Below are 57671 nucleotides of genomic sequence, written 5' to 3' on the forward strand. Positions count from 1 at the left end.
CACCGGTCGCGTCGCCGTAGTGCAGATTGGCCGTCAGGACGCGGAAGCGTGCCTTGCCGGTGCGCTCCGCGGCGCCCGCCGGGGCGTCCGGGCCCTGGGGGAGGGTGTATCCGACGGTCGCGGCGAGCACGGCGATCGCCCACAGCGCGACCAGGCCGCGCCGCGTCAGCACCGCGTACAGCAGGGCCAGCCACCCCGGTACGAGGAACCAGGGCAGGAATGCGAGGAGTTGGGCGATGGGCGTGGGCCCGTCGTCGTTCATGCCGCGGAAGCTGAGCGGGACGCTCAGCACGGTCAGTACGAACGCGACGAACCAGACCAGGGCACCGCGGCGCGTCCGCCGCGGTGCCCGTTCGCGCCGTTCACGCTCATAGCGGGGCCGGACGGGCCGTGGAGCGGGCTGGAGCGGATGCCCCGTCACCGTGCCACGGCCGCCGTCCCGCCTGATGCGATGGTTCCGGTCCCCCGTCAACACAAGGCCGATGTTGCCTTATCGCACTCGTCTTCGGGCGCGCGTCCTCCTGATCTTTTCTTCGTCCGCGCACTTCCCGACGAGACCTGCCGTTCCTGGTCGCGTCACCGTCAAGAAAGCCCCCGCACACCCGGCGACGGGCGGGTGGGCTTGCCCGCTTTCGCACGGTGCGGCCCTTTCCTGGCGATGAGTGCCCGGGCCGGCGCGGGTCGTCCGTACCGGCCTCCGCACACGGCACACGCGCTCCGTGCGCGGCGGCGCCTGTACGGGCGGTGCCGCGGTGCTTCCCGGGGAGGGCCTCAGGTGGGGGTCGCCGGGCAGTCCGTGGCGGTGGACTCGGGCAGGCACGAGGCGACGCGTTCCGCGGTGGCCCGTGCGCGCGTACCCGTGGTCAGCAGCGCCAGCAGCAGTACGGCCACGCCGCACCCCGTGAAGATCCACCACCCCGTCGCATGCGAACCGGCCGCCACCGCCGCCCCGATGACGGCGACGCCGAGCGCGGACCCGATCTGACGGCTCGTCGACGCGATGCTCGCGGCCAGCCCGGAGCGCGCGCTCGGCATGCCGGAGACCGCGGCGTTGGTGATGGGCGCGTTGACCAGGCCGAAGCCGATGCCGAACAGGACGTACGAGGTGATGAGCAGCACCCGGTGGCCCTCGGCGTCGAGGAGCGCGAAGAGCACGCCGCTCGCCGTCATGAACACCCCCGCGAGCAGCAGCGGCAGCCGTGCGCCGCGGATCGCCACCAGGTGCCCGGACAGCGGTGCGAAGACGGCCGTCATCGCCGCCATCGGCAGCAGGTACAGCCCGGCCTGGAAGGCGGAGAGCCCGAGGTCGTTCTGAAGATGCAGGGTGCTGAGGAAGAGGAATCCGGCGAGTGCGGCGAAGGACGTGACCGCGGTGACCGTAGCCCCGGAGAAGGGGATGCTGCGGAAGAAGCGGAATTCGACGAGCGGTTCGATGCGGCGCCGCTCGTACGCGGGCAGCACGGCCGCCGCGCACACGCTCGCGGCGAAGCAGCTGAGGATCAGCGGCGACGTCCATCCCGCGTTGCGGCCCTCGATGATCGCGAAGGTGAGCGATCCGAGCACGGCCATCACCAGCAGCTGACCGCCCGGGTCGAGCCGGCGCGGGTGCGGTGCCCGCGACTCCGGTACGAACAGCGCCGTCAGCAGCAGCGCGGCCAGACCGACGGGAATGTTCAGCCAGAAGATCGCCCGCCAGTTCACCGCCGCGACGAGCACACCGCCCATCAGCGGCCCGGCCGCCATGGAGATTCCGACGACGCCGCCCCACACCCCGATGGCGCGCGCCCGCTCCCGCGGCTCGGTGAAGGTGTTGGTGATGATCGACATCGCGACCGGGTTGAGCATCGAACCGCCCACCGCCTGAAGCGCGCGGAACGCCACGAGCCAGCCGAGCGAGGGCGCGAGCGCACACAGCAGCGAGCCGCCCGTGAACAGCACCAGCCCCGTCTGGAACACCCGCCGCCTGCCGATCCGGTCCGCGGTCGAGCCGGAGAGCATCAGCAGCGAGGCGATGACGACCGTGTAGGCGTCGAGGGTCCACTGGAGCCCGGGCACGGAGGCGTGCAGATCCCGCTGGAGCGAGGGCAGAGCCACGTTCAGCGCCGTCAGGTCGAGACTGACGATCAGCAGGCTCATGCAGCAGATGCCCAGCACCAGCAGGCGTCTGGGAGAGCTCGCACTCGTCACGTCACGGGAAGCGGGGGCCATCCCTACAGCATCCACGGCCGTCGTACGAACTGCTGCTCGGGGGTGGTGTGCGGGGGCTCGGTGACCCAGGATGATCCGCAGCGTGACCGGCGGCTGAGACCGGCGGCTGAGACCGGCGGCTGTGACCGGCGGCCGGGACCGGCGGCTGTGGTCGAGGGCGGGGCCGCCGCACGGCGGCAGCGCACGCGCCCCGGCGGCCCGCGGCAGCGGCAGGCCACGCGCAGATCGGACAGCGGCACCCGAGGAGTGACGATGACGGCGACCGAGCCCACCAGCCCCACCGACGCCTTCCGCGCCGCCCGGGACACCCTGCTGAGGCACCGCACGGACTACGAAGGGGCACGCGCCGCCTTCTCCTGGCCCAGGCCCGAGCACTTCAACTGGGCGCTCGACTGGTTCGACGCCGTCGCCGAGGACAACGACCGCACCGCGCTGCACATCGTCGAGGAGGACGGCCGCTCCGCCCGCCACAGCTTCGCGGAGATGCGCGACCGCTCCGCACAGGTCGCCAACTGGCTGCGCGCGCAAGGCGTTTCGCCCGGTCACCGGATCGTCCTGATGCTCGGCAACCAGGTCGAGCTGTGGGAGACGCTGCTGGCCTGCATGAAGCTGCGCGCCGTCGTCATCCCGGCGACGCCGCTGCTGGGCCCGGCCGATCTCGCCGACCGCATCGACCGCGGCGAGGCGCGCCACGTGATCGTACGGGCGGAGGACACGGGCAAGTTCGCGACCGTGGAGGGGGACTACACGCGGATCGCCGTGGGCACGGAGGGTGCGGCGGACACCGCGGGCGCGCCGGGGGAGGCGGGCGGCGCGCCCGGCGGCTGGCTCGCCTACGAGGACGCCTACGGCGCGTCCGCCGCCTTCGAGCCCGACGGCCCGACCCGCGCCGACGACACGCTGCTGCTCTACTTCACCTCCGGTACGACGGCCCAGCCCAAGCTCGTCGAGCACACCCATGTCTCCTACCCCGTGGGCCACTTGGCGACGATGTACTGGATCGGGCTGCGACCCGGCGACGTGCACCTCAACATCTCCTCGCCGGGGTGGGCCAAGCACGCCTGGTCCAACGTCTTCGCGCCCTGGAACGCCGAAGCGACGATCTTCATCTACAACTACGCCCGCTTCGACGCCGACCGGCTGCTCGCCGAGATCGAGCAGGCGGGCGTCACCAGCTTCTGCGCGCCGCCGACGGTGTGGCGCATGCTGATCCAGGCCGACTTGACCAAGCTGGCGGCCGTACCGCGCGAGGTGGTCGCGGCGGGCGAGCCGCTCAACCCGGAAGTCATCGAGCACGTACGGCGTGCCTGGGACAGGACCATCCGCGACGGCTTCGGCCAGACCGAGACGGCCGTGCAGGTCGCCAACTCGCCCGGCCAGCAGCTCAAGCCGGGCTCCATGGGACGTGCGATGCCCGGGTTCGACGTGACGCTGCTCGACCCGGTGACGGGGGAGGCAGGCGCCGACGAGGGCGAGATCTGTCTGGACCTCTCAACCCGGCCCGTCGGCCTGATGACGGGCTACCACGGCGACGGCGAACGCACGGACGAGGCGATGGCCGGGGGCTACTACCGCACCGGAGACATCGGTTCACGCGACGAGGATGGTTACATCACCTACGTCGGCCGGTCCGACGACGTCTTCAAGGCGAGCGACTACAAGATCTCGCCGTTCGAGCTGGAGAGCGCGCTGCTGGAGCACGAGGCGGTCGCCGAGGCCGCGGTCGTGCCCTCCCCCGACGAACTGCGCCTCGCGGTGCCCAAGGCGTACGTGGTGCTCGCGGAAGGGTGGCGGCCGGGCCGGGGGACGGCCGAGGCGATCTTCGCGCACTCGCGGGAGACGCTGGCGCCGTACAAGAGGGTCCGCGTCATCGAGTTCGCGGAGCTGCCGAAGACCATCTCCGGCAAGATCCGCCGTGTCGAACTGCGGGCGCACGCGGCGCAGGGCGCGGGGGAGGAGTTCCGCGAGGAGAAGTGAGGCACGAACCTCGCGGGGCCGCGGGATCCGGGCCGGGTCACGAGTCCCAGGTGACCGGGAGGCTCTTGACCCCGTAGACGTCCGCGGTCTCCGGGCGCAGGCCGACCTCCTCGGCCGGTACGGCCAGGCGCAGCGTGGGGAAGCGGTCGAACAGCGCGGGGAACGCCACCCGCATCTCGACACGGGCCAGTTGCTGGCCCAGGCACTGGTGGACGCCGTGCCCGAAGGCCAGGTGCCCGCCGTCCTGCCTGTGCACGTCGAGCGCGTGGGGTTCGGCGAAGCGCTCCGGGTCGCGGTTGGCGGTGCTGTACGAAAGGATCACCGGGGAGCCGGCCTCGATGGTCCGGCCGCCCAACTCGACGTCCTCCAGCGCCGTTCTCATGAACGTCTTGGCGACACTGAGATACCGCAGCAGTTCCTCCACGGCCTGGTCGGTGAGGGCGGGATCGGCGCGCAGCGCGGCCAGTTGGGCGGGGTTGCTCAGCAGCGCGAAGGTGCCGAGGGCCAGCATGTTCGAGGTGGTGTCCAGCCCGGCGGCCAGCAGGAGCAGGGCGATTCCCTTCAGCTCCTCGTCGGTCAGATCGCTGTCGGCGAGTTCGCTGAGCACGTCGTCGGTCGGGTCCGCGCGCTTGGCGGCCACGAGCTTCGCGCAGTACTCCTGGGTCGCGATGTAGGCCGCCGTCACCTCCTCGTCGCTCTTCTCCCCGTTCACGAGCGAGTCGACCTGCTCCTGGAAGGAGTCCCGGTCCGCGTACGGCACGCCGAGAAGCTCACAGATGGCGACGGCGGGTACGGGCTTGGCGAACGCGGTCACCAGGTCCGCCGGCGGCCCGGACTCCTCCATGGCGTCCAGGCGTTCGGCGGTGATCTGCTCGATCCGTTCGGTGAGCAGCCGCATCCGCCGCACGGTGAACTTGCCCATCAGCGGCTTGCGGTAACGGCGGTGGCGTGGATCGTCCATGAGCAGGAACTCGCCCGGCGACGCCGGCGGGGCTTCGATGTCCCCGTAGTCGACGGTCGGGTGGAGCATGAGCTCCTTGCGCGAGCTGAAGCGCGGGTCGGCCAGAACCGATCTGACGAGCTCGTATCCGGTGATCAGCCAGCCGGGCTTTCCGCCGGGAAAGGTGTAGCGGCTGATCGGGCCGTGCCGGCGGGCGTCGATCAGCTCTGCCGGCGGATCGAAGGGGCAGCCGGGCCGGCGCGCCGCGGGCAGCGTCGGGACGGTGTGCAGGGATTCACTCATGGCCGTTCCTCATCTCGCCGCAGCACGTATTCAGCACAAGTCGAAAGCTACGTTGCGTTGAAGAATGACGTCAATCGACTTAAGGGCATAAGTGCAGGTGAAAGGCGGTAAGTTGGTGCAATGACGCTGCGGCCGAATGCAATTTCTGCGTTGCAATGAATGATGGCGAAGGCAATACTGGCGGCATGCCAGGAGGACGACTGACCCAGCAGGAGCGCCACCGCATCGCGGCCGGCCTCACCGACGGCCTCTCATACGCCGAGATCGCCAGGCGGCTGGACCGTCCGACGTCGACGATCACCCGGGAGGTCGGACGCAACGGCGGCCCCGGCGGCTACCGGCCTCAGCAGGCGCACGAGGCGACGGCTCGCAGGGCGCGGCGCGGCACACCGGCACCCTCGCGCGCGGGCAAGCGCAAGCCGCAGATCGGCACGATGGAAGAGGAGATCATCGAGATGGCGGTCAGGACGGGGCTGCCGAGGATGACGGCGCGCGTCCACCTCGACCTGCTGCTGTCCGAGGACGGCAGGCGCACCGCCGCCGAGTTGACCCGCCGGCTGAAGGTCAGTCCGGCCTCCGTCTCCGTGTCCGTGAACTACCTCGTCCAGCACGGGTACGTCCGGCGCGAGCGCGATCCGCAGCGGCGGCGCGACATCTACGTAGTCGACGACGACGCCTGGTACCACTCGATCGTGATCGGCTCGCGGCAGACCCTCGAGTCGGCGCGCCTCGCTATCGCGGCGGCGGAGACGATGGGGCCCGGCAGCCCGGTGGGGCAACGGCTGGCCAGGGCTGGGGCGTTCCTGGAGCGGGTCAGCCTGGACGTGCTGGAGTCGGCGGACCGCCGGCGCGCCCTGCTGGCGGGCGGGTAGGTCAGCACACGGAGCGGATCAGCTCGTCGGCAGGGTCGTTGACGGCCTGCGGCATGCCCGTCAGGTCGAGCACGAACAGCGGCACGGAGAGCGAGTCGGCGCGGGTGCGCGCCTCCCGCGAGTAGCCCGCGAGCGAGAAACAGGCCGTGCCCACCTCCTCGTTGAGCCCGTTCAGCCAGAGCGTCTCGACCTCGCGCAGCGTCGTCGGCGCGGTCGTGGGGTCGACGTGCGCGATGATGCCCGCCCCGCGCACGTCCACGCCCGAGGAAGGCCGCTTCTCCGTCACCCGCACCTCGGGGAAGCCGAGCCAGCGCAGATACTCCGCGGCGGCGGTGCGGGCGTCCTGTGCCGTACGGATCGTGACGGGCCGGAAGGCGGGGCGTGTCCTCGGCTCCCGCTGTCGCCGGTCCTGCTGCTCGTGCTGCTGCTCTTGCTGCTGTTCCCGTTGTGTGCCGTGCGGCTTGACGGACGCGGCGGGGGCGGACGAGGGGCCGCCGGTCCCGGGGGAGGCGCCGGACGGTGCGTCGTCCGTGCCGGTGCCGGTGCCGGTGCCTGTTCCTGTTCCTGTGCCGGGCCCTGCGACGGTGTCCGCTGTGTCCCTCCCGGAATCCCTCCCGGAATCCCTCCCGGAATCCCGCCCGGGATCCCGGCCCTGGCCCGCGCCCGGCCGGGAGGCGGCCCCGGTCACGGACGCCTCACCGGCGGCCGAGGAGGGTCCCGGCTGCGGCGGCACGACCGGCAGCCTCAGCAACGTGCCGCATCCGCAGCCGAGTTCGGGCTGCGGCCACTCCTTCGACGTACCGCAGGCCGGGCAGCGGACCTCCACCCACGAGCCCGCCCACGTACGGTGCCTCACTTGCGCGGGCGTACCGTCGCGCAGCAGCGGCAGCGTGACGGGGGCGCCGCAGTCGCAGGGATAGACGGGCGGCGCGTAGGTGTGCTCGCGGCGGCACTCGGGGCAGCGCACGGGCACGCTTTCTGCCATCTCTTCGGCTCCAGCGGCATCAGCGGGGACGACGGGCGGAGGGCGTGGGGTCCTGCCCATATCGTCGCCGAAAGGACGGGGTTTCCGAAGAGGAACGGAACAGAAACGGGTGCGAACAATGGGGAGCGGGCCCCGTCCGCTTGCCGTTCGGGGCTTCCCGGATTCCGCGGCGGGCACGGTCCCGTTCGTCTTCCCGTCCGCCGCACACGGTCAATCCACGGGCACGGGGCCCCGGTTGCTGCCGCCACCGTCCAACGAGGCCCCGGCCGGGGCCAGTCCGGTGGACCATGCCGGACGGGCCCGTGGCCGGGAGAGGGCTCAGCGCTTGAGCGTGAAGGTGAAGTCGCCGGAGAGCCTGCCGCTCAGGGAGACCGCCGAGACGAGTCGCCCTTCCGTGATCAGTCTCCCGACCCCGGCCCGCGAAAGGCCGCAGCCTTCAGCAACCAGGCGCACCGGTCGCAGAGGGATCCGGGCCGCGAAGCGGACCGAGACGTCGATCACCTCCTGGTCGAGATGGTCCGATCCGCCCGTGTCGAGTCGCCAGGCGCCGTCCCAGTCGAGGGTTATGCGATTACGCCGCCGTTCCACGGGTTTTCGGGACCGCGTCGATGTCCGGCCCGTGTGGCGCGTTCGTGTGCGCCTCGCTGCGGGTGGTGAGGGAGGCTGCGTATGTTGGCCTCGGATTCGTGATGTCAGGGGGGAAGTTGGAAGCAGGAGTCGCGCGAGATCTTGAACCCGCTGTCGAGGGACAGGCGTCTGAGCGGCGTACCGACAGAGTGGTGTTCGGGATCGCGGTCCTACTGGCACTCGCGTTCGTGGTGTGGGGTGCGGTCGCAACGGACTCGCTGGTGAGCGTCTCCACGGCGATGCTCATCAGCACCATGCACAACGGCGGTTGGGCCTTCGTGCTCGCTGCGCCGGGGTGTGTGGTCTTCTCGCTGGGGCTGGCCTTCAGCCGCTACGGGGAGATCACTCTCGGTAAGGAAGGAGAGCAGCCGGAGTTCCGGACCGTCTCGTGGGTCGCGATGATGTTCAGCGCGGGTATGGGTCTCACTCTGCTCTTCTACGGGGTGAGCGAGCCGCTCGCGCACTTCACCGACCCGCCGCCCGGTACGCCCGCCGGTGGCTCCGCGGCGGAGCGGATGCAGACGGCGATGTCGACGACGCTGTTCCACTGGACGCTGTACCCGTGGGCGATCTTCGCGGTCGTCGGTCTCGCCATCGCCTACAGCTGCTTCAGGCGCGGTCGCCGGCAGACGATCAGCGCCGTCTTCACGCCACTCGTGGGTGAGAAGAACGCAAACGGCGCCTTCGGGCGAGTGATCGACATCCTCGCGCTTCTCGCGACGCTCTTCGGTACCGCCTCCTCGCTGGGCCGCGGGGCCCTCCAGATCAGCAGCGGCGTCAAGGAAGTCGGCTGGGCCGGCAGCGTCGGCACTCTGACCCTTGCGGCTGTCACCGCCGGTCTCGCCATTCCCTGCGTCGCCTATGCCGCTTCGGGCGTGCAGAGAGGCTTCCAACGGCTCAGCAACATGAACATGGTGCTTGCCACGTCGCTGGCCGTCTTCGTCTTCGTGGAGGGGCCCACCGTACTGACCCTCAATCTGCTGCCCACATCGGTAAGTTCGTTCGTCGGTGATCTGCCGCAGTTGGCGGCCCGTACAGAGTCCACGGCGGGGAAGGGCGTCGCCGAATGGCTGTCGTCGTGGACGGTCTTCTACTGGGCGTGGTGGATCTCCTGGACACCCTTCGTGGGCATGTTCATCGCGCGCATCAGCCGTGGCCGTACGATCCGTCAGTTCGTCGGCGGCGTGATTCTCGTGCCGAGCGTCGTCAGCCTGATCTGGTTCGCGGCTTTCGGTGGTACGGCGATCAGCCTGGAGCGGAGTGGAGCGGGGATCAGCGAGGTGTCGACAGTCGAGAATCAGCTCTTCGCGGTGCTGCGCGAGTACCCCCTCGTAGGGGCGACCATGTTGATGGCGCTGATTCTGATGGCCACGTTCTTCGTCTCCGGCGCCGACGCCGCATCTCGCGTCATGGGCACCCTCTCGCAGAGGGGCGCCCTGGAGCCGAGCCGCAACGTCGTGGTCGTCTGGGGGTTGTTGCTCGGCGCCTTGGCCATGGTGATGCTGCTGATCGGTGGCGGCGGTGCCGAGGCGATCGATGGACTGAAGACGCTGGCGGTCCTCGTGGCCGTGCCGTTCACACTCGTCATGATCGGTATGTGCGCCGCCGTCCTCCGTGATCTGCGCGGCGACCCGCTGACCCTGCTCGGTGATCGCCGCACGAAAGCGGTGGAGGCCGCGGTCACCGCGGGCGATGACCAGTACGGCGGCGAGTTCGCGATCCGGATCCGGCCCTCTGACGCCTCAACTCCCCACGGGGGCAATGATCTTGAGGCACCGGCTCGACTGCCTGGAAGCCGCGGCCCGTGCCCCGCCCCCGTCGCCGACCGCAAGCGAACTGCCGGGCGGGACGGAAAGGATCGTGGCGCATGAGTCGTCAGGGGCGTGCCGCTCGTATCGCGGCGGTGCTGTTGAGCGGCGCCGTGTGTGCCGGTGGCCTGTGGTGGACGGTGCTCGCGCTGAGGCGGGGGGAACTCGACGAGGCCGACATGGCCGGGGTGTTGTCGTTCTGGCTGGGCCTGGTCGGCACGGTCTGCGGTGCCTGGGGTCTGTGGGCGGCCCTACGCGGCATGAGTGCGCAGCGTACGGCGGACGTGGTCGCCGGGGAACTGGCGCAGAGGGTCGTGTGGGCGGAGGGCGAGCAGTACCGGCGACTGCTGGGCAACGGGCCGTCGGCTCCCCGTGAACCGATCGACCTGACTTTCACCGCGAACGTCCCCGGCGACGACGAGGACGCCTTGTCGGGGAGGCTGGAAGACGCGGCGGAGATCTACCGGAGCCTGCGGCCGGGACGGATGGTCATCACCGGGACTCACTCTTCCTCCTCTTCCGCCACCGGCACCAGGAGCGCCGAGGTGCGGGGAGGTGGCGACGCCGGCACCGGCAAGACCGTGCTCGCCCTGGCCCTGCTGCTGGGCCTGGCCAGGGAACGCACCGAGGGTGAGCCTGTGCCGGTACGGCTGACCGCGGCCTCATGGCCCGGGGGCACGATGCGCCAGTGGCTGCACGCCCACCTCACCGGCGCCTACCAGCTCAACTCCCGTGATGCCGAAGTGCTCCTCGACGCCGGGCTCGTGCTGCCGGTCGTCGACGGCCTGGACGAGATGGACGCGGGCAGCGCCCCCGGCTACACCTCTCGCGCCGCCGAACTGCTGCGCGCCGTCGAGCGCTTCGAGCGCGGAGGCGCGCACTGCCCGGTGGTCATCACCTGCCGGCGTGGCCACTATGAGGCGCTGGCGGACGCGGACGTCCGGCCGTACCCGGTCGTCGACCTCGCCCTGGTTCGCATCGAAGCGGCCCGTGCCCGTGACTATCTGGCGCGGAGTGTGGCCGCGACCGGCGTCGGCCGGGAGCGGTGGCATGCGGTGCTCAGCGCCCTGGAGGAAGCCGCGTCGGCGGGACAGTCCGGCACCGCGTCCAGGACCGCCGCGACCCTGGCCGCCGCGCTGGACACGCCCTGGCGACTCACCCTGGCCGCCACTGTCTTCCAAGAGCGCAGTCCCGACGGGGACTACACACGTGACCCCGCCGACTTGCTCACTCTCGCCGAGCAGGGCCGGCTGCACGACCATCTCCTGGACTGCTACATCGGAGCCGTCGTCGCCGCGTCCCGTCACGGGGAGGATGCCTCGACTCCCGGGCCCCAGGGCCGGAAGGGCCGAAGGCCGCAGCCCGGCGCCGACCTCGTGCGGTCGCGGCTCACGACTCTCGCCCGCTACCTCGACGCCAACTCGGGAACCGCGTCCCGTCCGCCGCGCACCGTTGCCGGCCGCACCCTCAGCAGCACCGACCTGATCCTGCACGAGCTGTGGCCCCTCGGCGGCCCGGGCCGGGTGCGGTGGGTTGAGGGCGTTGTCTCCGTACTGCTCCTCTTCGTCTTCCTGGTCCCCTTGGCGCTGCTGGACGCCAACTACCTTGTCCTCTCCCTGGGGTTGCTGCCGTCCGCGGTCCTCGCGGTACGGGACAGGGTGTGGCCGCAGCCACGGCGCATGGACCTGCGCCGTCTGCACGCCCATCCCGGACTGCGAATCCTCGTCGGCGGGCTCGGCGTCGTGCTCGTGGGCGCGCTGCTGGCAGGGCTGCGAGCCGGACTCGGGTATGTGCTCGTCCTGGGAAGTGTGTTCACGGTCCTGCTCTCCGAGGGGGCCACCGCGCCCAGGAAGCACGAGCCGGTGACCGACCCGCGTGATCTGCTGCGTGGTGATCTCATCGCCAGGCTCGTGGGCGGCCTGGGGACTGGGACCGTGGTGGGCTTGGGGGCCGGTCTGCTGGGCGGACCCGCGATCGGACTCGGGGCCGTACCGGCGGTCGCGGCCGGATTCTGGATACTGCTGGGGCTCACGGACGGAGCCGTGAACGGTGACGTCAGCACCGGCGGTCACGCGGTGGTCCGCTACCTCGCGCTTCTGCTGTGCACCCGGGGGCGGTTGCCGTTGCGGCTGGGCCGATTTCTGGACGACTGCTATCAGTTGGGCATCCTGCGCGTGGCCGGTACGGCGTGGCAGTTCCGGCACCGCGAACTCCAGGACCGCCTCGCGTCCCGGCCGGAGCTGCCAAGTCAGCGCTGAAGACGGGCCTGTCGGCGTCGGCCCGGTCGGGAAGGCTGCGCGCGAGCGGCGAGGACGGGCGCGCGTACATCGCACGCCGTGCCCGGCCCGACGGGCCGCGCCGCTCCCTCAGGGCACTCGCCCATCAGGTGCCACGCGGCCCTCCGGCAGGAACTCCGGCCGCCCGCCAGGGCGTCACCCCTCTTCGAACTCCCGTACCGCGTCGATGTCCGCGCCGTGCGGCGTGTTCGCCTCCCGCTCGATCATGATCTCCACGAGTACGGGACGCGATGTCGCCACCGCCTCCTTGCGCGCCCACTGGATCGCTCCCGCGATCTCGTCCGGCTCCCACACGCGCCGTCCCGAACAGCCGTAGGCCTCCATGACCTTGACGTTGTCCGTGCCGAACTCGTCATAGTGGATGTCGACTTGGTAGTTCATGCCGTAGCCGGCCTCGGCCTGCCGGATCAGGCCCAGATACTCGTTGTTGAGCATGATCAGCACATACGGCACGTCGTACTGGGCGGCGACGGCCAGCTCCTCCACCAGGTACTGGAAGCCGTAGTCGCCGACGATGCCCACGACTTCGGCCTCCGGCCTGCCCATGCCCTCCAGCGCCTTCTTCACGCCGATCGCGGCCGGGACCTCCCAGCCCAGCGGCCCCGCCTGCCCGCAGACCTGGTAGTGCCGCGGCAGGTACGCCTTCTGATGCTGCCCGCCCCAGATCTGGTACAGCCCGATGGCGGTGACGAAGTACGTGTCCTCGTCGAAGGCCTCGTTGATCTCCTTGTAGGCGCGGGGCGCCTTGACCGGCACGGCGTCGAAGTCCTCGCGGCGCACCAGCGTCCGCTTCAGCTCCTTGCAGCGCTCCACCCAACTCTCCACGTCCGCCCGTGCCTTGCGCTTGCGCGCGGCGGCCAGCAGCGCCGTGAGGAAGAGCCCGGCGTCGGAGACGATGCCGAGGTCGGGTTCGAAGACCTTGCCGATCTGCCCGGGTTCGATGTCGACGTGCACGAAGGTGCGTTCGCCGCGGTAGACGCCGATGTCCGCGCCGGTGTGCCGGTCGCCGAAGCGCGCGCCCACCGCGAGCACGAAGTCGGCTTCCAGGAAGGAGGCGTTGGCGTACCGCTGCGACGTCTGGATGCCGGTCGTGCCGAGGTTGAGTTCGTGGTCGTCCTCGATGACGCCCTTGCCCATCAGCGTCACCTGGAAGGGCACCCGCAACTCCTCGACCAGCTCGCGCAGTTCGCGGCCCGCGTCGGCGAGGATCACACCTCCGCCCGCGAGCACCAGCGGCCGCTCGGCGGCCAGCAGCATGTCCAACGACCGCTCCACGCGCGGCAGATGGGGCTCCACCGCCGGTACGGGCAGCCGCGTGTCGATCTCCGAGTCGTAGGCGATCTCCCGCTTTGCCAGGTCGAGCGGCAGATCGACGAGCACGGGCCCCGGCCGGCCCGTACGGGCGACGCGGAACGCCTCGCGGAAGACCCAGGGGATCTGCGCGGGCTCCTTGATCTGCACGGCCCACTTGGTGACCGGCTTGGCGATCTCCACGATGTCGACGGCCTGGAACGCCTCCTGATGGAGCTTCGGCGAGACCGCCTGCCCCGTCAGGCAGACCATCGGGATCGAGTCGGCCTGCGCGGTGTAGAGACCGGTGACGAGGTTGGTCGCGCCGGGCCCGGAGGTGGCGATGGCGACGCCCACCTTGCCGTTCGTACGGGCCCAGCCGTCGGCCATGTGGGCCGCGCCCTCCTCGTGCCGCACCGTCAAGTGCTCGATGCGGCCGTCGATTTCCATCGCCTTGTACAGCGGGAGGATCGCGGCGCCGGGGCAGCCGAAGGCGATGTCCACGCCCTCGTCGACCATGATGGAGACGGCCGCGTTCATCGCGGGCATCCGCTTCGGGGCCATGGGTCAGTCCTCCGTCTTCTCGCCGGACAGCCGCCGCACGCCCCGTACCAGCGCGGAGTGGTCGAGCCCGCCGTCGCCCTGCTGCCGCAGCGCCGCCACGAGCTGCGCGAGCAGCGCGCCCGCGGGCACGGCCGCGCCGACGTCGCGGGCCGCGTCCGTGACGATGCCCATGTCCTTGTGGTGCAGATCGACCTTGAAGCCGGGGCGGAAGTCGCCGGAGAGAACGGCCCCCTTCTTGCGGGCCAGCACGGCGGAGCCCGCGAGCCCGCCCCCCAGCACGTCCAGCGCCGCCGCGAGGTCCACGCCGGACTTCTCCAGGAAGACCACGGCCTCGGCGAGCGCCTCGATGTTGACGGCGACGACGAGCTGGTTGGCGGCCTTCACCGTCTGCCCCGAGCCGTGCGGGCCGCACAGCACGATGGTCTTGCCGAGCGCCTCCAGCACGGGCTTCGCCGCGTCGAAGGTCTCCTGCTCGCCGCCGACCATGATGGACAGCGCGCCCTCCACGGCTCCCGCCTCGCCGCCGGAGACGGGCGCGTCGAGCACCTGAACTCCCTTGCCGGCGGCGGCCGTCGCGACATCCACGGAGGTCTGCGGGGTGATGGACGACATGTCGATCAGCAGCGCGCCGGGGCGCACGTGGTCGAGCACTCCGCCCTCGTGCAGGACGACCTGCTCGACCTCCGGCGACGCGGGGACCATGGTGATGACGACGTCGGCCTCGCGTACGGCCTCCGCGACGGACGCGGCTCCCTTGCCGCCGTCCGCGACGAACGCCTCGACCTTCGAGGTCGTGGGATTGAAGGCGGTCACGTCGTAACCGGCCCGCAGCAGGTTGCGCGCCATGGGCGCGCCCATGATGCCGAGGCCGATGAAGGCGACCTTGGTCTGTTCCGGGGTGTAGCTCATGGGGGCGTCATGCCTTTCGAAGTGGCGGTCGTATGGGCGGAGTTGTACGGCACGGTCGTATGGGAGGGGGCGTACGGACCTGGTCGGATGGACGCGACACGCACGTCCGGGGCGCCCGGACCGGGCGGCGGGGCGCCGTGCGCGCTCAGGCGGCGCCGCGCAGCGGGCGGGGCAGCCAGCCGAAGCTCTCGGCGCTCGGCAGGTCCCCGGGCTTGTACTCCAGGCCGATACGGCCCTCGTACCCGGCCTTGGAGAGTCGTTCCAGCAGGTCGGGGAAGTCGAGTTCGCCCGTGCCGGGTGCGCCGCGGCCGGGGCTGTCCGCGATCTGCACATGGGCGGTGCGGTCCGTGTAGGTGTCGATGACGCGGTGCAGGTCCTCGCCGTTCATGGCCAGGTGGTAGAGGTCCATGAGGAACCTCGTATTGCCCAGTCCCGTCACGGAGTTGACCCTGTCGACGACGTCGACGGCCTTCGGCGCGCTGACGATCGGGCAGTGCGGCGACTCGACGGCGTTGAGGGCCTCGACGAGCAGCACGGCTCCGATGCCGTCGGCCGCGCGGGCCGCCGACACCAGGTTCTCCAGGGCGAGTTGGTCCTGCTCGGCGGGTGTGGCGCCCGTGACGCGGTTGCCGTAGAGGGCGTTGAGCGCGGTGCAGCCGGCCGACTCCGCGAAGTCCACGGCGACGTCGATGTTCCGGCGGAACTTCTCGGACTCCTCGCCCGGCACGGACAGCGCCCCGCGGTCCGGGCCCGGCAGCTGCCCGGCGTAGAAGTTGAGGCCGGTCAGCCGGGTGCCCGCGTCGTTCAACGCCCGGCGCAACGCGTCCAGTTCGGACTTCTCGGGTACGGGCGCGTCCACCCACGGCCACCACAGCTCGACCGCGGTGAAGCCCGCGGCGGCTGCCGCGGCGGGACGCTCCAGCAGCGGCAGCTCGGTGAAGAGGATCGACAGATTGACGGTATAGCGGTGTTCGGTGCCGCCGATGCCGGCGAGCTCAGTCAGGGGCGCCACGGCGATCGCTTCCCTCCGGGTCCGTGTCCTTCGCGGTGCGGGCCGTCCGCACGGGATCGGCTCTCGCGTTCCATGGTGCCGCTTCGTATGCGGCAGTTTCGTATCGTGGAAGCAGATTTCTACTTTACGGAAGAGTGCTCTCGCTTCCCGGAACCTGTCAAGAGGTCTGCCCCCGGGTGCCCTGCCGATGGCCGCTGCCGGGGCCGTTCGCGTAGGTTGACGGCGTGCGATTGCGAGTGGAGTTCACGACCGAGCCCTTCGATCTGGACGAGGCGCCGCAGCATGCGCTGGTGGCCCGCGAGATCGTGCAGAGCGCGCCGCTGGACTCCGTCGACGTGGGGCCGTTCGGCAACACGGCGGAGGGACCGGCGGACGAGGTGCTCGCCGCGGTCCAGGTCCTGCTCCGCGACTCGCTGGGCGCGGGCGCGACCCGGATCTCGCTCCAGCTCAACGTCCTGCCGGGCACGGACGCGGACACGGGCACGGGCACTGACGCGGGCACGGACACTGACGCGGGCACCGACACGGGCAGGGACGCGGACACGGGCACCGACACGGGCACGGGCACGCTGCCCGGAGCGGGCGCCGCAGGGAGCGGCACATGACCCGCACCGGCGGCAGCGGCCGGACCGGCGCCGGCGCCCCGCACGAAGGCAACGCCTTCGCCGACGCCGTGAAGCCCCTGGTCGACGCGATGGGCGGCGAGATGATCGCCCCGGAGGAGGCGCAGGGCGACGACGTGGTGCTCGCCTGGGAGGGCCGGGACGTCGTGGCCGTACGGCTGCCCCACCTCTCCGAGTCCCTCGACCACATCCTCGCCGAGCTGGAGCGCCGCCACGGCATGCCGCTCGCCGAACTGGACCGCAAGACGAAGCAGTCGGTCGTGCGCGTGCTGGAGACCCGCGGGGCCTTCTCCGTGCGGCACGGCGTCGAGACCGTCGCGAGCGCGCTCGGCGTCAGCCGCTTCACGGTCTACAACTACATCAACTCCCAAGAGGAGAAGCGCGCGAAGAGGCGCCGCGACGAAGAGTGAGCTGTTCCAACCTCACGTTGCCCACCGGACCACCGACGTCGTCAAAGCCGTCCTCGCCCTTCGCCTCGAGTCAACGGGAGGTGAGAGAACAGCCCACTGTGGCTTCTTCCTTATCGACCGAGTGCTGCTCGGATCTGGCTGAGCCACTCCGTGCCCAGCTGGTGCCCATTCGGGAGTTGGTCGCCTCGGTCCCAGCGCCACGTTGTGATCATCGCAAGCACGAGGATCCGGCACTGGCGCAGTAGGCCTTGGTCGATACCCGGATAGTGCTCGCTGACTTCTTCGGGCGCATGGGCGAGGTCGAATTCGACAGGTCCACGGCAGCAGGTCTCGAGGTCTACGAACAGCGGGCCGTTCTTCGTGGTGAGCACGTTGCCTGGGTGCGGCTCGCCGTGCAGTAGCTGGTCGGCACCGCCGCACTCGCCGATCACTCGTCTCAGGCTTCGCAAAGTGTTGCCGAGCAGCTCCCGGTCCGCGTCGGCGAGTGCCGGAGTGCGGTCGCGGCTTGCTACGAGTTGTTGAGCCTGCTCGACTCGATCCGTGAAGTGCGGCGTCGGGGAATCGAGTTGGCGCATGCCGGCATGCAGCCGCTTGAGCGCATCGGCGTATTCAGCTGGTGAGACCTCTTGAGGCGTCACGGGTTCGTAGTATGTCCACAGTGTGACCTCGAAGCCATCACGCTCGTAGACGCGCGGCTCCACTCGGGGCTCGAGAGCAGCCACCGGGCTATCCGTTTCGGCGAGCCGTTGCGCCAACTCGATTTCGAACTGTGCGATCTGATGCGCTACAGGTGCCACCCGGGCCAGGACGTCACAAGGCAGCAGACGCAGAGTGAGCTTGTTCGAGTCGTGAAGGACGATCGCGTCATCGACCTTCAGGTCAAGCGCGTTGGCTGTGGAGACACCCGCGGCCACCGCACGCGGAAGGTCTGCTGACTTCATCGTCGCTTGCCCCTCTCCCTCGCGTGGCCAACCGGAGTGGAGCGACAGCGAGGATCGCGACGCACTCCCTGGTGATCCTCCCCGCACGGTGAGGCACCCTACGACTCACCGCCTTGCCTGACGACAGGTTTTCCCCGTGCCCGACGGTCGGTGCGGGGAAGCGCGGTAGCAGCTGTTCTCCCACCTCACGTTGACGCGAGGTGGAGGGCGAGGACGGCTGACGACGTCGGTGATCCGGTTGGTGCTGCACGCAGTTTGCGCAGCAGGCGCCATCCCCTGAGCGTGGCCAGGTGTGGGATGAGACGGCCGGTGTCCCGGTAGCCGCGGTCGGCGAGCATGGCACGGCGGTACGGGCAGCGGCAGATTCTAGAAGAAGATGTCTTCTTATTACCGCAGCGGCAATTCAATTGGGCCTCGAGTTCGAGAGCGCCATGAAACCCGCCGCAATCCTCGTGCCATCACGTCCACTTGAAACGCGGCGGCACGCGGCGGCGCTGAACGGCAAAGTCGAGACTCGCAGTTGAGATGTCGCTCGTGCGAGTGAAGCAGCTAAAAGCGAACCCTGCCGGCAGCGGACGTTGAAACTCTGGTCGTGGGCAAAACCTGCCCTTCACTCGTCCACGACAAGGAGCGAAGCGTGAAAGCTCGCTTTAGCGTGACACGAAGACTGGCTTTCGGGGTCACCGCGCTGGCCGCGATCGTCGTCTCGGCCGTCCCCGGATCGGCATCCGCCGCCACTGCCAGCTCGGAGCACTGGGGTGTGATCACCCGCAACACGATCGGCTCGCCAGTCGGTGAGTTGAGGAACGGCCCGTACGGCTCGTTCAACAAGACGGGCCCCTTCTCGAGACCCCCCTTCGGCACCGGCAGCCTGGGAATCGAGGTGGCGAACAATTCCACCAGCCTGACTCCGCCCAGTGAGATGGTCACGTTCGGCAACGAGGTCGACTTCCGCGGCGACCCGGTGCTGGCACTGAACCAGGTCGGCTTCTACGTCTTCCAGACGACTGAGAACGTCACCACCTACGGCGGCCCGAGCAACATGCCCAACATCAAGTTCGAGATCGATCCGGACACCCCGGGCAGCGACGGCTACTCCTCGATGGTGTGGCTGCCCGACCCGGTCCCGGTGGCGAACCAGGACGCCTGGAGCCCGTATCTGAACGCCGCCACGACCGGCACGTGGTATCTCACGGGCGCCGAGGGGACCCAGATCGGCTGCCCCCAGACCCCGACACCCCCGGCCACCCGATGCACCTTCTCGGAGCTCAAGGCCAATTTCAACGCCGCCGGCGCCACCCCGACCATCCACACCGCCGGTGTGGGCAAGGGCCGCGACAACATGTGGATCGGCGCCGTCGACGGCCTGCGGATCAACCAGAACATCTACGACTTCGAGGCCAACGGAGTCACGACCCGTCCCGTCCTGTGAGGTTCCTCGGCGAGACGGTCCACGGGGGTGCGGCCGGGTCCGCCGGACGCGGGCGGGGCATCCCGAATCCACGGGGCTGAGCCCCGATGCACTGCTGATACCGGCAGGTCCCGGAGGGTCATGCCCGTCCGGGACCTGCCGGCGTCCTGTCCCACCTCCCGGGGGTGGTGCGTTATGAGAACGGGCGGGTCAGATGTTCGCGATCGCCACCCCGAACGGGTTGTTGCCGACGGTGATGGTGCCGGTGACGGCGTCGGTGGCGGTGTCGATCACCGAGACCGTGTCACTGCCGAAGTCGGTGACGTAGGCCTTGGTTCCGTCCGGAGTGATCGCCACACCGGCCGGGTCGCTGAGGCTCGCGTCGGTGATGGTGGTGGTGACGGTGTTGGTGGCGGTGTCGATGACCGAGACGGTGTTGTTGTCGCGGTTGGTGACGTAGGCCTTGGTTCCGTCGGGGGTGATCGCCACCCCGTACGGGCCGTTGAGGCTCGCGTCGGTGATGGTGGTGGTGACGGTGTTGGTGGCGGTGTCGATGACCGAGACGGTGCTGTTGTCGCGGTTGGTGACGTAGGCCGTGGTCCCGTCCGGAGTGATCGCCACACCGGAGGGGGCGGGCCCGACCAGGACGGGAGTGCCGATGACGGTGTCGGTGGCGGTGTCGATCACGGACACCGAAGCGGCGGAACGGTTGGTGACGTAGGCCCTGGTTCCGTCCGGGGTGATCGCCACCGCGAACGGTCCTGTGAAGTTCTCGCCGTTGATGGTGGCGGTGACGGTGTCGGTGGCGGTGTCGATCACCGAGACCGTGTTTTCGCCGCCGGCGTTGTTGGCGACGTAGGCCTTGGTTCCGTCCGGGGTGACTGCGACTCCGCCGGGGCCGGTTCCGACCGTGATCTGGGGCCCGATGACGGTGTTGGTGGCGGTGTCGATCACCGAGACGGTGTTGATGTTGAAGTTGGTGACGTAGGCCTTGGTCCCGTCGGGGGTGATCGCCACGGCGGACGGTCCTGTGAAGTTCTCGCCGTTGACGGGGGTCCCGGTGACGGTGTCGGTGCTGGTGTCGATCACGGACACCGTGGCGTCGGTGTAGTTGGTGACATACGCGGTCGCCACGGGCGGCGGCACCACCACGTAGGTGTAGGCGCCCGGTGCGGTGACGCTGCCGTTGGAGGTCGTGACGGTGACATCGGCCGGGCCCGCGGTACCGGGCGGTGTGGTCGCCGTGATGGTGGTGGAGTTGACGACCGTCACATTGGTCGCCGGGACCCCGTCGAAGGTCACCGTCGCCGGGGAAGTGAAGCCGGTGCCGGTGATCGTCACCTCCTGGCCGCCGGCCTCAGGACCCGACGGAGGGTCCACCGAGATGATCGTCGGCGCCGCCACGTAGGTGTAGGCGATGCCGCAACCCGTGCCGCTGGGGGTCACCACGGTGACCAGTACGGTGCCCGTTCCCGGCGGGGCCACGGCCTGGATCAGGCGGTCCTGTACCACGGTGAAGCTGACGGCGTCGGTGTTGCCGAACTTGACGGCGGTCGCGCCCGTGAACCGGATGCCGACGAGCGTTACCGAAGTACCGCCCGCGGCCGGTCCGGAGGCCGGGGTGATGCTCTGGACCGCCGCGCCCGGCGTTCCGGTGTAGCAGAATGCCCTGCCGTTGCTGGTGCCCTCGGGGGTCACCACCGTGACCAGCACCGAACCGCTTCCCGCGGGCACGGTGGCTCTGATCTGGGAATTGCTGGTCACCGTGAACACGGCGTCGGTGTTGCCGAATTTGACGGCGGTCGCACCTATGAAACCGGAACCGAGGATTGTGACGACGCTGCCGGCGGAAGCCGTTGCGGGCTGGATGACGCTGATCGTGGGTGCTGCCATGACTCTGCCTCCTCAAGGCGGGATTCCAGGCAGGGGTTCCCGCGGCAGGGTGCAGCTTCGTCAACTCCCCATGCGCGGCGGAAGAAAGAACCAGGGAACGGCGCCCCGACCCGTGACGGGCGTGAATCCCCTGCCTTTTGCCGCAATGGAAGCGAACAGCAGAACCACTGGGCAAGGAGTGAATTCGAGCAGAAGATGCATACGCAGTGAGAACGACAATCCCATGAAGCATCAACTGCTATGAATACGCACCGGCGTACGCCCTCCCGTCATCTCCGTCACGGCCCGCCGGTCGAGGTGCGCGCACTCGACTGGTTTCGTCTCAATTCCCGTGCCAGTCAAGTGAGTTGCTCATTGACGGGCCGTGCGGGATGTCAACGGGCTTGTGGTTGCGGTGTTTTCAGGTCTGCGTCTGCCCGCCGCCGTCGGCCCGGGCTTCCGGATGCTTCCGGGGGCGGGCGGGGCTTCCGGATGCTCCGGAGCCTTCCTGCGTCGAGCAGGCGCCGCCCCGCCCCCGCCTCCCGTGCTCCATGTGTGGTCCACCCCGGGCAGATTTCAACAAAGTGTTGACGTTGGATGTCTCCGGGGCTTAGCTGTTCCCCAGCCCGAACAGTCTCCGGAGGCAGATGTGACGCCTTCCCCGCCCCCCGCCGCATCGGCTACGACCTGGCTCGACTCCGCCCCGGAGCCCGATGTCCGCGCGGCTCTCCTCGACGTCTGCGCATCCCGCACCTGGGCCGGCGCGCTGCTCGCCCGTCGTCCGTACGAGGGCACGTCGCGGCTGCTCGCCGCCAGCGACGCCGCCATGGCGGAGCTGACCGCCGAGGATCTCGCCGAGGCCATGGCCGGGCATCCGCCCATCGGATGGCCACGGCCCGGCGACCCCTCGTCGGCACGAGAGCAGCGCGGCATGGCCACGGCCTCGGACCGTCTCAAGGAGGAGATGCTGGAGCTCAATCTGGCCTATCAGGAACGGTTCGGCCACGTCTTCCTGATCTGCGCGACCGGCCTGAGCGGGGAGCAGATGCGCGACGCGGCACGCGAGCGGATCGCCAACTCGCCGGACGAGGAACGCGAGACCGTACGTACCGAACTCACGAAGATCAACCGGATCCGCCTGACGGCACTGGCGGAGACGGGCGCGCCGACCGGGCCGGCAGGCCCAGGGGGAGAGTCAGAACGAGCATGAGCAGCGAATCGGCCGGCGCGGCAGCCGCCACCACCGCGTCCCCCACGGCGTCGGTGTCCACGCACATCCTCGACACCAGCGTGGGCCGTCCCGCCGCGGGCGTCGGCGTCGAGCTGTCCGTACGCACCGGCCGCGACGCGCAATGGAACGTGCACTCCGCGTCGGTGACGGACGCGGACGGACGCTGCAAGGACCTGCCGGCGCTGCCGGAGGGCACGGCGCACGCCAGGCTCACCTTCGAGGTCGAGCCGTATCTGACGGCGGGCGGCGGCATGGACGCGGACCGCAAAAGCACGCACCGGACGGACAGGAACGGCACGGACACGAACGGGACGGACGCGCACGGGGCGAACGACAGGCACGAAGCGGGACCGCAGGGCGGCTTCTTCCCGGAGGTGACCGTGGTCTTCGCGGTCGCCGCGGGCGGGCACTATCACGTGCCGCTGCTGCTCAACCCGTTCGGCTACTCCGTATACCGAGGGAGCTGACAGCGACATGACGGTGCCGACCACGATTCTCGGCCAGAACCAGTACGGCAAGGCGGAGAACCGCGTCGTCAAGATCACCCGGGACGGCGCGACCCACCACATCAAGGACCTCAACGTCTCCGTCGCACTCAGCGGCGACCTCGACGAGGTCCACTACTCCGGCTCCAACGCGAACGTCCTCCCCACCGACACCACCAAGAACACCGTCTTCGCCTTCGCCAAGGAGCAAGGCGTCGAATCCGCCGAGCAGTTCGGCATCGCACTGGCCCGCCACTTCGTGGACGCGACAGAGCCGATCAGCACCGCGCGGATCCGCGTCGAGGAGTACGCGTGGGAGCGCATCGCGCTCGCCGGGGGAGACGCCCCGCATTCCTTCGTCCGCCGCGGGCAGGAGATCCGCACGGCACAGATCACCTACGACGGAGCCGGCGTCCAGGTCCTCAGCGGACTCAAGGGACTCACGGTCCTCAACTCCACCGACTCCGAGTTCTGGGGCTACCTCAAGGACGGCTACACGACGCTCAAAGAGGACTACGACCGCATCCTGGCCACCGAGGTCACCGCGGTGTGGCGGCACCGCTCCGCGCTCGCCGGCTCCACCGGCACGGGCGGCTGGAACGCCTCGTACGAAGCCGTCAAGCAGCAGATGCTGCGGGCCTTCGCCGAGACCTACTCCCTCTCCCTCCAGCAGACGCTCTACCGGATGGGCTCACAAGTCCTCGAGAACCAGCCCGGGTTGGAGGAGATCCGCTTCTCCATGCCCAACAAGCACCATTTCAAGGCGGACTTGGAAGCGTTCGGCATCAAGAACGAGGCCGCCGACGGCGCCGTCTACATCGCCGCGGACCGCCCCTACGGCCTGATCGAGGCCACCGTGCTGCGCGAGGGCGCGGAAGCGCTGATACCGACGGACATGACGAACCTGTGATCACCCCGCCCCGTACGGACGCGACCCTCGACGAGGACACCAGAGACCATGACTGATCCGGCAGAGCGGACCGAGGACCGGACCGAGCGCCCAGCCCGACGCGCAGCCGGGCGCCCAGCCCAACGCGCAGCCGAGCGCCCGGTCGAGCGCACCGTCATCGAGAACTGCGCCGTCGCGACCGTCGACGTGCGCGGCACCGAACACGCCGACGGCCACGTCGTCGTCGCGGGCAATGTGATCGAGTACGTCGGCGAAGGCCGCGCGCCGGACGGACTCGAGAACGTCGTACGGCGCGTCGACGGCCGCGGACACCTCGTGACCCCGGGCCTCGTCAACACCCACCACCACTTCTACCAGTGGCTCACGCGCGGACTCGCCCAGAACGCCAACCTCTTCGACTGGCTCGTCGCCCTCTACCCCGTCTGGGCACGCATCGACGAGGACATGGTGGGCGCCGCCGCGCGCGCGTCGCTCGGCATGATGGTGCGCGGCGGCGTGACCACCGCCATGGACCACCACTACGTCTTCCCGCGCGGCTCCGGAGACCTGCTCGGCGCCGAGATCGGCGCCGCCCGCGAACTCGGCGTCCGCTTCAACCCCACCCGCGGATCGATGGACTTGGGCGAGTCCGACGGCGGACTGCCCCCGGATTTCGCCGTGGAGAGCACCGACGACGCGCTCGCCGCCACCGAGGAGGCCGTCGACGCCCACCACGACCCGTCCTTCGGCTCGATGCTGCGCATCGGCGTCGCACCCTGCTCGCCCTTCTCGGTCACCACCGAACTGCTGCGGCGAGCGGGCGAGTTGGCCCGGCGCAAGGGCGTACGGCTGCACACGCACGGCTCGGAGACGGTGGAGGAGGAGAAGTTCTGCCACGAGCGGTTCGGCATGGGCCCCACCGACTATCTGGACTCGGTGGGCTGGCTCGGCGACGACGTGTGGATGGCGCACTGCGTGCACATGAACGACTCCGACATCGACGCCTTCGCCCGCACGCGCACAGGCGTGGCCCACTGCCCGTCCTCCAACGCCCGCCTCGCCGCGGGCATCGCGCGGGTGCCGGACATGCTGGCCGCCGGAATCCCCGTGGGCCTGGGCGTCGACGGCACCGCGTCCAACGAATCGGGCGAACTGCACACGGAGTTGCGCAACGCCCTGCTCGTCGCCCGGCTTGGCCCCCACAAGGAGAGGGCCCTCACGGCACGCGACTCGCTGCGTCTCGGCACCTACGGCGGCGCCCAAGTCCTCGGCAGGGAGCGGGAGACCGGCTCGCTGGAGCCGGGCAAGCTCGCCGACCTGGTGCTGTGGCGCCTCGACGGCATCGGGCACTCCTCGATCGCCGATCCGGTCGCGGCGCTCGTGCTGGGCGCACCGGCGCCGGTCGCACTGTCGTTGATCGACGGCCGTACGGTCGTCGAGGACGGCAGGCTCGTCACCGCCGACGAGGACTCGATCGCACGCGAGGCACGGAAGGAAGCCGGGCGTCTCGCCCGTATCGCCGCGCACGAGGGCTGAGCGGCCCGTCGGCGGCGGGTACGGGCACGAGGCGACGGCACAACACCCATACTCCGGCCGGGAGGGACGGCTCCCGGCCGGGCCCGGCATCACCGGGCGACACCAAGCCGTTCCCGGGGCGTGGCCCAACCCCTCACGCTCCGGGACGGTCCGGCATCACCGGCCGGGGCACCGCCCGGCGGCAGCCGGGGGAGGCAGCGCAGCACCCCCGTCGAACGAGACCGTGACCCGGCATGGAGGACGCGAACGGACGTGACCCGACGGCGAGTCACGCGGCCGACGCTATCTGCGAACACCTACAGCGCGACCTGTGAACACCGACAGGAGGACCGCCGTGACCGAGACGCCCGCACACGACGACCAGCCGCAGCACGACGACCAGCAGCCGCACGACGACCAGTTGAAGCAGCCGCAGCACGAGGACCAGCAGCCGCACCAGCCGCAGCACGAGGACGGCCGGCCGCAGCGGAACCCGGCCCCTGAGACCGCCGGCACCGCGAACGAGAAGGCCCCCGACCCCGGTGGCAGGCACCCGGTGGACCGGTCCCTGCCCCCGCTGAAACTCCTGACCACCGGCCTCCAGCACGTAGCGGCCATGTACGCGGGCGTGGTCGCGCCGCCTCTGATAATCGGCACGGCGGTGGGGCTGTCCGTCTCCGAGCTGACGTTCCTCACCGGCGCGAGCCTCTTCCTCGCCGGGATCGCAACTCTCCTCCAGACCCTCGGAATCTGGCGGATAGGCGCACGGCTGCCGTTCGTCAACGGCGTCACCTTCGCCTCCGTCGCACCGATGCTCGCGATCAACGACTCGGCGGGCCCGAAGGACGCCCTGCCCGTCATCTTCGGCGCGTGCATGGTGGCCGCGGCCCTCGGCTTCGTACTCGCCCCGTACTTCGGCAAGCTGGTGCGCTTCTTCCCGCCCGTCGTCACCGGCAGCGTCATCACGCTCATCGGCGTCTCCCTCATGCCCGTCGCCTTCAACTGGGCGCAGGGCGGCGACGAGCACGCACCGGACTACGGCGACACGAAGAACATCGCCATGGCCGGGGTCACCCTCGTCGTCGTGCTGGCGCTGACCCGCTTCACCCGCGGCTTCGTCAAACAGATCGCGGTGCTGCTGGGGCTCGTCGTGGGCACGCTCATCGCGATCCCCGTCGGCATCACGGACTTCGGCGCGCTGCGCGACGCCGGCGTGGTCGGATTCCCCACGCCGTTCCACTTCGGCGCACCGCAGTTCGCCGTCACCGCCGTCGTCTCGATGTGCGTCGTCATGCTCGTATCGATGACGGAGTCCACGGCCGACATGCTGGCGCTCGGCGAGATCGTGGACCGTCCCGCCGACGAGAGGACCATCGCCGCCGGGCTGCGCGCCGACACCCTCGGCTCCTTCATCAGCCCCTTCTTCAACGGCTTCCTGGCCACCGCCTTCGCCCAGAACATCGGCCTCGTCGCCATGACGAGGATCCGCAGCCGCTACGTGGTGGCCGCGGGCGGCGGCATCCTCATCCTGATGGGGCTCTGCCCCGCCGCCGCGGCCCTGATCGCGACCGTGCCGCAGCCGGTCCTCGGCGGTGCGGGCGTGGTCCTCTTCGGATCGGTCGCGGCGAGCGGCATCCGCACCCTCGCCCGCGCCGACTTGGGCGACGACGGCAACATCGTGATCGTCGCCGTGTCCCTGGCCGTCGGCGTCCTGCCCGTGGCCGCCCCGGACTTCTACGACGTGTTCCCGGGCAGCGCCCGCATCATCCTGGACTCGGGTATCTCCACTGGCTGCGTCACGGCCGTCGTGCTCAACCTCCTCTTCCACCACCTGGGTTCGCGGCGAGGTGCCGCGCCGTCGACGTCCTCGCCGGACCCGGCGCCGGACCCGGATCCCGCGTCTGCGGTCCCGTCCGCCCGTGCCGCGGAAGCGGGGCCCGGACCTGCCGAAGCCGTCGGCTCCGGGGCCCCGGAAGCCGGGCGGTCTGCCGCCGCCCAGGAGTGAACTCGCCGCCGTACGGCCGCCGTCGGCGCTCGTGAGGCCGCCGTGCGGGCGCGGTATGTCGCTCGCACGGCGGTCCTACGGCGGCGGCAGCGGCCCACCCGGCAGCGGTCCACCCGGCAGCGGCCCACCCGGCAGCGGTCCACCCGGCGGTGACCCGCCCGGCGGCGGTCCGGCCCGCCCCTGTCTCCACGCCGGGACCGGGCGGCCGCCGTCCGCTATGGTCCCCGGCGTGCGACTTCTGCTGACCACGGACACCCATCTGCCCAAGCGCGCGAAGCGGCTTCCCGGCCCGCTGCTGGACGAACTGGCCCGCGCCGACGTCGTCTTCCACGCCGGAGACTGGGTCGACACCGACACCCTCGACCTGTTCGAGGCGCGCGCCCGACGGCTCGTCGGCGTGTACGGCAACAACGACGGACCCGCCCTGCGCGCCCGTCTGCCCGAGGTCGCCGACGTCGAACTCGCGGGCCTGCGCTTCGCCGTCGTGCACGAGACGGGCGAGGCACGCGGCCGCGAGCGGCGCTGCGCCGAGCGCTTCCCCGACGCCGACGTGCTCGTCTTCGGCCACAGCCACATCCCGTGGGACAGCACCGCCGACCGGGGAGACCTCCCTTCGGCGGCCGGGGAAGGCAGCCTCCGCCTCCTCAACCCCGGCTCCCCGACGGACCGCCGCCGCGAACCGTACTGCACATACATGACAGCCGAGTTGACGCCGGAAGGCCTCTCCCAGGTCCAGCTCCACCGCCTGCCCCGGCGCACCTGAGCATTCCGGCGCACGTGCCGAGGGCGACGCGCTGCCCGTCGACGGCCCGCTCACGCCCGGCCTCCGGCAGCGGCAGCCGTCGTCCGGGAAATCGGGATCCCGGGGCGATGGGCAGTTGCTCCATTTCCCGCCGGACAGAGCCGGATTCAACTGATCCGCCGGTTGTGCCGGGAATCCCCGGCCCCTCCGGATGCTCTCTATTGCCGATGACTCATCCGCAACGTGCGGCGGGCCGCGGGCGAGTACGGTGACGTTTCACCGACCGACCCCCGCGTTGGCTGACACCCCGGGGAAACATGGGGCCGGCACACCGGCTCCTCGGCTGAGGGCAGTGAGGAACGGTGTTTCGGTGACTGCGGACCATCAACAGGAAGATCTCATGCCAGAGACCTCACTCGAACGTGACGAGGGAGACGCGGCCACCGCGCCCGCCGAGGCCGGTGCGCCCCGCGGAGCCACGTCGCCGAGGCCCGAAGCCGGTCCGCCCCCCGAGGAGGCCGCACCGCAGCGCGGTACGCGCAGGACCGCCGATGCCGGACCGCCCCCGGAAGAGGCCGCGTCGCCCGAGACTGCCGCGCTGCTCGCACCCGCCTCCGCACCCGCGCTCGGCCCCGTGCCCGCACCCGCCTCCGCACCCGCGCCCGCCCCCGTGGAGATGCCGGAGCGCGCCGCGCCGCTGAGACCAGAGGTGCTGTGGGCGCTGGCCGCCGCCGGCTCCTACGGGCTCACGCTCTTCGTCGCCAGCGAGGACCTCGTGCTCCTCGCGATACCGGGCCTGATCGGCTGCGTCCTGCTGGAACTCATCGCAGTGCGCTACGTGCTGCGCAGGCCGTCCCCCGGCGCCCCCGCCCCGTACGTCACCGACGGCAGCGACAGCCGCGGCGCCGTGCACTTCCTGTACGCGGCCCTGCTGAAGCGCTACCTCGTGCTCGTGTTCTGCTTCCTCGCGATCATGGCGCTGCCGCTGGTCACGAGGAGCACGTGGGCCACCTATCTCATACCGCTGATCGGCGTGGGCCTGTTCGGTGTCGTACTGGCGACGATCTACTGGTTCGACCAGCTGCGCTGGGTGCGCCAGTGCGCCCGCGTGCTGAACGTCTACGGCTTCGAATTCCGCAGCCCCGTCTACGGGTTGGACCTGTGGCGCAACGGACGGCGGTTCCTCGTCATGGGCTGCGACGGCCTGGAGTCCCCGGAGATGCACGCCCGCGAACCCATGGGCCATCCCCGGTGGCCGGACCGCATAGCGGAGGGCGCCTGGTTCGCGGGCGACGAAGTCTTCGGCGGGGTGCTCCTCGTGCCCGGCACGGGCGAACTGATGTGTATGCAGCCGCTGGACTGGGACGAATTCAAGCCATGGCGTGACGAGGCGGGGGAGGAGCGCCGGGAGAAGGCCAAGCGGGCCGGGCTCGACCGCAACTCCGTCTGACCCGCACCTCCGGCGAGCCGCCTCGGTGCGCCCATGGGCGCGGGCCAGGATGGTGCCCCGCGATCCAGGAGGAGGGCGCCCGCATGGACTTCCGTGACCCGCCGAAGACCGCTGCGTGGCAGCACGTGAAGACCCGCGCGGGCTTCGAGGCCGTCTACTTCCAGCCCGCCGGCGACGGTCTGCGTATCCACGGCTGCACGACGGCCGTTGAGGACGGCCGCACCTGGATCGTCGACTACGAACTCGAACTCGACGCCGCCTGGGCCACGCGCACCGCGCACATCTCCGGCCGCTCCGCGGACGGTCACCGCGAGAGGTCGATCGTCGCCGACGGCGCCGGTCACTGGCAGATCGACGGCAGGGTCGCACCCGACCTCGACGGATGCCGCGACATCGACCTCGAATCCTCCGCGATGACCAACGCGTTCCCCGTGCGCCGCCTCCGCCTCGCGGAAGGCGACGGTGCCCAGGCGCCGGCGGCCTACGTACGGGCCGCGGACCTCGCCGTCGAACGCCTCGACCAGACCTACGAACTCGTCAGCGCCAAGTCCGGCCGGCATCGCTACGAATACGCCGCCCCCGCCCTCGACTTCGGCTGCCGCCTCACCTACGACGGCGCGGGCCTCGTGCGCGAGTACCCGGGCATCGCGATTCGCGTCACGTAGCGGCGCGGCGCCCACGGGTGTCACGAAAGGGCTTGAGTCTCCAGTCGCTGGAAGGTTCAGACTCCCCGTATGAGTGACGAACACCCGGAATCCCTCACCGTCGGGCAGCTCGCGGACCGCACCGGTGTCGCCGTGCGCACGGTCCGCTACTGGTCGGACGTCGGCGTGCTCACGCCCGCCGGGCGCTCCGCCGGCGGCTATCGGCTGTACGGCGCCGACGCCGTCGCGCGGCTCGAACTCGTACGCACCTTGCGCGAGTTGGGGCTCGGCCTGGAGGAGGTCAGCCGGGTCGTGCGGAGCGAGACCACGGTCGCCGAGGTCGCCGCTGCGCACGTCGCCGCCATCGATGCCCGGATACGTGCTCTGAGGCTCAGCCGGGCCGTACTCTCCACCGTCGCGAAACGCGGTTCGACCGCCGAGGAGACAGCACTGATGAACAAGCTCGCACGGCTCTCAGTCGACGAACGCAGAGAGATCATCGAGGACTTCATGAAGGAGGTGTCCCAAGGACTCGACATGGCGCCCCAGTTGGCGGAGCGGCTGGAGCGTTCTCCCCTGGAGCTGCCGGACGATCCCACCGCCCGGCAGGTGGACGCGTGGCTGCGGCTCGCGGAACTCATCCAGGACGAGGAGTTCCGCTCGGGGATGCGCAGGATGCTGGAGTTGAGCCCGCCGCGCTCGCACGGCGGCCACATCTGGTTCACCAGGCATGTCGTGGCAGTGGTCGCCGAGGCCCGCGAGCGGGGCGTGGACCCCGAAGGGCCGGACGCGGCAGGGGTGTTGACGGAGCTGTTCCGCGACGCCGACCGCGCCGAAGTCCTCGAAGCCCTGGAGGCGGGCCTGGACGCGGGAGCGGAACGCTTCAGGGAGCTGTTCCTCACCGTGCGGGGCCGGGAACCGCGGTCGCACACCGAGGACCACGAATGGCTGCGGCGGGCCCTCCGGGCGGAGTCGCAGGGCGCCTGACGAGGCGTACCGGGGAAGGTGCATGGCGCCAGGGCGAGTCGGCGAAGAGCGCGCGCCGCCAAGGGCTCCTGACAAGAGTGGTGGACTTGTCCTGGCCAGAGGCCGGTGTGCGCACGAGGCGGCCCGGATGGTCGGAAGGCGGTCAGCCGCGCAGTCGCACGCGATAAACCCGGCGACGTCGGCGATCATCCCCGGGATACTGGCCGCCCATGGATGAGGTCCAAGTCGTCGTCGCTCATTCCGAGCGCGCGACCCTGCGCGTCGGCGACGTCTTCCTGAAGGTGGACGCCGATCAGGCGCGCATCGACGTCGAGGTCGAGGCGATGTCCCTCGCGCCGGTCCCGACCCCGGAGGTCCTGTGGCGCAAGCCGCCCGTGCTCGCGATCGCCGCACTCCCCGGGACGACGCTCGGGCGTCTCGGCGGGCCGTCGACGGGGTCGCGGGCGGCGTGGGCCGCGGCGGGCGCCGCCATCCGGAAGCTGCACGACGCTCCGCTGCCGGCCCGGCAAGGCCAGGCGGGCCGGAGCGTCGTCGCGCTGGCGGCGGAACTCGACGACGAGTGCGAATCGCTCGTGAGGAACGGCGTCCTGCCCGCTGACCTGGTCACCCGCAACCGCCGGATCGCCGAGGCCGCGCTCCGGCCGTGGACTCCGGCGTTCACGCACGGCGACCTCCAGATCGCTCACGTCTTCGTCGACGGCGACGAGGTCACGGGCATCATCGACTGGTCCGAGGCGGGCCAGGGTGACGCCCTGTACGACATCGCCACCTTCACGCTCGGACACGAGGAGAACCTCGACGACGTCGTCGCCGGCTACGGCACCGGCATCGACCTCGACGTGATCCAAGCGTGGTGGTCGTTGCGAAGTCTGCTGGTGGTTCGCTGGCTGATCGAGCACGGCTTCGACCCGTTCGCGCCGGGCTGTGAGGTCGACGTGCTGAGATCCCGGATGTGAGGCCGCGCGGGAGAAGCCCCGAAGGCCTGCGGCCCGCAGTTCGGCCAGCCGCCGTTCGGCCAGCCGCAGCTCGTGCAGGGGCTGCCCCTCCTCTCGTCAGGAGCCGGAAGAGGAGCCGGTTGCGGGCGCGTTGGGCGGGAGGGTCTTGAAGAAGGCCTCCGCGGCGGCTCCGACCCTGTCGCGGTCACCGGTGGTGAGGAGGTCGAGGAGGAGCCCGCGGATCGTTGCGATCAGCAGCGTCGCCGTACGCTGCGCACCAGCATCGCCACCGCCACCACCGGCATCAGTGCCCGTACGGCCGTCGCCGTTCGCCGACCCGCTGAACGCCTTGAGCGGGTCGGCCACGACATGGCCGAGGAAGTCCTCGAACAAGCCGGGCGCCTGGAGGGCCTGCCCGTAGACGGCGAAGAACAAGCGGAACTCTCCTTCGCGGACGGGATCCGAGACGCGCGCCCACACGCGCCGCGCATAGCTCGCCAGATCCGTGCCGTCCTCGCCGGAGGGCGCGGTCTCGGCGAGGATCCGTTCGCGCAGCCGCTGCTGGACGGCCTCGATCATCCCCTCCTTGCTGCGGAAACGGTGTACGAGCGTCGTCGGCGTGACGCCCAGCGCCGTCGCGAGCGGGCGCCAGGTCATCCCGGCGAAACCGTGCTCGACGGCGTAGCTCACGACGGCGTCGAGGAGTTCGTCGCGTCGCTGCTGGTTCACGGGCCTGCCTGCCATGTCCCCATCCTGTCCGCTTGCATTTCTTGCACGACCGTACCAATAATTGGAGGCACGTTGTTCCCGCTTGTCCCGTCGGCCCGTTCCACGGGATTCGACAGGATGCGACAGGAGGAGCCCATGCGCGTCTTCGTCACCGGTGCGTCCGGATGGGTCGGTTCCGGCCTCGTACCGGATCTGCTCGCGCACGGTCATACGGTCGCGGCGCTCGCCCGCTCGGACCGGTCCGCGGCCGCTCTGCGGTCGGCCGGGGCCGAGGTCGTGCCGGGGTCGCTGGACGACCTCGGCGTGCTCGGCGACGCGGCGGCGGCCGCGGACGCGGTCGTCCACCTGGGCTTCAAGCACGACATCGCGTTCGCGGGCGACTACGGCCGGGCGGCGCGCGACGACCGTGCCGTGATCGACGTGTTCGCGGAGCGGCTCTCCGGTACGGGCAAGGCGCTCGTGATCGCGTCGGGCGTGCTCGGCGTCGTCGGCGTCGGTCCCGGCGTCGTCGCCACCGAGCGGGACGGCCGCGGCGAACACGAGACGGCCGGGCCGGTCAGCGGCGGCGGGGACCGGTCCGCCACCGCGCGGTACGTCCTCTCCCTCGCGGACCACGGGATCCGGTCGAGCGTCGTGCGTCTTCCGCCGGCCACGCACGGCACCGGCGACAACGGATTCACCGCCGCCGCGGTCGCCGCCGCCAGGAAGGCGGGCGCCTCGGCGTATGCCGAAGACGGAGCCAACCGTTGGCCCGCGGTCCACCGCGACGACGCGGCCGTACTGTTCCGGCTCGGCGCAGAGTCCGCTCCTGCCGGCTCCGTCCTGCACGCCGTCGCCGAGGAGGGCGTGCCGATCCGCGAGGTCGCCGAGGCGATCGCGGCCGGCACCGGCGTCCCCGCGATCTCCGTACCCCGGTCGGACATCGGCCGCCATCTCGGATTCCTCGGCGGCTTCTGGTCGACGGACGGGCCCGCGTCCGCGCGGCTCACCAGGGAGCGCTTCGGCTGGACGCCGACGCGCCCCACGTGGCTCGACGACCTCCGCGGAGAGTCGTACTACCGCACGTGAACGCGCCGCGCCCCCGACCGGCTCCGGCCACCACCGGGACGCCCCCGACCACCACCGGGACGGCCGGGACCGGCTCCGCGACGGGCGCCGCCGCCCGTCTACCCGGAAGCCCGCGTCAGCCCAGGAGTTCGTACGCCGGCAGCGTCAGGAACTCCTCGTACTTCTCGTCGAGCGCGACCCGCAGCAGCAGATCGTGCGCCCGCCGCCACTCTCCGGCCGCGAAGGTCTCCTCGCCCAACTCCTCGCGCAGCTGCGCCAGATCCTCGTCGGCGACCCGCCGCACCAGCTCCGGCGTGACGCGGACCTCGCCCTCCGGCGCGTCGGGCAGCACCACGCCCGCGTCGACCCACTGCCAGATCTGCGAACGCGAGATCTCCGCGGTCGCGGCGTCCTCCATGAGGCCGAAGATGGCCACGGCGCCCATGCCGCGCAGCCACGCCTCGATGTAACGGGTGCCGACCTGGACGGCGTTGCGCAGGCCCGCGTACGTCGGCCTGGCGCCGGTCGAGTCGACGGCGAGCAGTTCGGCGGCCGTGACGTCGACGTCCTCGCGCAGCCGCTCCTTCTGGTTCGGGCGGTCGCCGAGCACCGCGTCGAACGACTCCTGCGCGACGGGCACCAGGTCGGGGTGGGCGACCCAGGAGCCGTCGAAGCCGTCCGCGGCCTCGCGGTCCTTGTCGGCCCGGACCTTCGCCAGGGCCTGCTCGTTGGCCTCCGGGTCGCGGCGGTTGGGGATGAAGGCGGCCATGCCGCCGATCGCGTGGGCGCCGCGCTTGTGGCAGGTGCGCACGAGCAGTTCGGTGTACGCGCGCATGAACGGGGCCGTCATCGTCACGGAGTTGCGGTCGGGCAGGACGAACTTCGCCCCCGCGTCACGGAAGTTCTTGACGATGGAGAAGAGGTAGTCCCAGCGTCCGGCGTTCAGCCCCGAGGCGTGGTCGCGCAGTTCGTAGAGGATCTCCTCCATCTCGTACGCGGCGGTGATCGTCTCGATCAGCACCGTGGCGCGGACGGTGCCCTGCGGGATGCCGCAGTAGTCCTGGGCGAAGACGAAGATCTCGTTCCACAGCCGCGCTTCGAGGTGCGATTCGAGCTTGGGCAGATAGAAGTACGGGCCCTTGCCCAAGTCGAGGAGCCGCCGGGCGTTGTGGAAGAAGTAGAGGCCGAAGTCGACGAGTGCGCCCGGCACTTGCTCTCCGTCCACGCGCAGATGACGCTCGTCGAGGTGCCAGCCGCGTGGGCGCATCACGACGGCCGGCATCTTCTCGGCCGGGCCCAGCGCATAGGACTTGCCGGAGTTCTCGTCGGTGAAGTCGATGGTGCGCTCATAGGCGGAGATCAGATTGAGCTGACCGCCGACGACGTTCTCCCACGTCGGCGCGGAGGCGTCCTCGAAGTCGGCGAGCCACACCTTGGCGCCGGAGTTGCACGCGTTGACGGTCATCTTGCGGTCGGTGGGGCCGGTGATCTCCACACGGCGGTCCTGCAACGCCTCCGGGCAGTCGGCCACCCGCCAGTCGCCGTCCCGGATGTGCGCGGTGTCGGGGAGGAAGTCCAGGGACGAGGTGCGGGCGATCTCCGCCCGCCGCTCCGCGCGCTGTGCCGTCAACTCGTCGCGGACGGGCGTGAACCGGCGGTGGAGGGCCGTCAGGAAGTCCAGAGCCTCCCCGGTCAGCACCTCCTCCTGGCGCTCCACGGGAGTCGCATCGACGATTTCGACGGCGGAGGGCGCTCCTGCGGGCATGGTGGTCACTCCTTAAGGGCGGCGGCGTGCGGTCACGGCCGCCGGATCGCGTGCTTACCGGCACGGAGTGCCGCTGGCCGGGCGGCGCTCGTGTCAGGGCTCCGGTCTCCCGCCGGGAGGCGCAGAACCTTCTGAACAGTGGATACTAGTTTCCTCATAGTGGAACAATCAAGAGTCTGTCGATGTCGAGACATCTCTTGTCTCCGTGGCCCCGCGGTGCCTGGCCCGGAGTGCCAGCCGTAACGGGCAGCCGTAACGGGCAGCCGTAACGGGCAGCCGTAACGGGCAGGCGGGACGGGCGGGTGTAACGGGCGGGCGGGACGGTGGAGATGAACGGCTGGGTTCCGCGGCCGTACGGGGGCAAACTTCCGCGGCGGGGCGGACCGGGCCAAGCGGCGGCCCGCCGGATCCGGTTGAGACGGGGCGCGGCGGCGCACGGGCTCCGAGGTTTCAAGAGCCCGATTCGGTGCGGCGCTTGAGCCGTTCCAGGTCCTCAGGGGTGTCGATGTCGGCAGGGTCTGCGATGTCACCGCACTCGACCAGCACGATCTCGTCCTCCCGCGCGCGCAGATACGCCCGCGCTCCCTGGTCGCCCTCCGCGCCCTTCGCGACCCCCGCCCAGTGGTCCGCCCCGAACAGGACGGGATGCCCCCGGCGCCCCTCGTACGAGGCGGAGGCGAGCGTCGCAGTGGAGCGGCAGGCGGAGCGCACGCGTACGACCGCGCCGGTGCCGACCCCCGGCTGGTCGACGAGCAGGATCAGCGCGGCGTCCGTGCCCGTACCGGTGAGGGAGTCCAGGCCGAGCCGCAGCGAGGAGCCCATGCCCGACTCCCAGTACGGGTTGTCCAGCACGGTGCAGCCCGAGAGTTCGGCCCGCGCCCGCACCTGGCCCGCGGCGGCGCCGAGCACCACGTGCACGCGGTCGCAGCCGCCGGCGCGCAGGGTGCGCACGGCGTGCTCGACCAGCGGCCGTCCGCGCAGCGGCAGCATCGCCTTGGGCCGCCCGCCCAGGCGGCGCCCGCCGCCTGCGGCCAGCAGCAGCCCGGCCACCGCGGGGGCGGCCGGGCCTTCCGCCTCGTCCCGCCAGGTCGTCATGCGGACCTCATCTCGGTCGTCATCTCGGTCGTCCCGGTGTTCTCGTTCGTCCCGCTCGTCGTTCTCGTTCGTCTTCCGTGTTCCCGGCAGTGTCCGGCGGGTGCCGTCCCGCAGGACGGATCCGTACGCTGTCCTCTTGCGCCCGTCCTGTACGCCTGTACGTGCGCGCCGTATGCCGGGCCTCTATTTCGCCCGATTGTGTACGAGCCGTGCAAGGCGTTGCGAAGTTGACGTTGCGCGCCCCTAATTTCGCCCTCCGTGTGGCGCGATATGCGGAGAGTGGCGTTTACTTGGTCGGGCCGGTCGCCTTCGGTCCTGTGGGGGAGCGACGAACGGCATCATCTCTGTGGGGGAGAACCGTGGTGCGAAGCGATGCTGTGGGGCAGCGTGCGATACGAGTGGCGGACGGCGCGGAGGATCCGCGCGTCGCCGGTCTGAGCGCCTCCGTGGCCCGGCTCAGGGCCGAACTGGACGCCTACCCCGCCCGGTTGCACGACAGGCAAGCCGCCGAGGACGAGCTCGACGCGCTCGACACCCAGGTCGCCGGGGGCGCGCCCGCGGCCGAAGGCCTGCGTCATTCCCTGCTGCTCATCGTCGCCGCCGTCGGCTCGGTGAGCGCCCTCGCGGAAGCGCTCTCCAGCTTGCGGAACGCGATCGAGCTCTTCGGTGAGCCGTCGGGCTTCCGGCGCGTCAACTGACGGTAGGCCGAGAGGTCCGCTGACGGGCGGCTGACCGTCGGCTGACGGGCGAACCCGCGGGCCGACCACGGAAGTTCACCGGTTCCGGCCTCTCCGGCCTCGGGCTTCTCCGGCCTCGGGCTTCTCCGGCCTCCGGCCGGTTCCGTACGGACGTCTCCTGGCACCCCTCCGCTGAAGCGAGCCGGGGTTCCCAGCCGGGAGCCCGCCGCCGGTCCCCGCGTGCGCCGTCCCGAGTCGCCGCCGCCGTCGCGCCGTTCCCCGCTTCCCGTACGCCCGCAAAGGGCGCGGGCCGAATCGAGTCCCGCCCGGGGCGCTTCCGGCTGCCCGGCTCCTGGCCGCCGCAACCCGGAAGAGACGGATGTAAGGAATCCGTCCGAGTCCTTACGCACAGCGGACGCCGGGACCGAACTGCTGGCCCGTGGCGAGCCGTTCGGGCCAGCGTGGTGGAGCGATGAGAGCGCGGGGGCAGGCCGTCCGGTCCATCGGGTTCATCGGAACAGCCATCACGCGGAAGCGAGGACCCAAGTGCGGGCTCACAAACGGAACAAGACCCGGCGCAACGCCGTCACGGCGGCCGTCGCGCTACTGCTCTCCGGCGGCGGCGTCGCAGTCGTCAGCGCGACCGCCAACGCCGGGCAGCACACCGGACATCCGGCTGCGCAGGCAGGCGGCGCACACGGCCACACCGGGCAGGACGCCCCGGTCGGCAGCGACTTCGTCGACATCACGCAGGTCCCGGACAACGTCAGGAAGCCCGGGAACGCCCCCGGCGCCTCGACCGGCACCTTCACCTCGTCCTGCGGCACCAACGCGGAGGGCCGGCACAACTCGGACAACGTGATCGTGGCTCCGGGCGTGGGCAACGGCGCACACCACACCCACGACTACGTCGGCAACAAGCAGGTAGACGCCGGCTCGACCGACGAGTCGCTCGCCGCGCAGGGCACCACCTGCACCAACGGCGACCAGTCCACCTACTACTGGCCGGTGCTCCGCGACCGCAGGCGACAGGGCGAGGACGCGGACAAGCCCGGCGGCGGTGCCGAGGACAACGTCGGCTCCGTCATCGAACCGGCCGGCGTCGATCTCACCTTCCGCGGAAGCCCCCGGGGCGACGTCGTCGCCATGCCGCGCTTCCTGCGGATCATCACCGGCGACGCGAAGGCCTCCACGAACGGAGGTGCCAACGCCAACGCCTCCTGGTCCTGCACCGGTTTCGAGGACAAGGTCCAGCTCAAGGACAAGTATCCGATCTGCCCCGACGGCAGCAGGGTCGTGCGGACCGCGTCCTTCCAGAGCTGCTGGGACGGCAAGAACACCGACAGCGCCGACCACCGGGCCCACGTGGCCTTCGCCGGGGCCGACGGATCGTGCCCCGGCGGCTTCAAGGCCGTCCCGCAGCTGGTCCAGCGATTGACGTACGACGTCCCCGACGCACCCGACTTCGCCGTGGACAGCTTCCCCGAGCAGAAGCACAAGCCGGTCACCGACCACGGTGACTTCATCAACGTCATGACGGACGACCTCATGAACCAGGCCGTGGACTGCATCAACTCCGGCAGGCGGTGCGGCTGACGGCGCAGTCCCGCGCCGGGCTCCTGCGCCGGGCTCCTGCTCCGGGCACCCGCGCCGGGCTCCCGCCCCCGGGACCGGCGTCCTGCGAGCCACGTTCCCTCTGTCCGCGCCTCCCCATGAGGGCGGGAGGCGGCTGCCGTTGCGCGCCGCCTCCCGCCGCCCGGCTTCCACGACCGCGAAAGAGGTTGTCGAGAGTGGACGAGTACGGATCATCCTGGGCGCCGAGGCGCCGCCGCCCGAACTCCCGGGCGCTGACGCGTGCGTTGCGTGCGCTGGCGCGTGCCGTACCCGCGGGAGCCGGCGCGGTCCTGGTGATGCTGCTGGCGATGACGGTGGTGCTCCAGCAGACCGGCGCCTGGCCGTTCGAGCGCAAGGACGCCCCGCCTTCCCGGTCCGTGCCCGACGCCCGGCTGCCCCTGCCGCCCCCGGGCAGCGCCTCCGGCGGCCCGCGGTCCGGCGGAGAGGGGAGTGCGCGGACGAGCGCGCCTCCTGACGGTACGGAGACGGAGACGAGCCCGCCCTCCGGCGGTCCCGCTAGGTCCGCCCCCGCCGGGTCCGGTGCCGGCGAAGGCGCGGGCGACTGCGGTTGCCGGGCCGTCTGGCACGTGGACGGCCGGCCGGAGGGCTTCGACGCGACGGTGCGGATCACGAACACCGGCGAAGTCCCCTTCCGCGGCTGGCGGATCGACTGGACGTGGCCGGACGGGCAGCGGCTGGTCATGGGCCGGAACGCCCGGTTCCAGGAGTCGGGCGCGAGCGTCACCGTGCGGAACAACAGCGGCAATGCGGAGGTTCCGGCGGGCGCTTCGACGACGTTCGATCTCCGGGCCGCCGGAAGCGGAAGTCCCGCACCACGCCTCACCTGTCACGTCCTCTGACACGGCATGGGCGCGTGCCGCGCGTGCGCGTCCCCTGCGCCGCCCGCCGTCAGCTCGTGCCGTTGCTCGCCAGCGCCCTCGACAGCTGCTCCGCGACCTCGTGCATCAGCGGCACGAACTTGTCCGTGGCCGCCTCCGTGACCCTGCCCGCCGGCCCGGAGATCGAAATGGCCGCCGCCGTGGGCGAGTCGGGCACCGAGACGGCGATGCAGCGCACGCCCAGCTCCTGCTCGTTGTCGTCCATCGCGTAGCCCGCCTCGCGTACGTGCTCCAGCGCCGCGAGGAAGCCCTCCGGCGTGGTGATGGTCCGCTCGGTCGCCGCGGGCATCCCCGTACGGGCCAGCACCGCGCGGACCTCGTCGGGCGAACTGCCCGCGAGCAGCGCCTTGCCCACGCCCGTGGAGTGCGGCAGCACGCGCCGGCCGACCTCCGTGAACATCCGCATCGAGTGCCGGGACGGCACCTGCGCGACGTAGACCACCTCGTCGCCGTCGAGAAGCGCCATGTTGGCGGTCTCGCCGGTCTCTTCGACCAGCCGCGCCAGATACGGACGCGCCCAGGTGCCCAGCAGCCGGGAGGAGGACTCTCCGAGACGGATGAGGCGCGGCCCGAGCGCATAGCGCCGGTTCGGGTGCTGGCGTACGTAACCGCAGGCGACGAGGGTGCGCATCAGGCGGTGGATGGTCGGGAGCGGCAGTCCGCTGCTGCCGGACAGCTCGCTCAGCCCGACCTCGCCGCCCGCGTCGGCCATCCGCTCCAGCAGGTCGAAGGCGCGCTCCAGGGACTGGACGCCGCCTCCCGACTGTCCCGTTGACTGTCCCGTCGAGGCGGGGGCGTCGCTGGCTGCGGGATCGGCGGTGGCGGAGTTTCGCCGGTCGGACGACGGCACGTCGCGTTCCTTTCCTGCGGGTGGGGCGCATGCTACCGGCATGGGATCACCGGGCTCTGCGGCCGCTCAGGGCGCGGATCTCCGGGCGGTCCCCGGGCGTTCGCCGGGCACGAGCGGACCCGGGCCCCGTGAGCGACCCACCAGAGCGTTTTGCATGGCGGAATGGTACTTCCATTTTGCGGAATGCGCCATGGCTCACGTCTTGACGGGGCGGAGATCTGCCAAGAGGATCTGGCGTCAACAGATTGTTGAAACGAAGGGGTGGTCAGGTGCCCGGCGTCCGACTCGTACTGCGCTCGTCACGCGTCGTCACACCCGAGGGTACGCGCGCCGCGTCGGTGAGCGTCGCGGACGGACGGATCACCGAGGTCGGCCCGTACGACGCCCCGGTGCCGGCCGGAGCGCGGCTCGTCGACGCGGGCGACGACGCGGTGCTCCCGGGGCTCGTGGACACACACGTACACGTCAACGACCCCGGCCGCACCGAGTGGGAGGGCTTCGCCACCGCGACCCGCGCCGCCGCGGCCGGCGGCATCACCACGCTCCTCGACATGCCGCTCAACTCCCTGCCGCCGACCACCACCACCGCCCATCTGCGTACGAAGCAGGAGACGGCACGGCCGCAGGCGCACATCGACACCGGCTTCTGGGGCGGCGCCGTGCCGGGCAACGTCTCCGAACTGCGTCCGCTGCACGACGCGGGCGTCTTCGGCTTCAAGTGCTTTCTCTCGCCCTCGGGCGTCGAGGAGTTCCCCCAACTCGGCCCGGACGAACTGGAGTCGGCGCTCACCGAGATCACCGGCTTCGGCGGGCTGCTGATCGTCCACGCCGAGGATCCGGGGCGGCTCGCGGCCGCGCCCCAGCGAGGCGGCGCCGCCTACGCCGACTTCCTCGCGTCCCGTCCGCGTGCCGCCGAGAACGACGCGATCGACCGGCTCATCGCTCTCGCCCGCAAGCTGGACGCCAGAGTGCACGTGCTGCACCTCTCCTCCGCGGACGCCCTGCCCGCCATCGCGCGCGCCCGCGGCGAGGGGGTGGCGCTGACCGCCGAGACGTGTCCGCACTTCCTGACCCTCGCCGCAGAGGAAGTCCCGGACGGCGCAACGGAGTTCAAGTGCTGCCCGCCCATCCGCGAACGCGCCAACCAGGACGTCCTGTGGCAGGGCCTCGCCGACGGCACTATCGACTGCGTCGTCTCCGACCACTCGCCCTGCACCGCCGACCTCAAGGACGGCGACTTCGGTACGGCCTGGGGAGGCATCTCCTCGCTCCAACTCGGCCTGCCCGCCGTGTGGTCCGAGGCCCGCGGCCGCGGGCACACGCTCGACGACGTCGCGCGCTGGATGTCGGCCGCGCCCGCCCGCCTCGCCGGGCTCGACGGCCGCAAGGGCGCCGTCGCGCCGGGCCACGACGCGGACTTCGCCGTGCTCGCGCCCGAGGAGACCTTCACCGTCGACCCGGCGGAGCTCCAACACCGCAACCCGGTCACGGCGTACGCGGGCAGGACGCTGCACGGAGTCGTACGGGCCACCTGGCTGCGGGGGCGGCTGATCGCGGAGAACGGCCGCCCGGGTCCGGCGACCGGACGGCTCCTCCAGAGGACCGGGGCCGGGGCGGGGACCGGGACGCGGGCCGGGGCCGCCGGAACGCCATGAGGGACCGCGGCATCCGTGACCCGCGCCCGTACCAAGCGACCTGACCCCGAATCCGTACCCGACCCCGAACCCGACCCCGAACCCGGACCCGACTCCGAACCCGGACCCGACTCCGAACCGGCGAGACCGCCGGGACGACGGAACACACCCAGAGCACCCGGAGGCCCACCGCATGACGGCCACTGACCCCGACCGGCCCGCGCCCGCCCCCGCGCGCTTCACCGGCGACGCGAGCCCGTACGGAGGCGGCGATCCGTACGCCGACTACCGCACCGCCGCACTTCCCTTCACCCACCTCGCCGACCTGGCCGACCGGCGCCTGGGTGCCGGAGTCGTCGCCGCGAACGACGAGTTCTTCGCCGAGCGCGAGAACCTGCTCAAGCCCGGCCGCCCCGAGTTCGATCCCGAACGCTTCGGCCACAAGGGCAAGATCATGGACGGCTGGGAGACGCGGCGCCGGCGCGGGAGCGGCTCCGAAGCCCCGCACCCGGCCGCGGACGACCACGACTGGGCCCTCGTACGGCTGGGAGCACCCGGCGTCGTACGCGGAATCGTCGTCGACACCGCGCACTTCCGCGGCAACCACCCGCGCGCGGTCTCGGTGGAGGCGGCGTGCGTGCCGGGCGCTCCCTCGCCGGAGGAGCTGCTCGCGGACGGCACCGAGTGGACCGTCCTCGTCCCGGAGACCGCCGTCGGGGGACACGCGGCGAACGGCTTCACCGTCGACGGCGGGCGCCGCTGCACACATCTGCGCCTCAACCTGCACCCCGACGGCGGCGTGGCACGGCTGCGCGCATACGGCGAAGTCGCCCCGGATCCCGGGTGGTTGGCGGCCCTGGGCACCTTCGACGTCGTCGCGCTGGAGAACGGCGGCGCCGTGCTGGACGCCTCCGACCGCTTCTACTCGCCGCCCGGCAACACGATCCTGCCGGGGCGTTCGCACCGGATGGACGACGGCTGGGAGACCCGCCGCCGCCGCGACGACGGCAACGACTGGATCCACTACGCGCTGACGGCGCAGTCCGTGCTCCGCGCGGTCGAGATCGACACCGCATATCTCAAGGGGAACGCCGCGGGCTGGGTCGCCCTGTGGGGCAGGGACGCCGGTGGAGGCAACGGCAGCGGAGGCAGCGGGAGCGGCGGGAACAGCCGGAGCGGTGAGAGCGGCCGGGGCGGCGAATGGCGTGAACTGCTGCCCCGCACAAGGCTCCAGCCCGACACCGTGCACCGCTTCCTGCTCGGCGACGACGCCCCTCCCGCCACCGAGGCACGGCTCGACATCTTCCCCGACGGCGGCATCTCGCGGCTGCGGCTGTACGGATCACTCACCGCGGAGGGGGCGCGTGACCTCGGCGAACGCCACCGGGGCCGGGCTGACGGTACGTGAACGCCGGGGAAAAATCCCTCACTTGGCGTTGACATGTCATCTACGCGCGTCAGCATGGGTGTATGAGAATCCCCCCACGAATCGCGCGCGTAAGCGCCCTCAGCGCCCTGTCCCTCACCCTTCTCGTCGGCGGTCCCGCCGCGATCGCGCAGGCGACCGCGGACGCCCCGAAGGCCTCGGCTCCGGCCGCGTCCGCGCCGGCGGACGTCGGCAAGATCTGCGAGACGAAGCTGCCGAAGGAGGCCCACGAGACCCTCGACCTCATCGACAAGGGCGGCCCCTATCCGTACCCGCAGGACGGGACGGTCTTCGACAACCGCGAGGGAATCCTCCCGGACCAGGACTCCGGCTACTACCACGAGTTCACGGTGGAGACGCCCGGCTCCCCCGACAGGGGAGCCAAGCGCATCGTGACCGGTGAGGAGAAGCAGGAGGACTACTACACCGACGACCACTACGAGTCGTTCGACAAGGTCGACTTCAGCTGCTGACCTCCTTCAGCTGCTGACCTTCAGCGGCCGACGCCGCCGCTCGCCGGCGGCGACGTCGGCCGGGGCCGCCACGGTCAGCCGGCGGGCGCCGCGGGCCAGGTGAAGGTCGCGACGGCGCCTGCCGGAAGCTCGTACGCCAGCGAGTGACCCGACTCCGTGACGGAGAACTTCCGTGCGGAACCGGCGGAGTTGAGGACGACGGCGGCCCGGGAGCCGTCAGGGTTCTCGAAGACGACGTCCTCGACTCCGCCGGGCTGCTGCGTCGTGGAGCCGATGCGGTGCGCACCGCGCTCCACGAACTTGGAGACGTGGCCCAGCGAGTAGAACTCGGCGTTCCTCGTGACGCTGTCGCCGTCGATCTCCACGACGCCGTTGCACTTGGTCTCGCAGTTGCCGAAGTGCGGCCCGCCGTTCTTGTCGAGCGCCATGTTCCACAGCACGACGGTCTCCGCCCCCGAGCGGAGGCTGCGCACCACCAGGTTCTCCGTCTGCCACTTCAGGCTGTCGGCGAAGGTGTTCGCGGGCTCGTCGCTGTCGGTGCCGGAGCACTCGGTGAAGAAGACCCGTTCGCCCGCGTCGCGCACCTGCTGCTGCGCCTCGGGCTCACCGCCGTAGCAGTGGAACGCGGCACCTTGCACGCGCTCGATGTCCGCGGTCTTGTCGAGGACTTCGAGCGGGTACTCCGGCTTGTCCCAGTTGTGGTCGTAGGCGAACAGCTCCGTGCCGAGACCGGCCGCGGTCAGCTTCTCGTCCAGGATCCGCAGGAAGTCCGCCTCGTCGGCCGCGGGCAGTCCCATCGACGGGTACGTCGTCTCGAAGAGCGGTTCGTTCTGCGCGGTCAGGTCCTGGACGGTGACGCCCTCATCGGCGTACGCCTGCACCGCCTTGACGAGATAGTCCGCGTACGCCTCGTAGTTCTCCCGCTTGAGGCTGCCGCCCTCCAGCTTGCCGCTGTCCTTCATCCACGCGGGCGCGGACCACGGGGTGCCCATCACGCGGATTCCCGGATTGATGCCGAGGGCCTGGCGCAGCAGCGGCAGGATCTCCTTCTTGTCGCGGTCGACGGAGAAGGCGCCGTGCTCGTCCTCGTAGCTGTAGTAGGGGAGTTCGGCGACGAAGTCCGAGCCGCCGAGCGGCTGCCGGAGGTAGTCGAGGCCGATCCCGTCGCCGTCCGTGGAGAACAGGCCCTTCATCAGCTTCTCCCGCTCCCCGTCGGGGAGCCGGGACATCAGCCGGGCCGACGCCTCGGTGATCGAGGCGCCCGCACCCGTGAACTGCTGCCCCTTGGCGGACGCGTCGACGGCCACGTCGATGTCCTGCTTGCTGCCGTCGAAGGAGACGTCCTGTTCCCGCTCCAGCCGCTTCCCGCCGTCCGCGGTGGTCACCCACACCCGGGCGGTGCCGGCGGCCGCCCGGCCGCCGCTCCCGCCACCGGGGGAGCCGTGGCCGTCCGCATGGGCGGCGGACTCGCCGCCCACCAGGACGTTGGTGCCGGCGAGCAGCGCGAGGGCGGTCGCCGACGCGGCGATTCTCCGTCTGTGTGTCACGGTGCGGCTCCTTCGTGTGTGTGGCGGTCGGTGGTGCGTGGTGCGGCTGCGCTTCGTGGCTTGGTGCGGTGGTCTCCCGGCGGGTCCTGCCCGAGGCCGCCGCCTCGGGCAGGACCCGCCGGGAAGCGGGCCGGGGGCTTACGCCGCGCGGCGTCCGCGGCGCCGGTGGCGGCGGACGATGTCCGCGTACCGGTGGCCGCTGCTCTTGATCGTCCGCCGCTGCGTCGAATAGTCGACGTGGACGAGGCCGAAGCGCTTGTCGTAGCCGTAGGCCCACTCGAAGTTGTCCATCAGCGACCAGGCGAAGTAGCCGGCGAGCGGCACGCCCTGATCGACGGCGTCGGCGCAGGCGGCCAGGTGCTCGTCGAGGTAGCGCACCCGCTCGGGGTCGTCGACATGTCCGTCCGGGCCCACCACGTCCGGGTAGGCCGAGCCGTTCTCGGTGACGTACAGGCAGCGCGCGCCGTAGTCCTCGGTCATCCGCACGAGCGTCTTGGTCAGCCCCGGCGAGTGCACCTCCCAGTCCATGTGGGTGCGGCGGGCGCCCGCGGGGACGACCTGGCGGGCGTGGGGGAGGGGGCCCGTGGGGTCGTCGGCGACGAGATTGCGGAAGTAGTAGTTCAGGCCCAGCCAGTCCAGCGGTTCGGCGATGGTCGCCAAGTCGCCCGGCCGCTCGGGGAGTTCGACGCCGTACAGCTCCAGCATGTCCTGCGGGTAGCCGCGTCCGTGCAGCGGGTCCATCCACCAGCGGTTGGTGTGGCCGTCGGCCCGGCGCGCGGCGGCCACGTCGGCCTCCTTCTCGGAGGCGGGCTCGCAGTGGGTCAGGTTGTTGACGATGCCGACCCGGGCGCCCGGCACCGCCGACCGGATCGCCTGCACCGCGAGCCCGTGGCCCAGGTGCAGGTGGTACGAGGCGCGCACGGCGGCCTCGATGTCGGTCATCCCGGGAGCCATGTGGCCCTCCAGATGACCGATCCACGCCGAGCACAGCGGCTCGTTGAGGGTGGCCCAGTCCTTGACGCGGTCGCCGAGCCGGTCGGCCACGAGCGAGGAGTACGCGGCGAAGCGCTGCGCGGTCTCGCGCACCGGCCAGCCGCCGCGCTCCTGCTGGGCCTGCGGCAGATCCCAGTGGTAGAGGGTCGGGAAGGGGGTGATGCCCTCTTCCAGCAGTGCGTCGGTCAGCCGGTCGTAGAAGGCCAGTCCGGCCTCGTTGACCGCGCCGCCGCCCTCGGGCACGATGCGCGGCCACGCGATGGAGAAGCGGTAGGCGTCGACGCCCAGTTGCTTCATCAGCGCGATGTCCTCGCGCCACCGGTGGTAGTGGTCGCAGGCCACGTCCCCGTTGTCTCCGTTGGCCACCTTCCCCGGCATGCGGCAGAACGCGTCCCAGATGGACGGGCCGCGGCCGTCCTCGGACGCGGCGCCCTCGATCTGGTACGAGGCGGTGGCCACGCCCCAGCGGAAATCGGCGGGCAGTGCGAACGGTGCCGCGGTGGCGGGGGAGGCTTCGGTCGCTTCGGACACGGGCTTCCTTTCATTCGGTGCGATCTGCATTCGGTGCATGGGTACTTCGGTGCATCGGTACTTCGGTGCGATCTGCGTTCGGTGCAACAGCCGGCAGTCGTCGGACAGTCGGCATACGGGGCGAAACGGGCCGGAACGGCAGTGACGGAACGGCCCGGTGCGGAACGGGACTTACCCGCTTCGCACGAGGGCGTGACGGGCTGACGGCACGGCCCCCGCGCCGTACCCGCGCCGTACCCGGGCAGTGCCCGGCCCGGGTACGGCGGGCCCGACGGCCCTGCTCACCAGGTGACTTGAGTTGTGATCACGTGCGGCCGGCCGGGTCCGCTCACGTGGACCGCCCGGACGGTGGCGGGCCGGTTTCGAGGACTCGGTCGGCGACCCCGGCCCTCAGCCGTTCACTTGACGGCTCCCGCGGTCAGGCCGGTGACGAGATACCGCTGGAGCAGCAGGAATCCGGCCACGATCGGCACGCTCGCCACGAGCGAGGCGGCCATGACCTGGTTCCAGTAGACCTGGGTCTGCGTGGCGTACCCCTGAAGCCCGATGGCGAGGGTGCGGGTGGTCTCGTTCGTCATGACGGACGCGAAGAGGACCTCGCCCCACGCCGTCATGAAGGAGTAGACGGCGACGGCGACGATCCCCGGCACCGCGGCCGGCACCACCACCCGCATCAGCGCGCCCAGCGGCCCGCAGCCGTCGGTGAGCGCCGCCTCGTCCAGATCGCGGGGGATCGAGTCGAAGTAGCCGATCAGCATCCAGATGGAGAACGGCAGGGTGAAGGTGAGGTAGGTGACGATCAGCGCGCCGCGCGATCCGTACAGCGCGATGCCCGTCGCGTTGCCGAGGTTGACGAAGATGAGGAACAGCGGCAGCAGGAAGAGGATGCCGGGGAACATCTGCGTCGAGAGGATCGTGATCGTGAACAGGCGCTTGCCGCGGAAGCGGTAGCGGCTGACGGCGTACGCCGCGAAGGTGGCGATCAGCACGGAGCAGCCGGTCGCCGAGCCCGCCACGATCAGCGAGTTGACGAAGTAGTCCGCGAGCGGGACGGTGCTCCAGATGTCCACGTACGGACTGATCGTCAGGCCGCTGGGGATCCACCTGAAGCGGTCCGTCACGTCCGCGAGCGGCTTGAGCGAGCTGCTGACCATCACCAGCAGCGGCGTCGCCGCGAACAGCGTCAGCAGGGTCAGCACGATGCGCCGCGTCCAGATGAACGAGACCGGCGGCGCCGAGGGGGACACCGTGCGGGAGCCGGACCCGGACCTGAACCCCGAGCCGGAGCCGGTCCGCAGTCGTGCGCCCGCCTTCGCGCCGGCGGGTGAACCGGCCGCCGGCGAGGGGCCGTCGGGCCCGCCTGACTGCGGGGTGCCGCCCGCGGGGGCGGCCGTCGTCGTGGCTTCAGACATCGCGCTTCCTCCCCGCGCCGGTCACCAGCAGATACACGCCCGTCACGAGCAGCAGGAAGAGCAGCAGCAGCACGGACATGGCCGAGCCGGAGCCGAAGTCCCAGGTGACGAAGGACGCTTGATAGATGTGGATCGAGATCAGGTCCGCCGCCTCGGGCGCCGACTTGCCGAAGAGGATGTACGGCACGTTGAAGTCGTTGAACGTCCACAGGAACAGCACCAGCACCAGCACCTGGTTGACCGGGCGCAGCGACGGCAGCGTGATCCGGCGGATCTGCTGCAACATGCCCGCGCCGTCGACCTGCGCGGCCTCGTACAGCTCCCGCGGGATGTTCTGAAGCGCGGCCATCAGGATCAGGAAGGCGAACGGCCAGGTGCGCCACACCGCGACGACGACGAGCGCGGTGAAGCTGTTGTCACCGATGAGCCAGAACGGCTCGGAGTCGGTGAGCCCCAACTGGTCGTGTATGACGTGGTTGACCATGCCGCCGTCCCGCTGGAGCAGGAAGGACCAGGTGATGACGGCGGTGTAGACGGGCAGCGCGTACGGCGTCAGGAACAGCGCGCGCAGTATGCCGCGTCCGCGGAAGGACTCCTGCATCAGGATCGCTGCGGTCACACCCAGCAGCCACGCGAGCGACACGGCCAGCACCGTGAACGCGCAGGTGACGAGGAACGAGTGCAACAGGGCCTCGCCGACGGGGGCGTTGACGTCCACGGCGATGCGGAAGTTGTCCGCGCCGGCCCACGGCGCCTCGCCCCAGTTGCGGATGTACTGCTGCGTCAGCTCCTTGAAGCTCATCATCACGCCGACGGCCATCGGCCCGATGTGGATGAGGAGTTCGAGGACGAGCGCCGGCAGCAGCAGGAGATACGGCAGTCCGGCCCGGCGCAGGCGGTCGGGGAGGATGCGCCTGCGCCGGGGGCGTGAGGGACCGTCGCCGGCCGCGTCCGCAGTGGGGGCGGCGGGCCGTGACGTTCCCGGTGGGGGGCTGAGAGTCGTCATCGGTCCGTACTACTTCCGCATCTGCTGCTGCGCGGCGGACAGTTCCTTCTTCACGGACGCGTCGGTGACCTTGCGTCCGGCCGCGGCGTCGGCGAAGAGGTCCTTCATGGCGTTGCCGACGAGGGTCTCGAACTTCGACTCGTCCGGGACCTGCGGAAGCGGCGCGGAGGAGCTGGCGAGCACCTCGCGCAGCACCTTCAGGTCCGGGGTGTCGAAGGCCTTGTCGGACTGCGCGGCCTTCACCGGCGGGATCGAGCCGTAGGCGGCGTTGAGCGTCCGCTGCTCCTTGTCGGAGGTCATGAACTTCGCGAACTTCATCGAGCCGTCGATGTTGTCGGAGTTCTTGAAGACCGCCAGGTTGATGCCCGCGACCATCGACCTGGTGCCCTTCTCGCCCGAGCCGGGCGCCTGCACGGGCACCGGCGCGACGCCGTACTGGCCGGGCTTCATGCCGTTGGACTTCAGGCTCGTGGCCGCCGCCTGCCACAGCAGCATGCCGGCCTTGCCCTTGGCGAAGTCGCGTACGGACTCGCGCTTGGCGTACTCGGCGTTGCCGGGCGGCGCGATCTTGTCGCCGCCCACCAGGTCGACGTACTGCTTGACGGCCTTCACGGCGCCGTCCGAGTCGAACGTCGGCTTGCCGGAGGGGTCGAAGAAGTCGTGGCCGTGCTGCTTGCCGAGGATGAAGGCGTGGTGCGAGTTCTCGACCGGGTCGCCGCCCTCGACGGCGACTCCGTACTTCCCGTCGCCCGTGAGCTTCTTGCCGTCCTTCACCAACTCGGCCCAGGTGGCGGGGGGTTCGTCGATCCCCGCGTCCTTGAACATCTTCTTGTTGTAGTAGAGGCCGTAGGCGAGGGAGTAGATCGGCAGGGCCGCCGGGTCCTTCTGGGGCGCGCCGGCCGCCGCCAGCGCTGAGGGCTGGAAGCGCTTCGCGCCGCCGACCTTCTTCATGTGCGCGTCGTCCCAGGGCAGCAGCGCTCCCGTCGCCTGGAGCGAGGCCGACCAGGTGTTGCCGATGTTGAGTACGTCCGGGCCCTGTCCGGAGGACGTGGCCCCGAGGATGCGGTCCAGCAGGCTGTCCCACGGGATGACTTCGAGCTTGACCTTGATCCCGGTCTGCTTCTCGAAGCGCTTCAGCTCAGGCCCCAGCACCTTCTTGTCGTGGGCGATGCTGGTGCCCTGGTTGCTGGCCCAGTACGTCAGCTCTTTCGGCTTGTCGTTGCTGCCCTCGCCGTCCGTCGAACTGCCGCCGCCGCAGCCGGCGGTGACGGCGGTGAGTGCGGCGGCGAGTGTGACGGCGGCTGCGTTGCGTGCCCGGCTTCTGCGCATGGCGACGGCCCCTCCCCGAGGCTCCTGCGTTCGGCCCCTGAATGGTCCGAACCATTAATTTCACGGCGTGAGTTAAGTAGTGAGAGAAGTGGGCGTCAAGACTTCTGACAGAGGTAGATTGGCCGGGGAGGGCGGCTGATGGGCGGACACGACAGGCGCACTGTGCGCGACCTGCGGCGGAGCAACCGCGCGGCCGTGCTCCGCCTGCTCTATTTCGAAGGGCCCCTCAGCAGGCAGGAGTTGGGCCCGGCCACCGGTCTCAGCTCCGGGTCGATAAGCAATGTCGTCACCGAACTCCTTGCGGAGGGCGTGCTGGAGGAGGCCGGCTCCGTCGGGTCGGACGGCGGCCGGCCCCGTACGCTACTGCGTGTAGCGCGGCAGAGCGCCTGTCTCGTCGGAGTCGACGTCGGCGAGACGCGGGTGCGCGTCGAGCTGTTCGACCTGATGCTCACCGAAGTGGCCCGCAGCGAGCAGCCGTTGGACGACGGCGGGCACGACGTCTCGCTCGTCGTACGGCTCATCGAGAAGGGCCTGGCCGCGGTGCTGGCCCAGGTCGGCGAGTCCACGGGGCCGTTGCTCGGAGTGGGCGTCGGCGTGCCCGGCATCGTCGAGCGCCGCTCGCACGGCGGTGCGCTGGTGCACGGGCAGACCGTCGGCTGGGACGCCGTCCCCCTGGAGGAGATGCTGCGCGAATCCGCCGGGCTCGCGGACGGCGACGGCTCGCCGGGCGGCGCCGTGGGCGCACTCGCCGGGCGGCACCGCGCACGGTCCGTGCCCCTGCTCATCGGGAACGGCGCCAAGACCCTCGGGCAGGCCGAGATGTGGTTCGGCGCGGGCCGCGGAGCCCGTGACGCCGTGATCGCGCTGATCGGCTCCGGCGTCGGGGCCTGTGTGGTGACCGGCGGCGAACCGTACGGCGGAGCCTCCAGCGGCGCCGGCGAGTGGGGCCACACGGTGCTCGCCGTGGGCGGCCGCGCCTGCCGCTGCGGCGCACGCGGCTGCCTGGAGGCGTACGTCGGAGCGGGAGGCGTCATCGCGCGATGGCGTGAGGCCGGCGGCGAACCCGGCAGCGGCGACGAGGAGTCCGCGCTGGCCGAACTGCTGGCCACCGGGCGGGGCGAGGGGGCCCGGGCCCGGATCGCCGCGGCCGTGCTGGAGGAGACCGCGGAGTATCTCGGAGCGGGCATCGCAGACCTGGTCAACCTCTTCAACCCCGAGCGGATAGTGATCGGCGGCTGGGCCGGACTGTTGCTGGGCCCACAGCTGCTTCCCGCTGTGCGCACGGCCACGGACGCGTACGCTCTGCGGTACCCGGCGGCCCGTACGGCCGTCGAACTGTGCAGGCTGGGCCCTGACGCGGTGACCGTCGGCGCGGCCACGCTGCCGCTGCGCCGCTTCCTCGACGCCGGAGGAAGTCCGCCCCCAGGGGTGGCATTGTCCGTGTGAGCGGGTAACGTCTCCACAGAGAGTGATGCCATGGTGGCAGATGTGGGGAGAAACCGGTGGTAAACGGACCGGAGGCCATTACATGCGGTGAGGCGATGCTGCTTATGCTCGCCGAGCACGGCATGCCGCTGGACCGGGCGACCTCCTTCCGCCGCTCCGTCGCGGGCGCCGAGTCCAATGTCGCGCAGGGGCTCGCGCGCCTCGGCCACTGGGCACGCTGGATCGGACGCGTCGGCGACGACCCCGCCGGAGAGGCCGTGCTGCGGGAGCTTCGCGCGGACGGAGTCGACGTCTCCGGCGCCGAGATGGACCCCACGGCGCCCACCGGGCTGCTGCTGCGCGACAGCCACGCGGAGCGCGTGATCGACGTGCAGTACTACCGCGAGGGCTCCGCCGCCTCGTATCTCTCCCCGGACCAGATCCGCGTGGAGATGCTGGAAGGGGCGCAGATCGTGCACGTCTCGGGCATCACGCCGATGATCTCCGAGTCGGCGGCGCAGGCCACTTGGGCCCTGGTCGAGCGCGCCCGCCAGGTCGGCGCCGCGGTCTCCTTCGATCCGAACGTGCGGCGGAAGCTGGGCACCGAGCACGAGTGGATCCGTACGGTGGGGCCGCTGCTGCGGGAGGCCGACCTCGTCATCGCCGGGGAGGACGAGCTGGAGCTGCTGCTGGGCGGCGGCGTTGAGGAGACCTCCAAGGCGCTGCTGACGCTGGGGCGGGCCCGTACCGTCGTGGTCAAGCGCCGCGACCACTCCGCGTCGGCACTCGGCAGGGACGGCGAGTGCACGCAGGAGCCCTTCGACGTGCCGGTCTGCGACCCGGTGGGCGCGGGCGACGCGTTCGCCGCGGGCTGGCTCTCGGCATGGCTGCGCGGCCGCAAGTCCGAAGACGCCCTCGCCGAGGCGGCATGCGTCGCCGCACTGGTCGTACAGGCGCCGGGAGACACCGAGGGGCTGCCCACGGCGCAGGCGCGCGACCGCGCCCTGGCGGGCTTCCTCGACGGCTCCGACTCCGTGCACCGCTGAATCCTCCGGCGTCCCCCGGGCAAGCGCACTGGGGAGAAGACGGGACGAGAAGAGAGGCGGCGAACTGCCGTGTACCGATGGGAGATCACCCGTACCGCCGTCGAGCAGCGTGTCTTCGCCGTCGTCCGCAGCGACACCTACGAGCGCGTCACGGCCATGGCCGACACCCTGCTCGCCGCCGGCATCACCAGCCTGGAGATCTCACTGACCACGCCCTACGCGCTGGACGCCGTGGCCACGCTGCGGCGCGAGACCGACGAGGACTGCGTCATAGGCGCCGGCACGGTGCTCGACGCCTCCGCAGCGAGAGCCGCGGTGGAGGCAGGAGCGCGCTTCCTCGTCTCGCCCGCACTGGACGCGGAGGTCATCAGCACCGGACACCGCTACGGGGTGCCGGTCTTCCCCGGCGTCGCCACGCCCTCCGAGATGGTGCGGGCGCTGGAGCTGGGCGCCGACGCGCTGAAGCTCTTCCCCGCCTCCGGGCACGACCCGTCGTGGCTCAAGGACGTACGGGCGGCGCTGCCGCAGGCGCCGCTGATGCCGACCGGAGGCGTCACCGTGGAGAACGCTCCGGAGTGGATAGCCGCCGGAGCCGTCGCCTGCGGCATGGGGTCGGCGCTCACCGACGGCGACAGGGAGGCGGTCGCCAAGCGTGTGACGGCTCTGCTCCAGCGGCTGGAGGAGGCCGGCGCCGCCAAGCCGGCGGGCAAGCGCGGCCGTTGAGCGGACCCCGCGGGAGGGCCGGCGCCGCGTTCGGGTCGTAGCGGGTCGCTCACGCTCCGGCGGGATGCGAGCTCCGCGCCGTGGGGCCCGCATGTTCCGCCTCACATGCCTCCGGAACCCCCACCCGACGGGCACACGCGCAACTTAGTCTGTGCGCAATGGAAATCAGGGAGTGCCGCAAAGAGGACGTGGCAGTGCTCGACGAGCACATGCCCGCCCCCGGTGCTGCCTGCGATCACGCCGCCCGCTTCCTGCGTCACAGCGAGGGCGTCAGCACTCTCCTCGTCGCCTGGCGCGAGGACGGACGGCCGGTCGGCAGCTGCGAAGTCCTCTGGGAGGGCTGCCGTGCACCCGAGGTCAGGGCCGTGCACCCGGACTGCTCCGAGATCGCCGGTCTCGGCCTGTGGCCGGAGGCGCTGCGCTCCCAGTGCGTGGGTACGGCGCTCATCGACGCGGCGGAGCAACTCGTGCTGCGGCGGGGCCGGTCGAGCGTCGGCGTCGGCGTGGAGAAGAACAACCCGCGCACCCAGGACCTCTACAAGCGGCTCGGCTACCGGCCGTCGACGCCGTATCTCGACTGCGGTTCGTACGAGGACAGTGCGGGGCTCGTCCACCGGGTCGCCGACGCCTGCACGTTCATGGTGAAGCAGCTGGCGCCGGCCGACGGCGAGCGGCCCGCGCCGCAGCAGGAGAGGCCCGCACAGCATCCGGCGCCCGGCTGAGGCGGACGCGGACCCGCGCCCGGACCGGGCGCTCTGACCTGCACGCTGCACCCTGACCTGAACGCTGCACGCGGCACTCTGCGCTCGACGAGGTCACGGGGTCAGCGCGGGTCGCCCGACTCGCAGCGCTCCACGGTCCATTCGCGCACCTTCTCGCTGAGGGTGATGCCGAGCCCGGGACGGTCGGGCACGCGCATGCGGCCGTCGCCGATCTCCAGCCGCTCCTCGAACAGCGGCTCCAGCCAGTCGAAATGCTCCAGCCACGGCTCGTACGGATAGGCCGCCGCGAGGTGCAGATGGATCTCCATCGCGAAGTGCGGGGCGAGTTGGAGGTGCTGGTGCTCGGCGAGGGCGGCGAGCTTGAGGAACTGGGTGATGCCGCCGATGCGCGGCGCGTCGGGCTGGATGACGTCGGCCGCTCCGCTGCGCATCAGCTCCCAGTGCTCCGCGACGGAGGAGAGCATCTCGCCCGTGGCGACGGGGGTGTCGAGTGCGGCGGCGAGCGCGGCGTGCCCCTGCGCGTCGTAGGCGTCGAGCGGCTCCTCCAGCCAGACCAGCCCGAACTCCTCCAGCGCGCGGCCCATGCGCAGCGCGGTGGGACGGTCCCACTGCTGGTTCGCGTCGGCCATCAACGGCACGCCGTCGCCGAGCCGTTCGCGAACGGCGGTCAGCCGCCGCAGGTCCTCCCGGTGGTCGGGATGACCCACCTTGATCTTGATGCCGCCCACGCCGCCGTCGAGCGAGGCCGCGGCGTTCTCCAGCAGCGCCTCGACCGGCGTGTGCAGGAAACCGCCCGAGGTGTTGTAGACGCGCACCGAATCCCGGTGCGCGCCGAGGAGCTTGGCGAGCGGCAGTCCCGCGCGGCGGGCCTTGAGATCCCACAGGGCGACGTCGAACGCGGCGAGAGCCTGGGTGGCGAGTCCGCTGCGTCCGACGGACGCGCCCGACCACACCAGCTTGGTCCACAGCCGGCCGATGTCGTTGGGGTCCTCGCCGATCAGGTCCGGCGCGACCTCCCGCGCGTGCGCGAACTGGCCGGGCCCTCCGGCGCGCTTGGAGTAGCTGAAGCCGACGCCCGCGTGGCCCTGCGCGGTCGTCAACTCGGCGAACAGCAGGGCGACTTCGGTCATCGGCCGCTGCCTGCCGGTGAACACCTTGGCGTCGCTGACCGGCGTATCGAGGGGCAGGCGTACGGAGGAGAGGGCCACTGAACGGATCGAGTCGGGGGCCGTGGCTGTGCCCGCGGCGTGCTGCGTCGTACGTGTCGTGTTCACGGTGGTGTCCCGGGTGGCTGGTGGCTCGGTGCGTGCGAGTGCCGCCGCACCGTCTCCATATGTAGAAGCCGTTCCTCATTCAGGACAAGAGGGAAGAGGGAAGCGGCAGCCGGCGGTCCGGGCGCAGCGCCCCACCGCGTTTCCCAACGCCCGGACCGCGCCCCGGCGTTCGGCCGCCGGGACTGCATCCGGCCGTGCCGCCCGTCCGCCGGGCAGATCGCGTCGCACGGAGTCCCGATCACCGGTCGCTGCACACCCATTGACCCGCTCCCACCGTCCCCTTAACCTCCATGAATTCTCATACATAAACGCCATCCCTGTAGGGAGACAGTTCCTCATGCCTCTCGTTGCCGTCGGAATCGGCGTTCTGGCTCTGCTCCTGCTCATGACGAGGCTGAAGCTCAACGGCTTCGCCGCCCTCCTGCTGGTCGCCGTCGGCGTGGCCCTCTCCCAGGGCATCCCGGCGGCGAAGATCCCCGAAGTGCTCGCGGGAGGCATCGGGGACCAGATCGGCGACACGATGCTCACCATCGGGCTCGGCGCCATGATCGGCCGGGTCATGGGCGACGCCGGAGCCGCGCAGCGGGTGGCCGGCAAGCTCGTCGACGCCTTCGGGCCCCGGCGGGTGCAGGTGGCCATGGTGGTGACGGCCATGCTGATCGGCATCACGATGTTCTACGAGGTGGCGTTCGTGATCATCGTGCCGGTGGCGTTCACCATCGTCCGTGTGACCGGCAGGAACCTGCTGTGGGTGGGGCTGCCGATGTCCATCGCGCTGTCGACCATGCACAGCTTCCTGCCGCCACACCCCGGACCGACGGCCGTCGCCGCCGCGTTCCACGCCTCGGTCGGACTGACCCTGTTCTACGGCCTGTTCATCGCCGCACCGCTGGGCGCGCTGATCGCACTGGTGTGGCCCAGGCTTCCGTTCGTCAGGAAGATGGACCCCTCGATTCCCGAAGGCCTCGTCAGCGCCCGTACGTTCACCGAAGAGGAGATGCCGGGACTGGCGTGGTCGCTGTCGGTGGCCCTGCTGCCCGTGGTGCTGATCGCCGGTGCGGCGGTGACCGACCTGGCCGCCTCGGGGTCCGGTCCGCTGCTGCACTTCGTCGCCTTCATCGGCTCGGCGCCGATCGCGCTGCTGCTGACACTGATCGTCGCCGCCTGGGCCTTCGGGCCGCGAACAGGCCGCAGCCTGGCGGACGTCAGCGCGTCCTGCTCCTCCGCGGCGCAGGCGATGGCGATGATCCTGTTGGTGATCGGCGCGGGCGGCGCGTTCAAGCAGGTGCTCGTCGAGGGCGGGATCTCGGACTACATCAAGGACGCCACGCACGGGTGGTCCATATCCCCGCTCATCCTCGCCTGGCTGACGGCGGTGATCCTCCGTATCGCCCTGGGCTCGGCCACGGTCGCCGTCGTCACCGCCTCGGGAGTGGTGCTGCCGCTGCTCGCCGGCAGCGGAGTGCAGCCGGAGGTGATGGTGCTGGCCGTCTCCTGCGGTTCCATCGCCTTCTCGCACGTG

The 57671-nt window shown here is 70.9% G+C and carries 45 protein-coding genes and 4 pseudogenes (2 of these 49 running past the window's edge); 29 read left to right on the forward strand and 20 right to left on the reverse strand.

Annotation, left to right across the window (positions count from 1 at the left end; translation table 11 throughout):
* Together HCC61_RS08530 and HCC61_RS08535 are read right to left on the reverse strand one after the other, a co-directional pair.
* Nucleotides 1-421: the beginning of an endonuclease/exonuclease/phosphatase family protein gene (locus tag HCC61_RS08530; protein WP_346777093.1), read on the reverse strand. Its footprint begins 614 nt before the window's first position; 421 of the gene's 1035 nt are visible here — the first part of the coding sequence; the start codon lies at nucleotides 419-421; its stop codon lies off the left edge, out of view.
* 350 nt (nucleotides 422-771) lie between these two features.
* Nucleotides 772-2208, reverse strand: coding sequence for an MFS transporter (locus tag HCC61_RS08535; protein ID WP_169134703.1), 1437 nt, complete (start codon nucleotides 2206-2208; stop codon nucleotides 772-774).
* A gap of 252 nt (nucleotides 2209-2460) precedes the next feature.
* On the opposite strand from HCC61_RS08535, the gene HCC61_RS08540 reads away from it, so the two are divergent.
* A complete protein-coding gene (locus HCC61_RS08540; protein WP_169134704.1) occupies nucleotides 2461-4185 on the forward strand; it encodes an AMP-binding protein in 1725 nt (574 codons plus the stop codon).
* A gap of 37 nt (nucleotides 4186-4222) precedes the next feature.
* Here HCC61_RS08540 and HCC61_RS08545 read toward each other — a convergent pair whose 3' ends face one another.
* Nucleotides 4223-5428, reverse strand: coding sequence for a cytochrome P450 (locus HCC61_RS08545; protein ID WP_169134705.1), 1206 nt, complete (start codon nucleotides 5426-5428; stop codon nucleotides 4223-4225).
* Between the two features lie 185 nt (nucleotides 5429-5613).
* Between HCC61_RS08545 and HCC61_RS08550 the strand changes: the two genes are divergently transcribed.
* Nucleotides 5614-6300, forward strand: coding sequence for a helix-turn-helix domain-containing protein (locus HCC61_RS08550; protein WP_169134706.1), 687 nt, complete (start codon nucleotides 5614-5616; stop codon nucleotides 6298-6300).
* 1 nt (nucleotide 6301) lies between these two features.
* On the opposite strand, the gene HCC61_RS08555 is transcribed toward HCC61_RS08550, so the two are convergent.
* On the reverse strand, nucleotides 6302-7285 hold the full coding sequence (locus HCC61_RS08555; RefSeq protein ID WP_169134707.1) for a hypothetical protein: 984 nt from the start codon (nucleotides 7283-7285) through the stop codon (nucleotides 6302-6304).
* Nucleotides 7286-7603: 318 nt separating this feature from the next.
* Nucleotides 7604-7876, reverse strand: a pseudogene (locus HCC61_RS08560) (DUF1062 domain-containing protein); the annotation flags it as partial.
* A gap of 98 nt (nucleotides 7877-7974) precedes the next feature.
* Here HCC61_RS08560 and HCC61_RS08565 point away from each other — a divergent pair.
* Nucleotides 7975-9783, forward strand: coding sequence for a BCCT family transporter (locus HCC61_RS08565; RefSeq protein ID WP_169134708.1), 1809 nt, complete (start codon nucleotides 7975-7977; stop codon nucleotides 9781-9783).
* Nucleotides 9780-11978: a hypothetical protein gene (locus HCC61_RS08570; RefSeq protein ID WP_169134709.1), complete on the forward strand. Its 2199-nt coding sequence runs from the start codon at nucleotides 9780-9782 to the stop codon at nucleotides 11976-11978. Before HCC61_RS08565 ends, HCC61_RS08570 begins: the two co-directional genes overlap by 4 nt.
* Before the next feature lie 174 nt (nucleotides 11979-12152).
* Here HCC61_RS08570 and gcl read toward each other — a convergent pair whose 3' ends face one another.
* The 3 genes and pseudogenes from gcl to HCC61_RS08585 all read right to left on the reverse strand — a co-directional run bounded on the left by gcl (nucleotide 12153) and on the right by HCC61_RS08585 (nucleotide 15765).
* Nucleotides 12153-13871, reverse strand: coding sequence for a glyoxylate carboligase (gcl, locus tag HCC61_RS08575; protein ID WP_206322281.1), 1719 nt, complete (start codon nucleotides 13869-13871; stop codon nucleotides 12153-12155).
* A gap of 3 nt (nucleotides 13872-13874) precedes the next feature.
* Nucleotides 13875-14786 (reverse strand): annotated as a pseudogene (locus tag HCC61_RS08580) (2-hydroxy-3-oxopropionate reductase); the annotation flags it as partial.
* 139 nt (nucleotides 14787-14925) lie between these two features.
* Nucleotides 14926-15765 (reverse strand): TIM barrel protein, encoded by an 840-nt coding sequence (locus HCC61_RS08585; RefSeq protein ID WP_169135186.1) that lies wholly within the window; start codon nucleotides 15763-15765, stop codon nucleotides 14926-14928.
* Nucleotides 15766-16016: 251 nt separating this feature from the next.
* On the opposite strand from HCC61_RS08585, the pseudogene HCC61_RS08590 reads away from it, so the two are divergent.
* Nucleotides 16017-16256 (forward strand): annotated as a pseudogene (locus HCC61_RS08590) (hypothetical protein); the annotation flags it as partial.
* A 230-nt stretch (nucleotides 16257-16486) separates the two neighbouring features.
* Nucleotides 16487-16825, forward strand: a complete 339-nt coding sequence (locus tag HCC61_RS08595; protein ID WP_169135187.1) for a helix-turn-helix domain-containing protein — start codon at nucleotides 16487-16489, stop codon at nucleotides 16823-16825.
* A gap of 110 nt (nucleotides 16826-16935) precedes the next feature.
* On the opposite strand, the gene HCC61_RS08600 is transcribed toward HCC61_RS08595, so the two are convergent.
* Entirely contained in the window at nucleotides 16936-17766 is an 831-nt protein-coding gene (locus tag HCC61_RS08600; RefSeq protein WP_169134711.1) for an aminoglycoside phosphotransferase family protein, read from the reverse strand.
* Between the two features lie 637 nt (nucleotides 17767-18403).
* On the opposite strand from HCC61_RS08600, the gene HCC61_RS08605 reads away from it, so the two are divergent.
* A complete protein-coding gene (locus HCC61_RS08605) occupies nucleotides 18404-19198 on the forward strand; it encodes a hypothetical protein (RefSeq protein ID WP_346777094.1) in 795 nt (264 codons plus the stop codon).
* 189 nt (nucleotides 19199-19387) lie between these two features.
* On the opposite strand, the gene HCC61_RS08610 is transcribed toward HCC61_RS08605, so the two are convergent.
* Nucleotides 19388-21070: an IPT/TIG domain-containing protein gene (locus HCC61_RS08610; protein WP_169134712.1), complete on the reverse strand. Its 1683-nt coding sequence runs from the start codon at nucleotides 21068-21070 to the stop codon at nucleotides 19388-19390.
* A 628-nt stretch (nucleotides 21071-21698) separates the two neighbouring features.
* Between HCC61_RS08610 and uraD the strand changes: the two genes are divergently transcribed.
* From uraD to HCC61_RS08660, 10 genes are all read left to right on the forward strand, one after another.
* Nucleotides 21699-22259: a 2-oxo-4-hydroxy-4-carboxy-5-ureidoimidazoline decarboxylase gene (uraD, locus tag HCC61_RS08615; RefSeq protein ID WP_346777095.1), complete on the forward strand. Its 561-nt coding sequence runs from the start codon at nucleotides 21699-21701 to the stop codon at nucleotides 22257-22259.
* Nucleotides 22256-22747 (forward strand): hydroxyisourate hydrolase, encoded by a 492-nt coding sequence (locus tag HCC61_RS08620; protein WP_169134713.1) that lies wholly within the window; start codon nucleotides 22256-22258, stop codon nucleotides 22745-22747. Before uraD ends, HCC61_RS08620 begins: the two co-directional genes overlap by 4 nt.
* 7 nt (nucleotides 22748-22754) lie before the next feature.
* Entirely contained in the window at nucleotides 22755-23675 is a 921-nt protein-coding gene (pucL, locus tag HCC61_RS08625; protein ID WP_169134714.1) for a factor-independent urate hydroxylase, read from the forward strand.
* A 48-nt stretch (nucleotides 23676-23723) separates the two neighbouring features.
* On the forward strand, nucleotides 23724-25190 hold the full coding sequence (locus HCC61_RS08630; protein ID WP_169134715.1) for an 8-oxoguanine deaminase: 1467 nt from the start codon (nucleotides 23724-23726) through the stop codon (nucleotides 25188-25190).
* 535 nt (nucleotides 25191-25725) lie between these two features.
* Complete coding sequence (locus tag HCC61_RS08635) at nucleotides 25726-27174, forward strand: nucleobase:cation symporter-2 family protein (RefSeq protein WP_346777137.1); 1449 nt, start codon at nucleotides 25726-25728, stop codon at nucleotides 27172-27174.
* 229 nt (nucleotides 27175-27403) lie between these two features.
* Nucleotides 27404-27937 (forward strand): metallophosphoesterase, encoded by a 534-nt coding sequence (locus tag HCC61_RS08640; protein WP_169134716.1) that lies wholly within the window; start codon nucleotides 27404-27406, stop codon nucleotides 27935-27937.
* Nucleotides 27938-28316: 379 nt separating this feature from the next.
* Entirely contained in the window at nucleotides 28317-29366 is a 1050-nt protein-coding gene (locus tag HCC61_RS08645) for a hypothetical protein (protein WP_169134717.1), read from the forward strand.
* Between the two features lie 83 nt (nucleotides 29367-29449).
* Nucleotides 29450-30031 carry a putative glycolipid-binding domain-containing protein gene (locus HCC61_RS08650; protein ID WP_169134718.1) on the forward strand — a complete coding sequence of 194 codons (582 nt, stop codon included), beginning with the start codon at nucleotides 29450-29452 and terminating at the stop codon, nucleotides 30029-30031.
* Nucleotides 30032-30100: 69 nt separating this feature from the next.
* On the forward strand, nucleotides 30101-30997 hold the full coding sequence (locus HCC61_RS08655; RefSeq protein ID WP_169134719.1) for a MerR family transcriptional regulator: 897 nt from the start codon (nucleotides 30101-30103) through the stop codon (nucleotides 30995-30997).
* 209 nt (nucleotides 30998-31206) lie between these two features.
* The gene (locus tag HCC61_RS08660; RefSeq protein WP_169134720.1) at nucleotides 31207-31953 is read left to right on the forward strand and encodes a phosphotransferase; all 747 of its coding nucleotides are present in this window, start codon (nucleotides 31207-31209) and stop codon (nucleotides 31951-31953) included.
* 96 nt (nucleotides 31954-32049) lie between these two features.
* Here the strand turns inward: HCC61_RS08660 and HCC61_RS08665 are convergent, their stop codons facing one another.
* The gene (locus HCC61_RS08665; RefSeq protein WP_169134721.1) at nucleotides 32050-32676 is read right to left on the reverse strand and encodes a TetR/AcrR family transcriptional regulator; all 627 of its coding nucleotides are present in this window, start codon (nucleotides 32674-32676) and stop codon (nucleotides 32050-32052) included.
* Nucleotides 32677-32796: 120 nt separating this feature from the next.
* On the opposite strand from HCC61_RS08665, the gene HCC61_RS08670 reads away from it, so the two are divergent.
* Nucleotides 32797-33729, forward strand: coding sequence for an NAD-dependent epimerase/dehydratase family protein (locus tag HCC61_RS08670; protein ID WP_169134722.1), 933 nt, complete (start codon nucleotides 32797-32799; stop codon nucleotides 33727-33729).
* 115 nt (nucleotides 33730-33844) lie between these two features.
* Here HCC61_RS08670 and aceB read toward each other — a convergent pair whose 3' ends face one another.
* Nucleotides 33845-35473: a malate synthase A gene (gene aceB / locus HCC61_RS08675; RefSeq protein WP_169134723.1), complete on the reverse strand. Its 1629-nt coding sequence runs from the start codon at nucleotides 35471-35473 to the stop codon at nucleotides 33845-33847.
* A 450-nt stretch (nucleotides 35474-35923) separates the two neighbouring features.
* A complete protein-coding gene (locus tag HCC61_RS08680) occupies nucleotides 35924-36568 on the reverse strand; it encodes a nucleotidyltransferase family protein (protein WP_169134724.1) in 645 nt (214 codons plus the stop codon).
* A 362-nt stretch (nucleotides 36569-36930) separates the two neighbouring features.
* On the opposite strand from HCC61_RS08680, the gene HCC61_RS08685 reads away from it, so the two are divergent.
* From HCC61_RS08685 to HCC61_RS30590, 3 genes and pseudogenes are all read left to right on the forward strand, one after another.
* Nucleotides 36931-37266, forward strand: a complete 336-nt coding sequence (locus HCC61_RS08685) for a DUF5955 family protein (RefSeq protein WP_346777096.1) — start codon at nucleotides 36931-36933, stop codon at nucleotides 37264-37266.
* 708 nt (nucleotides 37267-37974) lie between these two features.
* Nucleotides 37975-38841, forward strand: a pseudogene (locus HCC61_RS08690) (DUF1996 domain-containing protein); the annotation flags it as partial.
* Nucleotides 38842-39167: 326 nt separating this feature from the next.
* Nucleotides 39168-39719, forward strand: a complete 552-nt coding sequence (locus HCC61_RS30590) for a cellulose binding domain-containing protein (RefSeq protein ID WP_240968826.1) — start codon at nucleotides 39168-39170, stop codon at nucleotides 39717-39719.
* 49 nt (nucleotides 39720-39768) lie between these two features.
* Here the strand turns inward: HCC61_RS30590 and HCC61_RS08700 are convergent, their stop codons facing one another.
* On the reverse strand, nucleotides 39769-40608 hold the full coding sequence (locus HCC61_RS08700; RefSeq protein ID WP_346777097.1) for an IclR family transcriptional regulator: 840 nt from the start codon (nucleotides 40606-40608) through the stop codon (nucleotides 39769-39771).
* 269 nt (nucleotides 40609-40877) lie between these two features.
* Here HCC61_RS08700 and allB point away from each other — a divergent pair, with 269 nt between their 5' ends.
* From allB to HCC61_RS08715, 3 genes are all read left to right on the forward strand, one after another.
* On the forward strand, nucleotides 40878-42263 hold the full coding sequence (gene allB / locus HCC61_RS08705) for an allantoinase AllB (protein ID WP_169134729.1): 1386 nt from the start codon (nucleotides 40878-40880) through the stop codon (nucleotides 42261-42263).
* 172 nt (nucleotides 42264-42435) lie between these two features.
* On the forward strand, nucleotides 42436-43650 hold the full coding sequence (gene alc, locus HCC61_RS08710; protein ID WP_169134730.1) for an allantoicase: 1215 nt from the start codon (nucleotides 42436-42438) through the stop codon (nucleotides 43648-43650).
* A gap of 62 nt (nucleotides 43651-43712) precedes the next feature.
* Nucleotides 43713-44141, forward strand: a complete 429-nt coding sequence (locus tag HCC61_RS08715) for a ribonuclease domain-containing protein (RefSeq protein WP_169134731.1) — start codon at nucleotides 43713-43715, stop codon at nucleotides 44139-44141.
* Between the two features lie 74 nt (nucleotides 44142-44215).
* On the opposite strand, the gene HCC61_RS08720 is transcribed toward HCC61_RS08715, so the two are convergent.
* The 5 genes from HCC61_RS08720 to HCC61_RS08740 form a co-directional block, all read right to left on the reverse strand.
* Entirely contained in the window at nucleotides 44216-45619 is a 1404-nt protein-coding gene (locus HCC61_RS08720; RefSeq protein WP_346777138.1) for a glycoside hydrolase family 30 beta sandwich domain-containing protein, read from the reverse strand.
* A gap of 207 nt (nucleotides 45620-45826) precedes the next feature.
* On the reverse strand, nucleotides 45827-47212 hold the full coding sequence (locus HCC61_RS08725; RefSeq protein ID WP_346777098.1) for a GH1 family beta-glucosidase: 1386 nt from the start codon (nucleotides 47210-47212) through the stop codon (nucleotides 45827-45829).
* Nucleotides 47213-47610: 398 nt separating this feature from the next.
* Nucleotides 47611-48624, reverse strand: coding sequence for a carbohydrate ABC transporter permease (locus HCC61_RS08730; RefSeq protein ID WP_169134734.1), 1014 nt, complete (start codon nucleotides 48622-48624; stop codon nucleotides 47611-47613).
* Entirely contained in the window at nucleotides 48617-49630 is a 1014-nt protein-coding gene (locus tag HCC61_RS08735) for a sugar ABC transporter permease (protein ID WP_169134735.1), read from the reverse strand. The genes HCC61_RS08730 and HCC61_RS08735 overlap by 8 nt, the downstream gene beginning before the upstream one ends.
* A 9-nt stretch (nucleotides 49631-49639) precedes the next feature.
* On the reverse strand, nucleotides 49640-50959 hold the full coding sequence (locus HCC61_RS08740; RefSeq protein ID WP_169134736.1) for a sugar ABC transporter substrate-binding protein: 1320 nt from the start codon (nucleotides 50957-50959) through the stop codon (nucleotides 49640-49642).
* Nucleotides 50960-51097: 138 nt separating this feature from the next.
* Between HCC61_RS08740 and HCC61_RS08745 the strand changes: the two genes are divergently transcribed.
* The 4 genes from HCC61_RS08745 (at nucleotide 51098) to HCC61_RS08760 (ending at nucleotide 54875) form a co-directional block, all read left to right on the forward strand.
* On the forward strand, nucleotides 51098-52405 hold the full coding sequence (locus HCC61_RS08745) for an ROK family transcriptional regulator (protein WP_169134737.1): 1308 nt from the start codon (nucleotides 51098-51100) through the stop codon (nucleotides 52403-52405).
* A gap of 95 nt (nucleotides 52406-52500) precedes the next feature.
* On the forward strand, nucleotides 52501-53430 hold the full coding sequence (locus tag HCC61_RS08750) for a sugar kinase (RefSeq protein WP_169134738.1): 930 nt from the start codon (nucleotides 52501-52503) through the stop codon (nucleotides 53428-53430).
* 69 nt (nucleotides 53431-53499) lie between these two features.
* Nucleotides 53500-54153, forward strand: coding sequence for a bifunctional 4-hydroxy-2-oxoglutarate aldolase/2-dehydro-3-deoxy-phosphogluconate aldolase (locus HCC61_RS08755; RefSeq protein ID WP_169134739.1), 654 nt, complete (start codon nucleotides 53500-53502; stop codon nucleotides 54151-54153).
* 158 nt (nucleotides 54154-54311) lie between these two features.
* Nucleotides 54312-54875, forward strand: coding sequence for a GNAT family N-acetyltransferase (locus tag HCC61_RS08760; protein ID WP_169134740.1), 564 nt, complete (start codon nucleotides 54312-54314; stop codon nucleotides 54873-54875).
* A gap of 101 nt (nucleotides 54876-54976) precedes the next feature.
* Here the strand turns inward: HCC61_RS08760 and HCC61_RS08765 are convergent, their stop codons facing one another.
* A complete protein-coding gene (locus tag HCC61_RS08765) occupies nucleotides 54977-56149 on the reverse strand; it encodes a mandelate racemase/muconate lactonizing enzyme family protein (protein WP_169134741.1) in 1173 nt (390 codons plus the stop codon).
* Nucleotides 56150-56486: 337 nt separating this feature from the next.
* Here HCC61_RS08765 and HCC61_RS08770 point away from each other — a divergent pair, with 337 nt between their 5' ends.
* Nucleotides 56487-57671 carry the 5' portion of a gluconate:H+ symporter gene (locus HCC61_RS08770; protein ID WP_169134742.1) on the forward strand. 153 nt of this gene lie beyond the right edge of the window, so the window shows 1185 of its 1338 coding nt (coding positions 1-1185); it begins with the start codon at nucleotides 56487-56489; its stop codon lies off the right edge, out of view.

Source organism: Streptomyces sp. HNM0575 (assembly GCF_012726265.1).
In the GTDB taxonomy this organism is placed as follows: domain Bacteria; phylum Actinomycetota; class Actinomycetes; order Streptomycetales; family Streptomycetaceae; genus Streptomyces.

Bases quoted from the DNA above. Each gene is read 5' to 3' on its own strand.
- HCC61_RS08535 (WP_169134703.1), bottom strand. From the start codon at position 2,208: ATGGCCCCCGCTTCCCGTGACGTGACGAGTGCGAGCTCTCCCAGACGC.
- HCC61_RS08540 (WP_169134704.1), top strand. From the start codon at position 2,461: ATGACGGCGACCGAGCCCACCAGCCCCACCGACGCCTTCCGCGCCGCC.
- HCC61_RS08545 (WP_169134705.1), bottom strand. From the start codon at position 5,428: ATGAGTGAATCCCTGCACACCGTCCCGACGCTGCCCGCGGCGCGCCGG.
- HCC61_RS08550 (WP_169134706.1), top strand. From the start codon at position 5,614: ATGCCAGGAGGACGACTGACCCAGCAGGAGCGCCACCGCATCGCGGCC.
- HCC61_RS08555 (WP_169134707.1), bottom strand. From the start codon at position 7,285: ATGGCAGAAAGCGTGCCCGTGCGCTGCCCCGAGTGCCGCCGCGAGCAC.
- HCC61_RS08565 (WP_169134708.1), top strand. From the start codon at position 7,975: ATGTCAGGGGGGAAGTTGGAAGCAGGAGTCGCGCGAGATCTTGAACCC.
- HCC61_RS08570 (WP_169134709.1), top strand. From the start codon at position 9,780: ATGAGTCGTCAGGGGCGTGCCGCTCGTATCGCGGCGGTGCTGTTGAGC.
- gcl (WP_206322281.1), bottom strand. From the start codon at position 13,871: ATGGCCCCGAAGCGGATGCCCGCGATGAACGCGGCCGTCTCCATCATG.
- HCC61_RS08595 (WP_169135187.1), top strand. From the start codon at position 16,487: ATGGGCGGCGAGATGATCGCCCCGGAGGAGGCGCAGGGCGACGACGTG.
- HCC61_RS08600 (WP_169134711.1), bottom strand. From the start codon at position 17,766: ATGAAGTCAGCAGACCTTCCGCGTGCGGTGGCCGCGGGTGTCTCCACA.
- HCC61_RS08610 (WP_169134712.1), bottom strand. From the start codon at position 21,070: ATGGCAGCACCCACGATCAGCGTCATCCAGCCCGCAACGGCTTCCGCC.
- HCC61_RS08620 (WP_169134713.1), top strand. From the start codon at position 22,256: ATGAGCAGCGAATCGGCCGGCGCGGCAGCCGCCACCACCGCGTCCCCC.
- pucL (WP_169134714.1), top strand. From the start codon at position 22,755: ATGACGGTGCCGACCACGATTCTCGGCCAGAACCAGTACGGCAAGGCG.
- HCC61_RS08630 (WP_169134715.1), top strand. From the start codon at position 23,724: ATGACTGATCCGGCAGAGCGGACCGAGGACCGGACCGAGCGCCCAGCC.
- HCC61_RS08645 (WP_169134717.1), top strand. From the start codon at position 28,317: ATGCCAGAGACCTCACTCGAACGTGACGAGGGAGACGCGGCCACCGCG.
- HCC61_RS08650 (WP_169134718.1), top strand. From the start codon at position 29,450: ATGGACTTCCGTGACCCGCCGAAGACCGCTGCGTGGCAGCACGTGAAG.
- HCC61_RS08655 (WP_169134719.1), top strand. From the start codon at position 30,101: ATGAGTGACGAACACCCGGAATCCCTCACCGTCGGGCAGCTCGCGGAC.
- HCC61_RS08660 (WP_169134720.1), top strand. From the start codon at position 31,207: ATGGATGAGGTCCAAGTCGTCGTCGCTCATTCCGAGCGCGCGACCCTG.
- HCC61_RS08665 (WP_169134721.1), bottom strand. From the start codon at position 32,676: ATGGCAGGCAGGCCCGTGAACCAGCAGCGACGCGACGAACTCCTCGAC.
- HCC61_RS08670 (WP_169134722.1), top strand. From the start codon at position 32,797: ATGCGCGTCTTCGTCACCGGTGCGTCCGGATGGGTCGGTTCCGGCCTC.
- aceB (WP_169134723.1), bottom strand. From the start codon at position 35,473: ATGCCCGCAGGAGCGCCCTCCGCCGTCGAAATCGTCGATGCGACTCCC.
- HCC61_RS08680 (WP_169134724.1), bottom strand. From the start codon at position 36,568: ATGACGACCTGGCGGGACGAGGCGGAAGGCCCGGCCGCCCCCGCGGTG.
- HCC61_RS30590 (WP_240968826.1), top strand. From the start codon at position 39,168: ATGACGGTGGTGCTCCAGCAGACCGGCGCCTGGCCGTTCGAGCGCAAG.
- alc (WP_169134730.1), top strand. From the start codon at position 42,436: ATGACGGCCACTGACCCCGACCGGCCCGCGCCCGCCCCCGCGCGCTTC.
- HCC61_RS08715 (WP_169134731.1), top strand. From the start codon at position 43,713: ATGAGAATCCCCCCACGAATCGCGCGCGTAAGCGCCCTCAGCGCCCTG.
- HCC61_RS08730 (WP_169134734.1), bottom strand. From the start codon at position 48,624: ATGTCTGAAGCCACGACGACGGCCGCCCCCGCGGGCGGCACCCCGCAG.
- HCC61_RS08735 (WP_169134735.1), bottom strand. From the start codon at position 49,630: ATGACGACTCTCAGCCCCCCACCGGGAACGTCACGGCCCGCCGCCCCC.
- HCC61_RS08740 (WP_169134736.1), bottom strand. From the start codon at position 50,959: ATGCGCAGAAGCCGGGCACGCAACGCAGCCGCCGTCACACTCGCCGCC.
- HCC61_RS08745 (WP_169134737.1), top strand. From the start codon at position 51,098: ATGGGCGGACACGACAGGCGCACTGTGCGCGACCTGCGGCGGAGCAAC.
- HCC61_RS08750 (WP_169134738.1), top strand. From the start codon at position 52,501: ATGCTGCTTATGCTCGCCGAGCACGGCATGCCGCTGGACCGGGCGACC.
- HCC61_RS08760 (WP_169134740.1), top strand. From the start codon at position 54,312: ATGGAAATCAGGGAGTGCCGCAAAGAGGACGTGGCAGTGCTCGACGAG.